The following is a 57,503-nucleotide window of genomic DNA, read 5'->3' as shown; positions in this document are numbered from 1 at the left end:
ATCTTCGGCGTGACGCCCGCAAGTTCGGGGACGATCGAGCTTTTCGGCAAGCAATTGACCGTCTCCTCGCCGTCCGTCGCCATGGCGCATGGCATGGCGTTTCTGACGGAGGATCGAAAGGAGACCGGCTGCTTCCTGTTGCTCGACATACAGGAAAACGCGCAGATGGCGGTGCTGCAACAGCGCTATGTGCAACTCGGTTTCGTGCAGCAGGACAAGCTGCGGAAGGCGGCCACCGACATGGCCAACCGTCTCAGGGTCCGTACGCCCGACATGCGGGAGCCGATCATCAACCTGTCGGGCGGCAACCAGCAGAAGGTGCTGATCTGTCGCTGGCTGATGACCAATCCGAAGATCCTGATCCTCGACGAACCCACCCGCGGCATAGATGTCGGCGCCAAGGCCGAGATCCACCGGCTGATCTCGCAGCTCGCGGGCCAGGGTGTGGCGATCATCATGATCTCGTCGGAGATGCCGGAGGTGCTCGGCATGAGTGATCGCATCGTCGTGCTGCATGAGGGGCGGGTCACAGGCATCCTGGACAGGGCAGAAGCCGATCAAGTCAAGATAATGGAGCTGGCGTCGCGCTGACGACACAGCCGGGAGGATATCATGTCTGATGCCATCAACGAACTGGGGGAGACCTCCAAGACGGGCTTGAAGAAAATTCGGCGACTTCCGCCGGAATTCTCGATCCTGGCCGTCCTGATCGGGATCGCCCTTATCTTCGAAGTGATCGGCTGGTACGTCGTGGGCGAAAGCTTTCTGGCGAACAAGCAGCGCTTGTCCATCATCGTCCTGCAGGTCGCCGTCACGGGGATCATCGCCGTCGGCGTGACGCAGGTCATCATCACCGGCGGGGTCGATCTGTCATCCGGCTCCATGGTCGGGTTTATCGCCATGGTGGCTGCGAGCTTCGCCCAGACCTCGCTGAATGCCCGTGCCGTCTTCCTGCAACCCGAATACGCGGCTTTCGGCCTGGACTCGTTCATCGATTCAAGCCCGTTCTGGCCGCTTCTGGTCGGCGTGCTGCTCGGCGCATTCCTGGGTTATCTGAACGGCCTTCTTATCGCCAAGACAGGCATTCCGCCCTTCATTGCCACTCTTGGCATGATGGTTTCAGTCCGCGGCCTGGCCAAATGGTATACCGAAGGCCAACCCGTCGCTTTGCTCAACGAAAACTTCGCCTGGCTCGGCCAGAGCTTCAGTCTCTGGGGCTTTCCCGTCCCGCGAACGGTCATCGTCTTCTTCGTCGTGGCAATCATCTTCCACATCGCATTGTCCTATACCCGCTACGGCAAGTTCACCTATGCCATCGGCGCCAACAGCCAGGCCGCACGCGTCTCGGGGATCGATATCGGCAAGCACCTGATCAAGGTCTATGCGGTCGCCGGCCTGCTCTCCGGCCTCGCCGGCGTCATGCTCGCTGCCCGCGCCCAGTCCGGCCAGCCGAACATGGGCATCTCCTTCGAACTCGACGCCATCGCGGCGGCCGTCATCGGCGGCGCTTCGCTCTCCGGCGGCGTCGGCCGGATCACCGGGACGGTAATCGGTACGATTATTCTCGGTGTAGTGACCTCCGGCTTCACCTTCCTCAAGGTCGGCGCCTACTACCAGGAGATCGTCAAAGGCGCGATCATCGTCGCGGCAGTCGTCATCGACGTGCACCGCCAACGCAAGAAATCCCGCGCCTGAAAAACCTCCCCAGGCGCCGAGGCGGTGCCGGTTCCGAGCAACCTGCACCGCCTCCCCCTATGCACCCGTCCTATGATTCAGATGACGCCGTCACAGGCCATTCACGAGATGACCATGAAGACCTATGTTTTGACCATTTCCTGTCAGTCGACCCGCGGCATCGTCGCTGCAGTCTCGGGCTATCTCGCCGATCAGGGCTGCAACATCGTGGATTCATCCCAGTTCGACGACCTCGGCACCTGTCGGTTCTTCATGCGCGTCTCCTTCATCTCCGAGGAAGAGGTCAATGAAGCGACGCTCGCACAGGGCTTCCCCGCTATCGCCGAGCGTTTCGGGATGACCTGGAGCCTGCATGATGCCGCCAAGCGGGAGAAGGTCCTGCTGATGGTATCTCGTTTCGGCCACTGCCTGAACGACCTGCTCTACCGCTGGAAGATCGGCGCACTGCCGATCGAGATCGTCGGCGTGGTCTCAAACCACTTCGACTACCAGAAGGTCGTGGTCAATCACGATATCCCCTTCCATCATATCCCGGTGACCGAGGCCAACAAGCCTGAGGCCGAAGCGCGCATCATGGACCTCGTCAGGCAGACCGGCACCGAACTCATCGTGCTTGCCCGCTACATGCAGATCCTCTCCGATCAGATGTGCCAGAAGATGTCCGGCCGGATCATCAACATCCACCATTCTTTCCTGCCGTCGTTCAAGGGCGCCAATCCCTACAAACAGGCTTTCGAACGTGGCGTGAAGCTGATCGGCGCCACGGCCCATTACGTCACCGCCGATCTCGACGAAGGCCCGATCATCGAGCAGGACACCGTGCGCGTCACTCATGCACAGTCTCCGGAAGACTATGTCTCTCTCGGCCGCGACGTCGAAAGCCAGGTGCTGGCGCGGGCCATCCACGCCCATATCCACCACCGCACCTTCATCAACGGACGCCGCACCGTCGTCTTCCCGGCAAGCCCGGGTTCCTATGCCTCCGAGCGGATGGGGTAAACGTGACCATTGTCGTCGACGGAAGACCACCGCTGCTGCCGTGATCGAAGCGGAAACCTCAGCAATCACGAAACTTATGGCTTCCGGAGAACCCGCGTCGACGAACGGAGGATGGTTTTGCAAAGTTTGAGTTGACCGTTTTCGATGGCGAGGCGACGGCTCAACCGGGTTCGTCCTCAATCTCTGTGGTTAACAGAGTGTTAGCGCCCAGATTGCTATCTGCAGGGATGCGAACGCAATTGAACCAATTCGAACTGCCGACGCATCGTTTAGCGGACCACGCATTGATTTCTAACGAGAATCTCGCCGCGCTCATTTTGGCAGGCAACTGCCGAGGGTCTGACAACAGTGATTGGAATGTGGCCGCAGCGGCGACTGTCCAAGGAGGAAACCTTGGCCTTGACAACGCCTTCTGGACCAAGATCGGCGCCGCCTGGTCGCATGAGGAGGGCGCCGGCTTCAACACCACCCTGAAGGCCACGCCGATCGACGGGAAGCTCAGCCTCCGCAAGATAAAGCAAGGAACGACACCGAATGGCCGGCACGATGAGCGCCCCAATAGAGCTCGACGGTCGGCACTGTTTCACCGCGTCAATGCGAGTGCAAACCATGACAGTCTCAAACGCGCCCCGCCGTCGATTACTGTCCCGGCATCGTTTGCGGCGGCGGTGATTGCGTCACCTCCAAGGAGCTGATCTTTCCACTGTTTGATCTGGTTGGCGTGCACGTCAAACTGCTGGGACAATTCCACCAGCGTTTGTTCGCCCTAATGGCGGCAAGTGCCACCTTCGCCTTGAAAGCCGGGCTATGGTTCCGGCGCGGTCGTCTTGTCTCTCCTGTTCCCGGCATCTAAGCCGAAGTCAGGCAGAAATTCCACTTATCCCAACTGTGCAGATTTCCCGAGCCACCTCTTGATCACTGCCAATAAATATTATTTCAGCAATTTCTTCTACAGGTGTGAAGAGCGCACGAACGGGAGATTTGATTGGTGACTCGTCCTACAATTTTAACGATGGTATTCCTGTCGTCTTGCACCATAATGCCCGAGCATTCCAAGACTATAACATCGATGACGCCGTCGGTGACCGGTTCTGCGAACAGGGATATGATGGTCGCCGCGGCAATCGACAAGGCCACGATTGAGCGCTCGAGGCTCCAGTCTTCGCCGTCGGCACTGGCCTACGGCGGGCCCAGTCCTTGGATTTGTACCCCCAGCGGATTTGGCATGAAATCAAACTGCAGATCGAAAGCTTCCCTCGATAACTAATCAAGGTGACGGTTGAGGCCGGCAGTCCGGAGGCAGACGAAGAGCCTGAGCTGCCTCCTGGAATTCGGCGAGCTGATCCGTCGGATAGAGCCGGAAGGGGGCTCTCCGCCCCAGCATCTGACCGCGGCTCAAAGGAACTTTGTGCACGGCGAGTGCACTGAGGCTGGCGACCATATCCGACAGGACCGATAATTTCCCCGGATTACCAAGGCTCTACGACAGCATTGGTAATTGGACGCACGGGATCGCTGAATTGCATCTAGAAACCTCTCCCAAGACAAGAAAGCAACTGACGAAATTATTATTTCGCTGGTGGAGTGGCAGTGAATGCAATACGTTTGCGACATTCTTTCAGAATTAACTAATTTAGCATATACGATTGAGCCACATCAAAGCCAAACGAATGTAAATGGATTAGTGGGGCTGTTTCCAAGAGGCCCTAGGGAAGGGAAGGAACGGATGCGGGACCGGGATGCGACACAGTCTGCTTCTGTCGAGACCGATTTCCTTGCCGAAACCGACGAAATCATCTCTCTCTATGACGAGAGCTTTCATCTTACGGAATGCTCGGCAAAGTACCGGCAGATATATGGCGGTGATTCTCTAATCGGCACGACGTTGTGGCGCGTCTATCCGGAATTGCTGGCCCCCTTAACCAAATCTGCGGTCGAACTCGTGCTCGCAAATGGCTTCCCGCGAAAGATAGAGGTTGCAAACGACAAGACAGCGGACCAGCGCACACTCATCGTTTTCCGCAGTCCTCGCGGCTTGGGCGTCGTCGAAACGAATGGTAACGCAATCCTGCGCGGGACCGATAGCCAAGCCGAGAACGAGCAAACGCTTCTTTTTTACCAAGCTACCCATGATGTTTTAACGGGGTTGCCAAATCGACGGCGTTTCAGCGATCAATTGCGAGGCGTTTTGACCGCATCAAACGTAAAGTTCGCCCTCATGCAGATCGATCTCGACGATTTTAAACCGGTCAACGACACATTGGGCCACAGTGCAGGCGATATGGTGCTGAAGATGGCTGCCGAACGGATACGGAGTGTGCTCGGAGAGCAGGAGTTCGCATATCGATTGGCCGGCGACGAGTTTGCAATCATTCAGCGGAGAAATGCTCAACCTGAGGAAGCGGAACGCCTGGCAGAAGATCTCGTCCATGCTTTCAAGGAGCCATTCATGGTCGAGGGCCTTAGCGTCTTTGTCGGTGCAAGTGTGGGAGTTGCGGTCGCTCCAACAGATGGAAACGAATTCGAACTGCTCATGAAAGCGGCAGATATTGCACTCTATGCTGCTAAGGAGGATGGCCGGCGCAGGGCGAGAAGGTTTAATCGTTCCATGCTCACGGTTCTGGAACAACGAGAGACGTTGCGTCGCAGTTTGCGAACTGCGCTCAAGGATGAGCAGTTCTTCATTGAATATCAGCCACTTGTGCAGGCTCCTTTCTCGATCGTAGGCTTCGAGGCGCTATTGCGATGGCGGCATCCCTTGATGGGCGTCATTCCACCCGGACTGTTTATTCCGATCGCCGAGACGGACGGCTTGATGAGCGATATCGGCCAGTGGGCTCTTGAACAATCCTGTCGGGAGGCAATGACGTGGCCACCCCACTTCACGGTTGCCGTCAATCTTTCTTCGGCGGAATTCCTGCACGCAGGGCTTACCGATCGCGTTGCTCAAACCCTGGATCTTGTCGGACTTCGCGCTGACCAGCTTGAGCTTGAAATCACCGAATCTGTGCTTCTAGAGCGTACGATCAACAATCTTGATACACTGAATACATTGAAAACGCTGGGAGTGCAGATATCGCTTGACGATTTTGGAACCCACTATTCGTCGCTCAGCTATCTGAAAAACTTCCCATTCGACACGATCAAGATCGACCAGTATTTCATCAAGGATCTCGAGGTTGATTACAAAAGCCGGACCATCGTCCGATCCATTATCGCGCTTGCCCACGGGCTCGGCATGAGCGTCACGGCCGAAGGTGTGGAAACGGCAGAACAAGCCGCTTGGCTCAACAAGAATGCATGTGATCGGCTTCAGGGATATTTTCTAAGTAAGCCAATGCCCGCCGAGAGGATAGGCGCATTCCTCGGCAGGTTTACGCCGCCCGTTCCCTTCGGGAACTTCCCGATTCGCAAACCAATGCGACCTTTGGATCCTGAGCGAATGTGACAGTCAATTTTTGAAATTCCTAGGAGCGGGTATGGAAGGAGGAGCGGCATGCATACAGCCAGCAAGAAGCCTGAGGAACCCGCCTTCGCGCCTCTGCTCCAGTTCGAGATGGACATGCGAGCATTTCTTTCGGACTGGCTGCATTGCGATCAGCTCTCGACCTTCATCGCGCGGATGATCAGCCACAACCGCACGGATCCAATTCGGCACTCAAATTTCTTCTCGTTTGCTCTCAATGAACTGCTGGAGGTGTCATTCCGGGGCGGCGCTCCCGAAGGGACAATAGACTGCACCGTTTACCGACGCGACCTGATGGAACGTGTGAAACTCAGCTTCACCTGCTCTTCAGGGCAGCAGGAGTTCTACCGCGAGGCAGTTTCCAGAACCCATCAGGAAGATGCGTTTTCGCGCTATCTTAGCGCCATTTCAACGGATCAGACGCCAAACAGGGAAGTCATTCTTCTTAATCTGGCAATCAATTTCGACGCCGACGTGCATCTTGAGGAACGTGCTCCGGCATCCATGACCTTCGTGGTCGACCTGCCGCTTGAAGGGGCCATAAATTGAGCACGACTGTCTTTTCATCGTCCTTCAATGCGGAGTTCGATGCCAATAGCCAGGAGTTCTCGCTGGCCGGCGTGATCCGACCGCGCTCGGTCGACGAGATCGCGGCAAGCATTTCCATGCTCAAAGGGGCTATCGATGACGTACGCGGGGTTCTCCACATCAATGTGAAACGTCTCGTCCAGATGAATAACACAGCGTTTCAGGCCTTTGCGCGTGTCGTTCTGGATGCTTGTCGCGCGAGATCAGATCTTCGCTTCGTGGTGGTGACCTCAAGCGTCGTCGGCTGGATCGAACGCATGTTCACGCACCTGAATAGGATCGAGCCGCGGATAACCGTGGAAGTTTATGATTCCAAATTCTACCCCGGCCAAGCCTTCGTCGAGGACATGAGTTTCATTCCGATATTGCGCACGCAGACCAAGATGACCTGGCGCCACGAGCGAACGATCCTTCCCCGCCACGGCATGCGGCCGGGAATCGTGATGGCCGATATCTGCTGCGGCATCGGCGATTTCGCCATGCTTGTCAAAAAAGAGTTCCAGCCAACGCGCGTCGTGGCGCTCGACCATTCGAAGACGAGCCTGGGCTATGCACGCGATATGGCAGCCAGCTTCGGCATTGCCGATATCGAATATACCTATGGCGACGCCTCCGAAATGTTGCTCGAGGACAATCAGTTCGACTTCGTGACCTGCCGTCATTCGCTCCAGATATTCAACCGGCCGATCATGCTTTTGAAGGAGCTTTACCGGATCTGTAGGCCGGGCGGGCGGGTGTATATAACCAACGAAAAGAATTCGCACTGCCTGGGAGAACCCCGATCGCGAAGCATTCAGTGGACATATAACGAGGTCGCGAAACTGTTCAGCCACTTCGACATGGATGTGGAATTCGGTCCCAAGAGCCGCCGATATCTCGTCGATGCCGGCTTCGACGAGATCATCATGGAATCCTTCATGGTCACCAACCTCGACGGAGACCCGCAGGACTTCGCCGATGTAATAGCGGCCTGGGAAATCGTCTACGCCGGAGAAATGGCCGTGAAACGTGGCGATCCTCCCGAGTTCATAGAACGCTTCCGCCAAGGGTTCAGCGACCACATCTTTGCAGCCCTTCATCCCAGGGGCTATGCTGGCTGGCCAGTCTGGGCGGCATCCGGGCGTAAACCGCCATGAGCACGTCCAGTCAGCAGATCGCACGTTCCGGCTTACGATCATTCCGCGCGAAGTTTGTTATCGTCGTCGGAAGCGCCGTGCTCTTCGATTTGCTCGTGACCGGGGGCCTAGCGCTTTGGAATGTGCAAAGACTCTCCCGCGATGCGACGGCCGAGGTCGGCCAGGGGCTGGAACAGGCCAATCAGAGTTACATCCGTTCCTACGCGGAAACGACGGCCGAACATGTCAATCTGCTTCTGAACCAGGTCCACTCCGACGTGAGCACCTTGGCAGGCGTCCTTCAAGCGCAGATCGATCGTCCTTTGCGGGAGACCCAGATTGGGGGGGCGATGGCCCGCGGCGCCCCGGGAACCGTAAACGTCGTCTATGATTCGAAAGGCGGGTGGGCCCAGAACTTGCCCGGCCCGTTATCCGTCGTCAGCGTCTGGGGATACCTTCTGGGGTCTGACCACGTTCCGCTGCCCGAAGTTCAAAGGGATATCGAAAATAGCGCAGTGCTCGACTTGGTTGCGCCAAGCCTCCTGGCAAACGGCCTTTCGAAGCTGCAGATGTACTACATCGGCCCGGAGGAGCGTCCGATCTTCAGGACGGCACCTTACACGGAGCAGGCCCAGACGTTCGACAGGCTCTATCCGGGCCATAACAGCGCGCAGTTCTGGACCTTCTTCTTTCCCGGGCTCTACGAGTCCTGGGAACAATGGGCTAAGGATCCAGGACAGCGTCCAGTCAGCAACGACATCACCCAGACGGCGCCATATACGGATGCGATCACCGGCAAGCTCATCGTCAGTTTCTTTCAGCCCCTCTGGTCCCCTGACCGCACGAGGGTTGCAGGCGCCGCCGGAACGGATATCACACTCGACCAACTGGCGGAAATCATCGAGAACGTTAAAGTCGCCGACAGTGGCTTCGGTTTCCTCACCATGTCCGACGGCAATGTCGTCGCCATCAATCCGATCGGCGAGAAGATCATTGGCCTGCAAGCATCGAGCGATACGGGCGGCGAGGGTGTAACGGGCCTGAACCGCTCTCTGAGAAAGAGCCTACAGCCGGAAATCGCGCAACTGCCGCTGGGAGAAGAGGGACTGTTGCGGCACATTCTCCTGCATGAAAACGGCGAGAAGGTCCCCTACCTCGTCGCCCTGAGGCAACTGCAGCCGACGAACCTCTGGGTCTCCGGCCCGGTTCGGCGTGAGGCTATGCTGCTCGGCATCGTCGTGCCGGAGCGCGAGATCTACGCCTCGTTGTTTGCGGCCCAGGCGGGAATTTCACAAGCGACGAACCGGATCCTGATCTACCAGATTCTGGCCCTTCTAGTATCCCTATGCTTCGTCATCGGAGCCGTCTTCGCCATATCGAAGCGTATAACCAGAGGTATCAGTGCGCTCGCCGACGCTGCCAAGCGCATACAGGCCAAGGACTATTCAGTCAGGCTCGACATCCCGACACATGACGAGGTCGGCGAGGCGGGCTTAGCCTTCAATCGCATGGCAGAACAGATCAGCTTCCATACGGAAAATCTCGAGCAACTCGTTGAGGACAGAACCACGGAGATCGAAGAGGCGAACCTGCAAATCTCCACCCTGAACCATAGGTTACGCAACGAAAACTTGCGCCTCGGCGCAGAACTCGCCGTCGCACGCCGCATCCAGATGATGGTCCTCCCCAAGGCCCGTGAGCTGGAGGAAATTACCGATCTGGAGATCGTAGCCTATATGCGGCCAGCCGACGAGGTCGGAGGCGATTACTACGATGTCCTGAGGGACGGAAAGCGGCTGAAAATCGGCATCGGCGACGTGACCGGACATGGCCTCGAAAGCGGCGTCCTGATGCTGATGGTCCAATCGACCGCACGAGCCTTGCAGGAAGCGGGCGACATGGACCCGTCGCAGTTCTTGAACAGTTTGAACCGCGCCATCTACAAGAACCTCGTCAGGATCAGCACCAACAAACACTTGTCGCTCGCCTTCCTGGATTACGACGGAAAGCGCTTGACCCTTTCGGGCCAGCATGAGGAACTGATCGTTGTGCGCAAGTTGGGCAAGGTGGAGCGGATCGATACACTGGATCTCGGCCTGCCGATCGGGTTGGAACCGGATATTTCGCAATTCGTGGTAACGCGTGAAGTCTCCTTTGATCGCGACGACATGATCATTCTTCACACCGACGGCGTGACCGAGGCCGAGAATCGCGCCGGTGAGCTCTTCGGCATCGAGCGACTTTGCGAAAGCGCTGGTCGGCGATACGGCCAGAGCGCCGAGGATGTCAAAATCGGCATCATTGGCGACCTGATGACCCATATCGGAACTCAGAAAATTCATGACGACATCACACTCGTTGTTATGAGACACAGGTGAGCGAATGACGACCTTGTACGGATTGGAAGATCTGGCTATCGGAACAGGCGAGAATATTACCCGGCTTTGCCTCTTCGAGGGGCCTCTCGAACTTGGCTGGAAGCACTGCGCGATCACGTCGGATTTCGTCGGCGAATTCGTTGCCCTGCGCTACCGCACATCCCGCATCCTCTACAAGGAGGTTCGCCACAATGTGGCTTATCTGACGAACGAACTCATTGAGAACGCGATAAAGTTTCGGGCTGCCGGCGAGATCGTTGTGGAAGCCTCGGTCGAGGGCAATGTATTCCGCGCAAAAGTCTCCAATCTTATCGAGGAGAAACCAGCCATGCGGTTCCAGCATTTGCTATCGGAGATCACCATGGGAGATCCGGGCGAGCTTCTCATAAAGCGGATCGAGGCGAATGCGATCGGCACGAACACAAGCGGCTCAGGCCTTGGGCTTCTAACGCTGATGAGCGATTATGGCGCCCACTTTGCTTGGGTTTTTGGATCTGAAGAGCCAGACGGAAAAATCCCGCTGGAAACCTATGCGTCTATTACAGTCCCGAATGTATCGAATTGATTGGGGTGTTCAACATGGAAATCAAGGAAGAAGAATATCGCGTCTGGTCGGAGGGTACGGAAATCTACTTCGACGGATCCATGCGCCTGCCCAGCACGGCGGCCTATGCGCCGATTTTTTCCCTCGTCATGAGTATTCTGGAAACCAAACCAGATCGCGTTACCGTGGACCTCACCGGGCTGCAGTTTCTCAATTCATCAGGGATCAACCTGCTCGCGAAACTTACGATTGAAGTGCGCAACAAGCAGAATATTCAATTCACGGTGCGCGGAAGCTCCGAATATCATTGGCAATCAAAGTCACTTCCGAACTTGAAGAAGTTGTATCCGGCGATCGATCTAAGACTCAGCTGACGAAAGCCCTGCCAATGACCCCATATCAACCTCCAAGCGTTAGCCAATCGCCGATCGTCGTACCGTAACGTTGCGTGGCACGCGCGACCGGACCAGCCGGATGCTCGCTTGCCGCAGTCTTCCGGATTTCACGCGGGCTGAGCCCGAACTCGTGGCTGAAAGCGCGGGTAAAGTTGGCGGCAACGTCAAATCCGGCCGCCTCCGCGATCAGCGAAATCGGCCTGTTATCTGCCGGGTTGCTAAGATCGGCATATGCCTGCAGCAAACGACGTTTGCGAATGTAATTGAGGACGCCTGCGTTCGCTTCGAACAATTGGTAGAGCCGCGTACGGGAGATACCTAACGCGCGGCACATGACATCAGGCGTCAAATGATCTGAATGAAGGTTGAGGTGAATGTAGCGATGCGCTCGCTCCATCAGGCCCATCGTCTGATCCTGGTTACTATTCAGTTTTGTGGACGAAGCAGCGCAAGCAACGACCATATCGCCGATCGTTCGTATGATCCGCGGCACCTCCGCTGCAGTTAAATTGCTCAGGTTCGCTTCCAGGCCGCTGATATAGCTGATGAGCAATTCAGCCAGACTGCCGGAGAGCACCACGTTGTTGGCTTTCTGGAGAAGACTCGCATCGCCAGCCAACAGTTCATAGGGCAAGAAGACTAGCACAGCGATCGAATCAGTCATTCGCCCGCGGCATGGACTGCCGAGAGACCTGAAAAATATCTCACCCGGGCCGGTCTCCATCACATGACGACTGACCTCCGTCCAGGCCCGACCGCTGCGAAGCACACCGAGGTTCCAATGGTCGATCGGGCTTGACCGCAGCATGGCTTGATCTCGGACATAGCTGTATGCCTGCGCGCGCTGCTGGACGATGAGTATGTCGTTGAGACGCCAACCAATCTGTTCGGCGAAAAAACTGTCGTTGGGTAAACTTTCGTACGGCAGATGAACATCCACGAGCGGCGCCATATGTGACCGCCATGCTTTGAACTGTTCGTCCGATGGCAGGTCTTGGGTCGAAAATCGTAATGGCACCAAAGCAGGCGGGACATCCAAACGATCTTCTTTCCCCTTGGAGGGGTCGCGCGGCCAGCGCCGCCGCTCTATGTGGTCCGGCCATTCCTGTCCCTCAGCGGGTTTATCTCCGGATCCGGACCCAGTAGCCATCCAACTTCTCCAGCGCACAAGCCGACCCTAGCCGTTGATATTGAGAGCAACCACTCGTTTTCTCGGCTGATCCTCCGCACACTCCGACCGGTTACGGAAGTGGCTGAAACGTCGCGTACATAAGCTTCCTATCATATTCGTTTTTCAGCAGATATGTACGGAACGACAATTTTTAGGATGCAGGGATAACGACAACCGCGCCTTCAGGCTGTATCTAGATAACAAGTACTAATTCGGAATACAAACCGGGCTAGCCGAGCATTCAATTGCCAAGCGATGCAGTTTTGCAGCGCTCTCAATGTGCACCGACACATATCCAAAACAAGACTGAGACATGGGAGGATAGTTGTGAACTATCTCGGTAATATACGTGCGCGTTCTGTGCAGACTTCGGTCCACAGCAGGAACTATTCATCACATATCCACCAGGCACGAAAGAGAATTCTTGTCGCCGGCGGCGCAGGCTTTCTCGGATCACATCTATGTGAGGTGCTCCTGGAAGCGGGGCATGAGGTGATCTGTCTCGACAATTTTTCCACAGGTTTGACGCGCAATATCACTCGTCTGAATCACTCCGATGCGTTCAACATCGTCGCCCACGACATCGTGCTGCCCATCGAGCTGGAAGTTGACGAGATCTACAATCTCGCCTGCCCGGCATCTCCCCCACAGTATCAATCCGACCCGATCCACACCATGAAGACCTGCGTGATAGGGTCGCTCAACCTACTGGAGCTGGCCGCGCGCACGGGTGCACGCATCCTGCAGGCATCCACCTCCGAGGTCTACGGGGACCCGCATGTCCACCCGCAAGTCGAAAGTTACTGGGGCAACGTCAATCCCTTTGGCCCGCGCTCCTGCTATGATGAAGGTAAGCGTTGCGCAGAGACTTTGTTCTTCGACTTTCACAAAACGCACCACGTCGAGATCAAGGTCGTTCGCATCTTCAACACCTACGGTCCTCGGATGCGCCCGGACGACGGCCGCGTAGTTTCGAATTTCGTCGTTCAGGCCCTGACGGGACAGGACATTACGATATACGGCGACGGCTCACAGACCCGTTCGTTCTGCTTTGTCGACGATCTCATCGACGGCCTCATTCGCATGATGGCGTCATCGGCGTCGCTGACGGGGCCGGTAAATCTCGGCAACCCCCGGGAATTCACGATTGGAGAACTGGCTGAACAGGTGATCGGATTGACCGGGTCCCGGTCGAAAATCATCCACCGCCCGCTGCCCGCCGACGATCCTCGCCAGCGCCGCCCCGATATTACGCTCGCCATACAGGAACTCGGCTGGCGTCCGAATGTGGAGTTGGCGAGCGGCCTCGTGCAGACGATCGATCATTTCAATCGCCTTTTCACCCGCACGGCCCCCGACTTAGCGGAGGCGATCTGATGGTTGCAGTCCGTGTTCTTGTCACAGGCGGCGCCGGCTTTATCGGCAGTCACACCGCTAAGTTGCTTCGGTTGGAAGGGATCGAGCCGATCGTCTACGACAATCTCACCACCGGGCACCGATCGTCTGTCCGCTGGGGGCCCTTCATCGAGGGCGACGTCCTCGATTCCGACGGCTTAATCGAGGTCATCGAAAAATATGTTCCCGACGCAGTCATTCATTTCGCGGCCTCGGCTTATGTCGGCGAGTCGGTGCAAAATCCAGCCAAATATTATAACAACAATGTCTGCGGTGCATTGTCGCTTGCCGATGCCTGCCGGCAGACCGGGCTTCAGAAGGTCATATTTTCATCGAGTTGCGCCGTCTATGGGATCCCTCCCGCACTACCGATTGATGAGGCGACGTCACAAGCTCCGATCAATCCTTACGGCAAGACCAAGCTGATCGGTGAGAATGTGCTCGCCGACTACGCGGTTGCTTTTGGCCTGCGTTACGTCGCGCTGCGCTACTTCAACGCCTGCGGAGCCGATCCGGATGGCGAACTTGGTGAATGGCATGTTCCAGAAACCCACCTCATTCCGCGGGCAATGCTGGCTGCAGCCGGCCGGATCCCGCACCTGGAGATCTTCGGTGACGACTACGACACGCCGGATGGTACCTGCATAAGGGATTATATTCACGTCGCCGACCTGGCACGCGCCCACGTTCTGGCTTTTGAGCATCTCGCCAGAGGCGGGGCAAACCTTGCTCTCAATCTCGGCACCGGACGCGGTTTCTCCATCAAAGAAGTCTTGCTCATGATCGAAGAAACGACCGGGCGCAAGGTTCCGATCGTGATCCGCCCGCGCCGGCCTGGCGACCCGCCCAGCCTTTATGCGGACCCGAGCTTAGCGCGTGAGCGGCTGCGTTTCTGGCCTCAACACTCCGACCTGAAGACCATCGTGCGGACGGCCGCCCCGTTCTTTGGATTGGAGGTGCACTCGTGAACGAACTTTCAATCGTCAGAGCGACGGATGCCTCGGAGCGATCACAAGAGCCGCTGCTCGTACCAGTTCTGACTGGGCCTCGCCGGGCGGAATATCTTTGTGGGGCGGGCGTGTGGGCCGTTGCTTTCATCTACTTTTGGGCCTGGTGGCTGGAGTCACGCCATCATACGGATGCGTTCGGCTCGATTATCGCGAGCCTCGTGCTGACCTGGATCACCGTTCTGCCGGCCTATTTCATCATCGTCTTCTACCGGGCAACAAAGCCAAACGGCCCTCTGCGCCTACCGGCCGGCAGTCGCGCAGCCATGGTCGTGACCAAGGCACCGTCAGAGCCCTTCTCCGTCGTCAAAGAGACATTGCAGGCGATGCTTGCCCAGGATGTGCCGCATGATACCTGGATTGCCGACGAGGACCCTTCCGCCGAAACCCTCCTCTGGTGCAGCAGGCACGGCGTCTTCGTTTCAACCCGCAAAGGACGACCCGACTACCACAGGACCTCCTGGCCTAGGCGGACGCGTTGCAAGGAAGGCAATCTCGCCTTCTTTTACGACACTTACGGTTACGACCGCTATGACTTCGTGGCACAGCTCGATGCGGACCACGTTCCCGAGCCCGGCTATCTTTTCCAGATGCTGCGCCCGTTCGCCGATCCGAAAATTGGCTACGTCTCGGCGCCCAGCATCTGCGATAAGAACGCATCCGAAAGCTGGTCGGCACGCGGAAGGCTCTATGCCGAAGCCAGCATGCACGGCTCGCTTCAGGCCGGCTACAACGGGGGGCTGGCGCCGCTGTGCATAGGATCGCATTACGCGGTTCGCACGGCGGCGCTCAGGGAGATCGGTGGTCTCGGCCCGGAACTGGCGGAAGATCACTCGACGACATTGATGATGAATGCTACCGGTTGGCGGGGCGTACACGCCCTCGACGCTATCGCCCATGGCGACGGACCTGGTACCTTCAGCGACCTTGTGACACAGGAGTTCCAGTGGTCGCGGAGCCTCGTCATGCTGCTGTTGCGGTACTCGCCCCACGTTGTCGGCCGGTTGCCGCTCAGGCTCAAGTTCCAGTTCCTCTTCTCCCAGCTCTGGTATCCGCTCTTCGCACTCTTCATGCTTCTCATGTTTGCGATCCCGATCATCGCTCTGGCTCGTGGCGAAAACTTCGTGGCTGTGACCTATCCGGATTTTCTCGCGCATTTCGCACCGCTCTCGGTCATTCTCGTGCTGATGGCCTACCGCTGGCGAGCCAGCGGTTCGTTCCGGCCCTATGACGCAAAGATCCTGAGCTGGGAATGCATGCTCTTTCTTTTTGCGCGCTGGCCCTGGGCAGTCGCCGGTACCTTGGCTGCGGTCCATGACTGGTTCACCGGATCGTTCGTCGATTTCCGGGTCACCCCGAAAGGTCGAACGGAGGTCGCTCCGTTGCCGCTGCGCGTTCTGGCGCCTTACATCTTCCTCGCAATCGCAGCTGTACTGCCAGCCCTGTCTGCCAACGGTGCCGGAGCGCCCAAGGGGTTCTACCTCTTCACTATCCTGAACGCGGCAATCTACTCGCTGCTGCTGTTGGTCATCGTTGTCCGGCATTCACGGGAAAACACAATCGCAGCAACCCCCCGTTTCTACCGCCCGGCAATGGCGACAGCGCTCCTGGCGCTTATCGCACTGCCGGGGGTTGCAACGATCATCCACGGGAAAGACGGGGCCGAGGCACTCGCCTGGGGGAGCGGACGCTTGCAGATTTTCGAACAGCGCTATGCGGTTGCCGGTGCTGGCAAGGGTGGAGCCGCACTACGCAGGACCGCATTGAAGCTACGATGGATTTCCGTTCCGGCGGGAATCGAATTGAAGACCGGGGCCGCCCATCCGGATTGGCGGCGCCTAAGCCTGAAGGAGATTGACAATGCATAGCCTGTCGAAAGTAGTGGCCTTGTCGCTAACCAGCCTGTTGTTGTCCGGAGCCATGCTCACAGCAACTGCCCCGCACGGGGTTCCCAAAGCGCAGTCACTTGCGATGACAGCACCATCAGCCACGCTATCAATCAAGAGGCCGATCGCAAGCCCTGAATCGATAACCGTGGGCGCCTATGATCCGCATGGCGATTTCGCCGAGGCGCTCAGTTCGAAGATCGAACATCTCTTTCTGCCATGGGAGGACGTCGACCTTTCCACGCTGGCCTTTGCCGACAACTATGCGCAAGCTCGCGGCCGCACCTTACTGATCTCCGTCGAGCCCTGGTCCTGGTCACGCGATTGGCGTCAGAGCTCGCAAGAGCTGTTGCGCAGCATCGTGGACGGTTCGCGCGACGGCAACATGGCCGCTGTTTGCTCGGCAGCCGCCGCGCTGAAAAGTCCGGTCATCATAAGGTGGGCGCAGGAAATGGACGAGACGGACAATCAGTTCTCCTGGTCGCACTGGCGTGGAGTGGATTATGTGGAAGCTTATCGGCGGATGGTTCGTGTCTGCCGGGATCATCTCAAGACGGCCAAATACATGTGGTCGCCCAAGGGCAATGAAGGACTCGAAGCCTTTTATCCTGGTGACGACGTCGTTGATGTGGTCGGCCTCTCGATCTTTGGCCTGCAGCAGTACGATAGGGATAAAACCGGCCGTGATCAGACGTTTTCGGAGCGCCTATCGCCCGGATATGGTCGTGTCGCGCGGTATGGCAAACCGATCATGGTTGCCGAACTTGGCTACGAGGGCGATGACTCGTATGCGCGGAACTGGGCCGAAAGCGTGACAAAGCGATACGCTGAGTTCCCGGCGTTGAGCGCCGTTGTCTACTTCAACGATCGTGAAGTCTATCCGTGGCCAGACGGCTATGGCCAACCTGATTGGCGGATTACCCGCCAGACCATCAATTGACCAAGAAGGAGCCCAAACATGTCGACAGTTCAAAAAGTGCTTCTTGCCGCCGCATTGGCTGGCAGCATGGCCACGGCCGGGTCTGCGGCTGGAACGCGGGAGCACGCCGGAATCGAAACCTCGAAGCCTCTGAGCAATGCAGAAATCTACAAACTCTATGGCAAGAATTCTTGGATCTGGAAAGCTGGCGCAGGCTATTTTGCCGTAAAGGCGCGTACCTTCACCGCTTGGTCGCGGGAAAACGGCGCAGTGTCCTACGGCATAGGCCGCTGGTTCATCACCACGCCGGGTAAGCTCTGCTTCAACGCCGATTGGCACGCCAAAAATGGGATGGCAGCGGCAACCACCTGCTTCAGCCACCGCAAGATGGGAGGCCTGATCTATCAGAAGCGTGAGCCCGATGGCAAATGGTACATTTTCAGAAATGCTCCGTCACAAACGACCGACGTAATCGCAAAGCTTCGGCATGGCGATTACGTGAGCTCGCGACTGCGTCGCATTGAGGCAATCGTCGGTCAAGACAAGTGACGGCGAAGCGAAGGGTCGCAGCAACCCTTGCCACCAATGTTACGAACTTTCATATCAAGCGGCCCTCCCATGTGACGGCAAAACGGAGACCAGGATGATCACCAGTTCAAAAGGAAAACACATCGAACTGAGACAGATTTCGAACTGCAGAAGTGAGGTCGAAATCGCGATGATGGAAATGCTCGATAATCTGGAGAAACGCGGATGGTCCGCAGCGGAATTGGCACTGACGCTTGCGGATGCCTCCGAGGATCATGTTATGCTGATCGCGCGGAAAGAACCTGCATCGCATTATGCAGTGCGTTTTTAGCTTGGGAAAGCCTGGCGGCGTGAGCAAACACGTCGGCCGGGCGACGCTCGCGACGGAGATCGAAGCACGATACCAGGTCCACGGTAAGCCGCTTTGATTGCACGGCGTCGGCCAGTGGAAACTTCCGGCCGACGCGCACTGAGCCTACCTTGCGCCTGTACTGTGACGGAGTAGCCCCACTATTTCGGCGAGCCTCGTCTTCCTGCGGGTGGAAGGGGAAGCAATCGCCGGGCGGCGTCTCGAACCGAACCTCGAAGCCGTTACTAGCCGGAGGCCGTACATCTCGCAGAAAGTCCGTGACCGCGGTGTAGCTTCCCGTGTAGCCCCGCTCGCGGAGTTCTCGAAACAATCGACTGCCCGTCAGGCCAGGATAGGATTTTACCCGCTCCCGGAGATATGGAGCAAACGGGTCGATGACTGTTGCCCGCGGCATTCTTGGACCATAGGCCGGAGCCTCAAGGCCCCGCTCGATGTATTTGCGCACCGTCTTGCGGTCGATGCCCGTTTCTCTGGAAATGGCCGACACTGTCAGCCCCTGCCGATGCAGATCCAGGATCATGATCGTCTCCCTCAGCTTGATCACCAATATCCCCCTTCCGACCATCGGAAGGAGTATCGGCGATGACGCGCCGCCGGTCTTCCGGGGAGCGCCCCGAAAGACCGGCGGCTACAGCAACTGGGGAAGATTCAAACGGCACTATTGGGCTCTTCCGCAATTTCGGTGCAACTTTCTGAATCCTGTTGATTCGACACATGAATCAGCAGGAGCATCGAAGTGGCGAAGCGCATTCTACCGTTGATCCCGTCGTCTTTGGTCGTCGATCACGTTCAGCAGTCGACAGATGCGATATCGATCGATTGCCGCTTCCGGTCGGCAAGAACCAAATGTCCGGATTGCCGTAAGGCCTCTCATCGTGTTCATAGTCACTATCAACGTCACCTCTCCGACCTGCCGTGGCAGGGGCTTTCGGTGACTATAAACCTTGATGTTAGGCGCTTGCGTTGCGGCAATGAAAAATGCCGGAGACGCATATTTGCCGAGAACGTAGGTGATGTGACCTGGCGGTATTCTCGGCGCACCGGCAGACTGGAAGATGTCCATCGCAGTATCGGCGCGGCACTTGGGGGAGAGGCAGGCTTGAGGCTGGTCGCCCGCCTTGGCATGCCGCTGAGCGCCGACACCATTTTGCGGATTGCACGGGCACGATCTCCTGAGAATTGCGAGGTGCCGCGTATCCTCGGCGTCGACGATTGGGCCTGGCGCCGCGGGCAGCGCTATGGGACGATCCTGGTGAATCTCGAAACGAACAATGTCGTCGATCTATTGCCCGATCGCGAGAAGGATACGCTCTCAGGATGGCTTTCCGATCACCCTGGCGTTGAAGTCATCGCTCGCGACAGAGCAGGCGCCTACGCGTGAGGAGCCCGAGAGGGAGCGCCAGAAGCACTACAGGTCGCCGATCTGGCATCTCCTGCGCAACTGCTCCGACGCTTTGCAGAATGTCGTGGAGCGACGCTACCGCATTATTCGCGATGTCGGAAAGGCGTTGATGACGCAGATCGATATGGAGAGTCGATTGACCGACGAGCATATGAACGAAGCGTCCGTCCACAGGTCGACATCACGGCGACCGCATAATCAGCATCGAAATCGGCAGTCGATTTTTGAGGAGCTCATCCGACTGAGCGGCATGGTGTGGAGCCAGTTGGCGATCAAACGTGAGCTTGGTATCGATCTTAAAACCATACGGAAATGGCTGAAAGACAACCAGCCCGGAACCTGGGAACGCAAGGTCTTCTCGGAAAATCCGGCCGATGTCCATGCAGACTACGTCCGCCGGCGATGGCATGAAGGCTGCCGCAATGCGACGCAGCTCTACAGGGAGGTTTGTAACCAAGGTTATAGCGAGAGCGTGAAGACCTTTCGCCTGTGGGTTAAGGTGCGGCTGCGCGATGCCACACCTGCACCAGCATTGTCACGTGCATCACACAAATCTTCCTGGCATATGCCTACATCTCGACAAATGGTTCGCCTCCTGACCGCCGAAATCGATACGCTCCCAGCCAACGACCGCGCTTTTGTGAATGCCGTCTCCTCGGCTTCACCCGACGTTGCCAATGCTGCCGGTTTGGCAAGGCGCTTCCAATCTATGATTTGCAATCGGGAAGCCGCCGCGCCGGAGCCATGGCTGCGTGATGCTACTACCGGGCCGATGTCGTCGTTCTCGCGCGGCATCCGTCGCGACGTCGAGGCTGTCCGGGCGGCATTGACGGTCCAATGGAGTACCGGACCGGTCGAAGGCAAGATCAACAAGTTAAAACTCATCAAACGATCTATGTACGGAAGAGTTGGAATAGATCTCTTGCGCTCCCGCATTAGCGGAACCTGATCTGCACCGAAATTGCGGAAGAGCCCACTATTGGGGAGTATTGCTCCGGTACTGACACTCATGGTCTCCGGGGAGACATACAGCGCAAAATCAGCGCCAGCCCTGATGGGTTGCGCCGCATGAAGATCGCGAGCAAGAACCGGGGACATCCTGATCTTCACCACGTGTCGGTAATACTACAACTTGCAAGATAATAGCAGATGGTGTGATCGATCGATCCGGGACACAGGATACCCCGGGAATCCCATTGGCCCCTCAAAGCCGCCTTGATGTTTGGGACTTGTGTTGCGGAAACCATCTTGGCCAGCGTTCATGTGCGAACGCAACAACAGGCCGGACATATGGACGCAAGCGATCAGATCAAAATTATCTCAAGACATCTTGCGAGCTGGGGGCCAATGGTATGGACCCCGCCCTCCAGGCGCGGTGAAATCTCGAACACCGACTGCAACGAAGGAGGATGTCATGCAGATCGTTCGAATTGGTCTGGATCTAGCGAAATATGTCTTCGAGATTCATGGCGTCGACTGCCAAGGGAAAGTCGTCATGCGCAAAACGCTACGCCGCGATGCGGTAGCCTGCTTCTTCGCCAACCTGCCACGATGTCTGGTCGGTATGGAAGCCTCGAACGGAGCGCATTATTGGGCAAGGGTGCTTTCCGATCTCGGCCATGAGGTTCGGCTGATCAGCCCTCAGTTCGTAACGCCATACGTCAAATCCAACAAGAATGACCGGAATGACGCTGAAGCGATTTGCGAAGCCGTCGGCCGACCGACGATGCGATTTGTTCCGCCGAAATCAGCCGATCAATTGGCAATTCAAGCGGTTCATCGCATTCGCAGCCGTCTGGTTGCAGATCGGGTCAAGCTCGTCAATCAGGTTCGTGGACTTCTAGCCGAGCATGGAGTGGTCATTGCCCGCGACATCCCACGGCTGCGCCGAGCCCTCGCTGACATTACGGGGAGCAGCGACGATGGTCTCAATGAATTGGTGCGGGTGCTGATACGAGAAGTGCAAACGGAGTTGGCCGAACTGGACCAACGCATTGCATCCTATGATCGGCGGGTTCGGGAGCTCTTTCGCAACAGCGAACTATGTCAGCGGCTTGGAAGATCGAAGGCATCGGCCCTGTGACCGCAACAGCCTTGATCACGGCCGTAGGTGATCGAACTTGCTTCAAGAACGGCCGCCAGTTTGCGGCATGGCTCGGTCTCGTGCCGAAACAACGATCCAGTGGAGGGCGAGCCCGTCTGTTCGGTATCAGCAAACGCGGCGATCGCTATCTGCGCACATTGATGATCCATGGCGCTCGCGCTGCGCTCGGAAAAGCAGCCGGTAAGCAGGATCCTCGAAGCCTCTGGCTTAGTAAGCTGCGGCAAAGGCGGCACCCCAATGTCGCGGCTGTCGCGCTCGCCAACAAGAATGCGAGGATCGTGTGGGCCATGCTCTCGGGCGGCACACTCTACGAGCCCGCACCGTCGGTGAAAGCAGCTTAAGGCGCGAAGCGGCAAACGAAGGAATAACAGAAGGAGGTCTCACCCCGGCAATTGCAGCAAAATGGTAGGAGATGGTGAAACGGTCATTCCGTCGCTTCCCGAACCTGGTGTGTGGATCGGCTTGGCTTCCGCCAATGTCTAGGGGCCGATGAGGTGGGAAGTGCGCGAAAATCCATCGGGGCTCGCGGCGACGACGTTGTCCAGCCGCATCATGAAGCCGGATATACGTCAGCAGTTGTACCGACGATCTTGATCTAGCCGACCTGTTGCAATCGGGCGGGGTCCATATACGTCCACATATGGGATTCGAACTTTCGACACCATATTTGTCTTCGCCACTTTCGAATCACATCAACTGCTGGGCTTTCGAGGCAGAAGACAGCCTACTCTCCAAACGGAAGTTCAATTTCTTCGCGGTTTTTTTTCGCGCCCTCGATCAGGACAGTGCGGAGCCGCTCGACATCTTGTGGAGGCAGCATTCCCGCCCCGGTTCGAATACCTTCTTGCCACGCAGGCCCGCGCTTCCATGCTTCGTTATAGACGAGCGCCAAGTCGGCAGATCGCCTTGTCTGCTGCAGGGCTTCAAAGAGCAGCGCAGCTTGACGAACGTCCTTCTCTCGCTTCGCCGGTCCCTGCCCGTCAGTGTGTCGGCGGCTCGCGACGATGAGCTTGTGGACCGCATACCGGGACGGATCGGGGACGACGACTGGGACACCGCTTCGGTGGAGCAGCATTGTCCTGACGGGTTCCCTTATGAGGAAGTCGAGAAAGCGTAGTGGATCCGCGCTGGCGCCACCAAGGGCGGGCATCTTCGCCGGCTGATCGATGTAGTCATCCGAACCTCGGTTCGACGTCAGGAATTCAACCCGGTAGCCGCCGGCATTCTGAAACGCGGAGGAGGCCGCGGATCCCGATCGATGAGGAACCGGCCGGAAGCTGGCGTCGACGCCCTGCAGCAGTTCAAGGATCGGAGGCAGGCTGTCTTCAACCTCCTGGCTAATGGCATAGTCCTGGGCGATGTCCGTATCGCCGGTCAGGATCGCGGCCATGGGAAGGCGCAGGCCCAGCAGTCCTGAATAGCACTGAAAGGCCACCGTGCCGATGAGAACGCCCCGGAGCCGAAAGAGACCGCCGTCGGCAAGGGCCTCGACGATGTCGCCCGACATGGCGTCAGGAGCGATCATTCCGCCTTCGCGGGTCAGAGTGTTGACCAAGCGCCTGCGAGCGCGGAGATCGTCCTTGTCCCGCTTGTGATCGGCTACGCGCTGCGCGATATCCGGATCGTCGGCAGGGCCGACATAGCGACGTTTCGTACCGCCATGTCCGTCGGGTATGTCGAAGTACCAGTACTTGTGCCCCTTGATGTTCGCCGGGGTGAACCGGCCTTCCGGAGGGAAGTCGGCCGTCCAGGCGGCATCGAGCGAGCGCTGGCCCAACTCGGCGAGCATCGTCTGGTACATGAGGTCGATCGACTTCATAGGTTCGACTCCGGCGTTATACTGTTTTTCAAAAACAGTATAACCGTCGAGAGGATGGTCGCAAGATAGGATGCGAGCTCTCTCGCCTTGAAGGGATTCGAACCAATGACGCGCTCATCAAACGACTAAGCATCTCGAATGCCTGAAAAAATCTCTCACCAAGGCTCTTTTGCAGTGGGGCCTGGCATTCATCGGGAACTTCCCTTCAGCAATGACAGCGAGCGCAACAGATGTTTTTTTGGGCCGGTGGCGATCTCAAGCACCTCTTTGAGAATCTCGCCTTCCTGGCGATCACCACGGCGGGAACGCGCAAGGCTTGGAGCCTGCGCAGCGACCAGCGTTCGCCGGCCTACACGGCGCGTTGGAAGGACTTGCTAGAATGTGGATAATCGCAGTCCTGCCATTGCTCACTTCTCACCGCCAAATTTAAACGGCCACTAGATCCGCAAGCTTGGTGGCGACATCGGCCATGGTGTCGTCTGCCGTGTTAAGTCCGTTGCGCGAAGCTAGCATGGGACTTTCCTCGTTTAATGCGGTGAAGGTGGTGCCGTGAATGATAGGAACCAACTTACCTCCATGGAGCAGCACCGAGAGTTCCTTGTCGGCGATGCTCTGGCCGTGAATTCGTTTCAGAAAGCTGGGCGTCACCAACACGATCCCAACCCGTGATTTTGCCAGTCCCCGATCTATCTCTCGAAGAAATGGTTCGCCGAGCGCGATATCTTTCTCGCTGAACCAGACCTTTACTCCACGTGCCTCAAGCAGATCGTGCAGTTCCTTTGCAGCGCCCTGCCGGTCATCCCACGCATGACAGAGGAATACGTCCCGAAGGTCTGGCACCGTCGCCCGTCGCTCGACCTGCTCGCGCACAGGTTCCAGTTCCCGAACCTCGGCTGGGGTGTACCACACAGCTGAACTGGGTCGCGCCCACCTAGGTTTAGAGGTTTTGCTTGATCCACCACCGCTTCGGCCCCCACCGCCCCCGCCAGACGAGGAGTAAGAAGGCGACGATGACGAGTAATTGTAACTAGAGCCGTAACTGCCAAAGCTACTGCGGCCATATCGACTACTACATGCTGGACAATTCGCTGCGCCGCCCCCTGTGTGGCCTCTTACTGGTGCCGTGCATCTGGCCATTGAATGCTCTTCCCTTAGTTGAGGTAGTTATAGAACAGCGCTCACGGACATCTTCTATAATCCTCTCGTGGCTTCCCTTACCTCATAATACTTCAGACCTTCAGCATCTACAACTTAAGGCAGAGTTTTCCACCGAAATTCTCTTGCTGCCCATTGTCCTAAAAACGACCCACTACCGGACACCGAAAATACCGACTCTCAAGCTACACAATCGAGGGCACCGACTGTTAAGAAGCTATATACGGAAATCATATGTCCGGGAATCGGTAAGCCTTGTGGCCCGCCGACCTTGAGTTTGGCCCCATTCTCCTGAGCCCTTGCCCGTCGAAAGCCGGATAATGGTGCAGCCGCGTGAGAGCGGCGACCGGATGTGAGGTTGTATAGGCCCGAGAACCGGGCCGGTAATTGCTATGGGCTCACCGCGGATCCGCCTACGAAGGAGAAATTCGATGCCACTCGAATGAACAATTGACAAAAATCCTGATCTGAAAGGATTCGAACGGTCGGCACGCGCCTAGATTTCTCTAACTTGTTGTTAGGGCTGTTATAACAGACTTATTCTGGCCGCTGCACCGTATTTCACCCCCGTGGCACGAGCTTTCCGTTTTATCCCTGTTATGCACCGAATGCTACCTCTACTTGGCTTCCTTCTTACCGATAACGGCAGAAACCAGCTGGCCTGCGACAGCGATTACTTGAGGATCGATTTCGGAACCGCTTAGCGTAGAGAAAGTTGAACCCCGATCGATGTTCCAGTTGGCGAACGCCTCCCTAACTTCAGCCGGTGTTAGCCGCGATCCGTATGCTTTGAGATAGAACTGACCGAAGTGAATGGCGTGAATGCGATCTGATGATTTTAGAGCTTCGCTCATGAACGACTTTCCGAGCGTGTAGCCATACTTTGCCAGCGCACCGAGAAACCCTATCGCAACGAAGTTTGCGACACCGGCAGCGATCATGCGCGTGGCGTCCAAAACGGTATCTTTGTCCATCGCGTGGCGGGTGGCCTGATAGGTCAAACCCAGCCCTAGGAGCAGTGCGGCCGCGCCGCCAACATAACAAGCGTAGGCCGCGCGCTTGTTGTTTGCCCTCTCGGTCTTCTGTGCCTCGATGGCTTCGTCAACAAATCTGGAAAGGTCGTGTTCTACTTCCCGCAGTCGGATTTCTTGATGCCGCCGCTTTATCTCGAAATTCGAAATGCTTGTGGCGATTTCTGCCGCCACCTCCTTTGCGGGCCGTCCCCGCCCCATGACTACCAGCCATTGTCGAAGAATTTCTGGCGCGTGAACATCGTCAATTATGACAGGGAGAAGCATCTTCCCTCCGCCGCTAGCTAAGGCTTTGGCACGCCCTATTTCAGCGAGCACCCATGCGCTTTCGAGGCTTTCGCGGGAAACAAGGAATACAACGGCATCCGCCTCATCCAGCGCCTGGTCGAGCACCTTGTACAATTCCGCGCCCGGAGAAAGCAGTGTGCCGTCATAAAGCGGCTGGTGCCCATATTCGATCAGCCCTTGCGCGAACTCATCAGCATATTCTCGGTTTCTGTTCGAATATGAAATGAAGACCTTGGCCATGTGAATTCCTGTTGAGGACGGGCAATTGCCGATTTTGAAAATTCAGAGAGTTCAGTCCAATAAGCTCGACTCAGGCGGACAATCTCGGCCGCAATCATCTTTAGCTCCTCACGTAGCGCCGGGAATAACTTCTCGTTGCATCTCACACCTCGATTCTAATTTCGCAATGCATAAAACCTATAAGGTGGCGAGTCGCAAGTTAGCTGGCGGGCCGACTATGCAAGGCGAGGGGTTACGCGCGCCTTGGAAGCGAGATTACAAAACGTAAGCGGGGGACATAAATGATTAGTCAGGATATCTTCGCCAAAGCCGCAAAGGAGAAAAATGCGACAAAGTTGCTCATGCATCTCGCGGCGTTTCCCATCAATCAGGAGTTGGTCGACGAATTAGCCACTCTTGTTCGGCACTGCTCAGCTCTTATTCATTCAAGGCCGAATCTTGTCGGTCAAACGGCACGTGACAAGCTGCTTGCTGATGTTCGAGGCTTCTTGGAGAGCGCGGCGCCTTTGCTCAGTTTCGAACCATACGACCAAGCAGCGACACTCCTTCAAATCGCCGAGGATGGCCATCAGCGGATATTGGCAGCCTTGCAGCAGACCGCTTTTTCTAGAGAGCCAGCTCCAAGTCGAGCAGCTGCGGCTATCGCACGCGCCGAGGCGAATAGAATTGCATTGGCCGCTGACTTGGACGCCGCGCTGAAAGCCGCGGGTCATTTGATTTTGCCTGGCGGACCTGAAGTGAAGGATGCTGACGGAAATCGTGTCGATGCAGACTCGTTTCTGGGGATGCTGTTGGAAGCCCTCAGAGGAACTTTGCTAATGGAGGGCTACGCCAACAAATGGTTCTCTGGCGATCGCCAATGGCTGACGCTGCCATCGTTGCCAGAAGTAACCGATAGGGAAATCTATCTGGCTGAACAAGCCGAGTTCCTGGCGATGGCTTGGGCGCGCTGGGAGCGATTGCATGAAAAAGCGCGGTATTTTGGCGTCCAAATAAACACGGTTGGTTCGGATCAATTGCCTGAAGGGGCCCCCGAGGGTGTAAAGCGTGTCTACGAGCGCGAAGCGGGAGGCATGGTCGCCGACTTCATTGCAAATGAACGGGCCATCGATCGCGAAGGAAAGTCTGCGGCCGACCTTTCTGGGACAACCAATATAACTCGCATCGGCAAAGGTATTGATAAACCGGTGCAATTGCCTCCTATCGAATGGATTTCTGAGCAAGAGGCACTCAACTCGTTGTCGTTGAGCGAAGCAGTCGGGTACAACATTGCTGAGGACCTCGAAAGGCCCGGAGGGTTGCGACTCGTGCAGTGGGTGCGGGGCTACATGGCTCTTGCTGCATGGGTCTCGAGGCAACGCGGCGATCAGCAGAAGCTGATTTTAGAGATTGATCCAGCGGAGGCGCGTAGCCTCCTCCAGCGGATGTCACTCACGGGGGACGAAGCCGACATCTTCCTTGATGCGGTCAGCTTTAGCGCGGGCTCACGTGATTTTTTCGATGCCCCGATTGTTCGGACCCAAAGGAAGTGGCTCGTCATCGGAGGAGCGTTATTTGCTCCTCGGATGGCAAAGATCGTGCCCTCTACACTTGCATCGATGGACGTGCAGCTTTTGCGCAAAGGTTCAGCGTTCGAGAGTCGGGTCATCGATCTATTCAAGCTTCGCGGCCTCGATGCGCGACGCGTGAAGGTTAAGCGAGACGGTGCCGAGTACGAATACGACGTCGTGGTCCCGTGGGGCGACTATCTGTTCCATTTCGAGTGCAAAAACCACGGCCTGTCGGGTAACGATCCCAAAAGGGCGTACCATTTTTTACAGGAAGTAGGGTCGAGTATACGCCAGATTCAACGGCTGAGGGATGGCTTGTTGACATGGCCTGACATCCTGACGAACGAGTTTGGGCCGCAGGTGACGACCAAGACGATCGTTCACTGCCTGCTGCATAACGAGACATTCTCATTCCCAGAAGGGATCGACGGAGTTTACATCTATGACTGGTCGGCTCTCACCCGCTTCTTTGAGGCTGCCTGGTTCCGTGTCGTTCACGATCATCGAGGCCCTCAAAATACTGTCTTCAGAAATCGCGTGGGCGTCAAACGCATATGGAGCGGTGAAGAACCTGCTCCCACTGACCTTCTTGAAGAGCTGACTAATCCCAGCCAATACCGGATTGTCTTGCATCACGTCAGGGAGGAGAAGATCGCATTCGAACTGGACGCCGAGACGTTTGCTATCGAGTCGTTCTACTCCCGCGCACCAGGTGATACGGCCAGCTATGCGGAAGCCCTTGGCGTCTCTGGAAAAGGGATCGAGGAGCAACTTGAACGTGTCGACGAACAAATCAAAGCGGCGATTGCTCACGCCAAGGCGTCCGAGAAGTAGCGCAATATCTCGCTTTTTTTCGCTAGGCGAGTGTTCGAGTTCCACCTGAGTGGTCGTTGTCGCGGAGAAAAAGCACGCGCCGCGCGGACGAAGGCTTGTCACAGCCTAAAATCAATCCAGCCACGTTGAAATTTGCCATACGAAAGGATGCGACGGAACGAAATTCGCTCCGCCGGCCAGATGCAGGAATCAAGATTCGGCAAAAGTCTCGCCTCAACAGCCGTTGATGGGAAATTACGTTTGGAACGCCGCTCAAGGGGGTGTGAGTAAGCGTCTCGGTCGGAGAGTATTTGTGGCGAGATGGTCGACCAGCTGACCCGGACGTAGAAAATTCATCGTTGCGGAAATGTTGCGCATCGTTAGCGGAAGCATGAACTTTTCGGGCGTGGAGCTGGCGATCAGGAAAACATGAAAGTTGCTGTTCAGTCCGATAAGGGCGGCGAAGATAGATTTTTCATCACAGTTATAGCGATAGGCAAATTGTTCGCGGGCAGTGAAGGTACCTTGCTTCAAGGATCCGCCGATCGGCAGGATGCTTAAATGCGCAAGCGCCATTTTTTCAGACAGCCCGCTGTTCATGTACCAGATCGTTTGGACCCCGCCCTCCATTGCGAGGGGTTTGCCAACATGCTCCCGATATAACGCCATGCCGAGCTTGGCTGCAAAAACGTCCAGGTATGCTTTCACGAGAGGGCCATCGGCATGGATGACGGCTTTGGGTGTTAGCACACCTGTCCGGCCCCTCATCCAACGTGTGGTCGCTTTCCTCTCATCGAAGACCTCATCCCTCACGCCGGGAGCGTCTCGCTCGACGGTATGGCGAAGCGTGACGCCACCGCCGTTTTCCCAGAAAGGATCTTGGTCCGCTTGGCTGATGCGTGAAAAGAGTGCCGCAACGGCGTCGGCTCCCTTTGTGCCGTTATTGCATTCCTGACACGCCGCGAACTCAAGGCCTTTTGGACGCTGGCGTTTCAGGAAGAGGACTAGCGGCGGCATGTGTTCGACAGTAGACGGAGCCGCTGCGCAATAAATGCAGCGCTCCTCTGTTTCGAGGATCGCCCGTCGCGTGACCTTCTTCTGTTTTGCCTGTCCCACTGCGGCTTTCCCTCAGGCCTCAAGCATGCGCGGTGACAAGCGCGGCAATCGCCTCACGCACCGCATTGACCAACCGCAGTCGCTCTTCAGGTTGCGCCGTGAAAGTCTTCCGTAGGGTCGACGGAATCTCCAGCTGCACGCCCTTTCCGCTCTTTCCACGATTGCAGATGTTGGCTGCATCGCGTCCCCGAAATTTCGGCGGGTCGTCATCGATCTTGAAGCCGGCCTGCGCAAGTGCCTTACCAATAGCCTGACGTGACGCCGTGTCGAGCCCACCCATCCAGATCGTCTCAATATCGTCATAGTCCTTGCGGCCATGGATCGCGACCACGAGGGTAGCCTTTGCGGCCAGTTCCAATACCAGTGGTTCGTCAAATTCCTCAGAAGGTATATGTAGCTCGAAGAGGTTTCCCTTATTCAGATTGCCCTCGAAAGCGTAAAACGAATAATCCAGCCCTGCGATTTCCTCCGCGATGGTCGACGCGGGTTTTTCAATTTTGCCGCCGTGCGGGGTCATCACCAGCACGTCTCCATGCGCGCCGGCCTGATGTCGGATCAGGTAGTCCGTGCCTAGACGGTAAACTGCCGCCAAAACCGTGTAGCTGGAGAAACGATAGGCCAATCTTATCTCCACCCGTATTCCAGGAGTATTTTGCCATACTCGTTCAAATCGTAGAGGGTGCCACCGCTTAGATCGTCACCGACAAGTCCACCGTCGAATCCAGCACTCCTTAGTAGTCCAACCGAAAAAAGCATGGCTGCGATATCGGTTCCTTCCCTCTGCACGCCCGGCGTGAAGCTCTTGAGATAGGTCAGGTCTGAAGCATAGCAGCGGTCGATGATAGCCGCCAGGCGCATGGCCTTATCATAGTCGATATGTCCGTCGATATGAGCTGCCAGAACTCGGCCGACTATGCCGGGCTTCGACATGTCGTCGAGGCGGCTCATGAGAAGCAGGATATTTCCCCCAAAACTATCCAGTTTGCCTGAGGCGCGAAGGTCTTCGGTGAACTGTTTTCGTTTCGAATAGTCTGCTTGCGTCACCCCCTGCAGGAATTTTTCGATCTTGCTGAGTTCCAGGCTACTTTTTACTTCTGTGAACGCGCGGTAGCCGTTGATCAGTGATCCCACGAGCGGAAAGCCGGCCAATACCTCTGTGCCTATGTTCAACCCTGCATCGGCCAGAAGCGAAACACCATCGACAAGCTTTTCGCTGCCGATGATCTTCGATATCGCCGAGCTCACCCGTTGGCTCTCGCCGGATTGATCCTCTGGCTCGTTCATCCCATCTCCCCGCGCTCTAAATACGGCTCTTTACGTATCGCCTGGTCGCGTCCGTGGCGGTAACCCGGTGCACGTTAAAGGGCATGGTGCCGATACCGTCGTAAACACTCACCAGCTTTCTGGTCTCGAGATAGGCAATTGCCGGATTGAGGCGCCTTGGCTCCCATCCGTAGTGCGCGGCGATAACCGCTGGGTGATAGGGAAAATTCGGGTCGTTCAGCATGTCGGCCGCGAGGCGCAGCGCGTCGGTTTCGGGAGACCATTCCTTGAAATGCCCGTCGAACTCTGAAAAGAGGTCCGGCAAGGGCAGGACCTGGTCGTGGGTTTCTTTTACGAAATCACGGAGCTCGTACAAAGCGTCAATGATGTCCTCGCGCGAGGCATCCAGCATCTCAGCGAGTTCGTCGATCGACTGCTGAGGATCTGCGAAGGTTGCGTCTTGCGTCGCTTCGACGAAGATCTGCGCGATGCCGGTCGCCGTTTTCGAGTAGCCGGTGTCCGGCAGCTGCGTCGCGGCCGGCGCTGGACCAAGTGGGGGTTTACGACCGACATCGTGAATGTCGTTGACGAGGTTGCGGATGCTTGCAACAAAATCATCTCCGATCTCAGGCGATAGCATCCCGGATAACAATGGCGGCAAATCCTTTGTAGGTAGACCGCTGCGCAGCGGCAGGAACTTCGCTTGTCCGTCGATACGGCGAACGAGCCCCGCATCCATTTCCTGGCGGACCCAGGGCTTCTGAATGGAGCCGGGCGTCATCAAGACAATGAAATGTGAACAACCGGAAAGGCCTTCATCAATGAGCTGCCGCAGGCTGTCCCCTGCCCGGATCTCCCATTCGGCCCACCACGTATCAATCCCATTCGCCATAAGAGCATTGGCAATACTTTTGGCAAGATCACGATCATCGAACGAATAGCTCAGGAATGCTTTGGGCGGTCCTATGCGATTTACTGTCATAAAAAACGTTACCTCCCTGTCTTCATCGCTGAGGCCTGACTTGATGTGTTCGATGAGGGCTTGGGAGCCTTCGATCTTCAAGCGAATATCTTCAAATTCGTCACCGAATACGCGCACTGTCGGAAATTCTCCCGACCGAGGGTCGCGCCGTGATGCGAACCGATCGAATAACTCCTCCTTCACCGCGTCCACCGCGGCGGACATCAGCTCGTTCTGAAAGCTGCTCGCATTGAAAGGCTTGCCATTGAACGTCATCGACATGCGTGCCTCCCTACTCGACCATCGCGAGTATCGCGAGTATCGCGAGTATCGGCACACTAAAAACTAATTTCTCAACTCGCAACCGAAACGATGGCAAAGCGTCTGAATGTCTGCCGCTCGAGCACGTCCGTCGTACGTTGGACAGTGTCTACTCACCTTGATCTGCCGAGAGCCGGATATCCCGCCGGTAGAGGGATTGATAACGTTTCGCAAGCTCGATCATGGCGCCGTTGCGGCTTGACTCCGGGACGGCATCAATGAGCAGCCAGGTGCACAACAACAGCGTCAGGGCGATCACAGTGAACGCTTCATAGAGTTCCTCATCGTTGATGATGGGATCTATGGTCAGGCGCGTTACACCCTCTGTATCGGTTGCCATATGGCGATCCAGAGAGGAAGCGGTCACATGGCTGGTATCGGACGAGATCTTTCGGTACACCAGCACGAGGCGCGCGAAATCGCTGCCTTTGCCAAGGTCTGTGGGCTGAAGCCTTTTTGCCGTTTTATCATTGAGCATTTCCTGCCGTAGCCGACGGTTTTCTACGTCGAGGATCTCTGCCGGAATTTCTGCTGCCAGCGATCTGCGGCTCGCCTTGTCGTCGTCTTTTAGCTTCTGCAGATAGTCAGGCCACCGGCTGGCTGCATCCATATGCATGCCGCATTCGATGGCGTTTCGAGCGACGATCCTCAGGTCAAGCAGCTTGCCGCTCTCCGTGTGACGGATTGCTGTGTCGAGGGACGTCAGGAGCCGAGCGTACAGCGCGAATTTCACAGAAAGCAATTCGGGATCGCTAACACTGTCCGGATCAAACTCAAGCGACTGCATGAGGGTCAGAGCTTCGCGCTGAAAGTCCCGCATCCACCGCAGCCAGTCGTCGATCAGGGTCGGAGACCCGCGGGTCATAGAGCGGCTAACCAACCGGATCGCGACTGAGGTATAGAGCCTTGACAGCCTCGAAGGTTGCTATCTCCCAGGCCGCGGGCTCAAGTGAGCGAAATTGCGTTTCGTAGACAGACGCTTCGGCCCGCCGATCAAGGGCAAACATGGTATTTGCCAGGGTCGCAAATACCCACTTCCTGTCCGAACGCTCGTGGAAGGACGGATCCGCGATCATCGCCGAGAGAATTTCCACGAGCGCTATGCGAGTTTTCGTGGCGCTCATACGATCAAACAGCTCCTCGTCCGGATCCGTTTGTTTCTTGGCTCTTAAGTCAAAACATGTCGCGAGGTTCTCACCATTGTAGTAATCGCGTCTGACTTCAAAACCTCGGCCATAGAAACGCAGTGCTTTGTTAAGATGAAGTGGATTCTCCTGAAGAAACCAGAGCCGCTTGTAAATTGCCCCGGTTATGCCGAGCGTTTCAGGATCGTTTGACTCCTCCGGCTGCAAATGCTCGATGATCTCAAGGGCCAGCTGCAGCGCCTCGACTTCAGTCGGAAGCTTCGTCTTGTAGGTTGCAAGTGCATACTGTTGTCGGAATGAAGCTTCATCGGGTTTAAGTTCACAGGCACGGGCAAAAGCTGTCGCCGCCGCCTGCATGTCGCTGCGGTCGAACGCATCGCGTCCGGCGCGGAGCACCGCACTCAGCACCTCATGATTTTCCTCAGCTTCGTCGAGCAGTTCGGCATATCGTTCGTCTGACAGACGGGGCCGCTGGAGGGTCGGAAGAAACGTATAAACGGGGCTGTCCGGCGTTGAGGACGACATCGCTCTAACGATCAGATCTGCCAGCGCATCCGTGGCGCGGACCGCCTCACGACTACCGATATCTTCGCCAAGGTGCTTGTAATGGAACGTGTTTATATGTTTCAGATCAAAATGAAGTTTTCCCTGGTCTTCCTTGATGATCACCGTCGTATTCGGACGTAGCGCGTGACGGACGCCCAGTTCGTAGACCGCATTGACATTTCCCGTCGACATATCGGCGACCACGACATCCGCCCTCAACAACAAGTCGTACATGGAGACGTCGATCACTCCGCTTCCGTTGATGTCAACAGCACGGATCGGACGGAGCCCGGCACGTTCTGCAGCCGGCTTAATTATTGCGTCGAACGTCGCGTCAAGATCGAGTGTCCGTCCACTCTCATAGTCAGTTTTTTTGCCGAATCCCATGACTACGAAGCAGACAGGGCGATGGTCAATGTCGTTTTGAACCGTAGTCATATCTGCTAAATACCTCCATCTACTTTCCCGTTCTACGCGAATTCGTATGTAAATACAGGCCACACTACTCTTTCCACTGGCTTATTTGTCATACTGGGACCTATGGTGGATGGCTTCCAACTCGTATTCTGTCGGATTGAGTACAAGCTATAGTTAAGGGTTGGGTGCGGAACGGGAGATACAAATGCATATTGCGGGTGGACTTTATCGCGAGCTTTGCGTCCATCCGCATTGGGATTGCCTTCTTGGTTCAGGGGGGCGAGCTGCCCGCGCGCTTTCCAAAATTTCGCCTGGCACCAATTTCAGCTGTTACTTCGAGCGGCCGCAGGATTTCGACGCTGTTCTTCATGCCTTAGGTGTTACCGGTTCGTGCGACATTCGTCTCGATCCTATTGTGTTTGCCTATTTTCATCCGCTGTCGCGTCCGCATCTGCAGCCCGCGCGATCGGAATTACGCAAAATGCCTCCCCTGAAAATCGAGGCAAAGGCGGCTCTCCGGTTCGGCTTTCTCGAGGGGGACGCTATCGTAAATGCAGAAAGAGCTGTCTACGATCCCCAAACCACCGGCGAATTCCATCCCTTTTTCAGCAACGGTTCGACTGCGAAACAACTGGCGCTCGTCTTGAACGAACAGGAGCTTTTGAGCGTTGCCAAGGTTGACAGTTTCGAGACCGCCGCAGCTGCGATCCTCGAAAGTCACAAGGCGAATTGCATCGTTGTCAAACGAGGCATCAAGGGTGTTGCCGTCTTCGAGGCGGATTCGGCTCCGCGTTTCGCTCCTGCGTTTCGGAGCGGGCATGTCTTCAAGATAGGTACGGGGGATGTCTTCAGCGCAGCCTTCGCCCATTATTGGGCGGAGGTTGGACAAGACTTTTTCGACGCGGCACTTTCAGCGTCGAGGCAGGTAGCCCGGTACTGCGACCATCCGCTTGTTCCCCTTCGGCCGCTTCCATCAATTGCACCTGACGTCCGAGACGAGCGACATCCGGTAAGTAAGCCTGGAACAGTCCTCCTGATGGGTGCGATCAATACGTTGGGGCAACGTTATTCCATTGAGGAAGCTAAATATAGCCTGACTGGCCTTGGCCTTACTGTGATCTGTCCAGCATTGGAAGATGTGGAACTTTCGACCATTCAAGTGTCGACTGTTCTCCTGTTGGCCGACGGAATTGACGCTGACATGCTTTCAGTTGCACAGCGACTGATTGATAGGGGTGCCAAATGCGTTGCTCTTGCGGAAATTCCGCAGTCCTGCAGCCAGCTTATCTTGCTGACCAAATATGAGACGACTGATGATTTTTCGACGGCGCTCTACATGGCTGGTTGGTCCAGTTGATTGAGTGCAACACCAATACATACAACCCCTATTGCGCAACAACCGCTTTGTTACTACACCGTAGGTGGGCCATTTGCGATCTGGAGGGGGCGTGGCTGATATCTATTTAATCTATGCCAGAGAAGATCGGGCGCAGGTAAAAAAGTTATTCGAATTTTTTTCAATGACCTGGAGCGTATGGTGGGATCAGATGATCCAGCAACGCTTTGCTATCGAGATCGAAAAGGAAATCAGCGGGGCAGGATGCGTGATGGTGTTCTGGTCGAAGTCCTCCCGTCTGAAGGATACAATCACTGATGAGGTTCGCCTGGCGCAAAAAGCGAGTAGGCCGATCATTTCCGTTACGCTGGATGGAAGCGAAGCGGCCTATGGTTTCGGCGGCTATTCCTGCAGCGATCTGTCGGCCTGGGACGATCGCGCTGATCATGGCGATCTCAGAATGCTTGCCAATAGGGTAAACACCATCGTCCCCGTTCGCACGAAACCAAGGCGGCCAGCTACGCTGCACGCGCGTCTGCCTCTCCCCACCCTCTTCCTCTCAACTTCTTCTTTTGAAACCCGCCTGAAGCCCAGCGAAGCGGTCAAGGCACTGAACCTCGCCCGTTATCCCTCGTTGCTTGTTTCAGCATGGGACTTGGTCGACCGGCGAAAGCCGAAGGCCCTCAAGGCAGCTTTGAAGGAGTACCGCGAAGACGGGGGCTTTGTTCTTGTCGATTCCGGCAATTACGAATCGTCGCGTCTGACGAACAAAAGATGGCGGCCTGTCGATCTGATCGAGGCACTGTCTGATACCTCTTACGACCGGATCTTCTGCTTTGATAATATGAAGCCGGACAGAAAACCTGCAAAGGCGACCGCGGCAATCCTCGCCGCTGTTGAACGGGACGGAAAAGCAACAAAAGCCCACGTTCTACCAATCGTGCATGCTGCGAAACTGCCAAAGGGCGGTCATGATATCGATATGCTGATCGAAACTGTCTTTGCCGTGGCTCGCGAGCTGCAGCCGGAAGTGATCGGCGTGGCCGAGCGCGAGCTCGGCGCAGGCTTGTTCCAACGCTGTCGCACGATGATGGCGATCCGAGCAAAGCTCGGCGAGCTTCCCTTTTATCAGCCAGTTCACCTCCTCGGGACTGGCAATCCCTGGAGTATCGCGGTCCTCGCCGCGTCTGGCGCAGATACTTTCGATGGGCTCGAATGGTGCCGGGTCGTCGCCGACATAGAAAACGACCGGCTCTATCACTTCCAGCACTATGATTTCTTCACTTATCAGACAGGCGTGGCCGATTCCGACGTTGCACGTTCGGCTCTTCTCGATGATAAGGTCGATTTCGCTGGAAAAGCCGCATTCCACAATATCGATTATTATACGAACTTCATGAGAGACCTTCGCGAGGCTGTTACAAATGAGCGCCTAGAGGCTTTCGTCGCTGAACGGATCGGCAAAGCGCCGATACAACAGTTGAAGCGAGAGGTGGAGGAACTGTTCAAATGAAGGGCTTTTCAGCTGTAAGCATCACAAAGGCCGTATGCGCCATTTGTCCGGATATTGAGCAGCGCATTGCAAACGGTGCTGCTACGCGGTGTGAAAGAAGTCTATGGTGGGAGCTTTCCGCATGTGTGCTCAGTAGCCAAGTTGCCTATCCGCTGGCATCCGACGCCGCGTCAGCGGTCGATTTAAGTGGCTACCTCTTTGAGCCGGACTGCTTGCCGGATCTCTCCGACCGGCTGAACGCGATATTACAACAGCCATTGAACGGGACCGGCCGAAGGTATCGCTTTCCTTGCGCGCGAGCTAAGCAGCTCGCGATCATAAAGGAACGAGTCACTGATCAGTTTGGCACGCTTACCGCCCTCTTGAGTGAACTGGAGAACCCAGTCGCCGCACGTAATTGGCTGGTTGATTTCGCGCCGGGACTTGGTCCAAAACAGGCGAGCATGTTCCTCCGCAACAGCGGTTTCAGCTATGATCTAGCGATCCTAGATAGGCATGTCTTGAAATACATGGAGCTGACTGGCCTGCGGTCAGAAAATTCCAAACCGACCGCAACAATGAAAGGATACCGGCTCGACGAGGACAGCATGCGTGGCCATGCGCGCGAGCTCGGCTTTGCCGTCGGTATCCTGGATTGGGCGATCTGGATTGTCATGCGGGTCGCTGGGGCAGAACAAGGGGCAAGAGCATGAGCATCGTTACGCTGGTATCTGGGGGGCTCGATTCGACTCTCGTCGCGAAACTTGCCCAAGAAGAAGGCCTTTCGATCTATCCGCTCTTCGTGGACTATGGCCAACGCTCAAGAGACCGCGAGCTTGCAGCCTGCAAAAGCATCATGAGGCGCCTTGGTCTTCCCGAGCCCAAAATAGTCGATCTGTCAGGCTATGGCGCATTGATCCGTTCGGGCCTGACTGACCGGAGCCTGCACATCGTAGATGATGCGTTTACGCCAGGTCGGAATATGTTGTTCTTGTTGACGGCTGCAGCTTATGCCTTCCAGAAAAATGCAGACGCGGTATCGATTGGACTGCTTCACGAGGAAACAAGCCTCTTCCCCGACCAGACCGCTGCATTTTTGCGGGATGCCGAACAGATGATCGGCCGTTGTCTTGGCCGCTCTATTAAGGTCCTCGCTCCCCTTTCGCAATTTCATAAAATCGATGTCGTCGAGCTCGCGCGCCAGAAAGGGATCGTGGGTACCTATTCCTGTCACGAAGGTGGCGAAGAGGCATGTGGAGAATGCATCGCCTGCAACGAATTTAAGTTCGAGAGGGCATAGAGATGGGCGGTGGTGGGAATGGAAACTGGAATAGGCTAGGGGACGTGCGCTCGCTCGAAGAGAAGGCGAAAGCGGCACTGGCCGGCGGAAAGCGCAATGTCTTCATCAGCTTTGCGACGGAGGATATGGCCGAGGTCAACTTGTTGCGTGGCCAAGCCAAAAATGAGAACAGCGACATCGAGTTCAACGACCATTCTGTTCGCGAACCCTACGACAGCGAGAGAGCGGATTATATCAAGAGCAAGATCACTGAACGGATCAATCGCTGCTCAGTGACTGTCGTATATTTCTCCGAAAGTACCGCGCAAAGCCGCTGGGTCCAATGGGAAGTCGAAAGAAGTCTGGCGCTCGGGAAAAAAGTCGTAGCCACCCATTCAGGTGCCAGCCCTGCAAGCGCGCTCCCCAAATGGCTGTCCCGGCCGGAGATAAAGATCGTCCCGTGGAGCAAGCTCTCTGGCGAGCTGAAATGAACGTCGGTAGGCGGAGTGCAAATCAGATCCGGGGGCTTAGCACATGATGACCTATCCGACGTTGTTCGAAAGTGCCGACGCAGCTTCCAACAGGAGCCAGTGGTGGTTTCTGGCACTCGTGCGGCTTGAATACGGTTTGCTGCTCATCACCGCTTTTTTCTCGCTTGGGTGGAGCGACACGCGAGAGTATTACGCGGCTTATGCAATCGTTTTCGCGCTATCGATGATCGTCATGGCCTATCGCTCGACGAGAAAACCGGAGCGCACTTGGTACCAGGCCCGCGCTCTTTCGGAATCGGTGAAAACATTGAGTTGGCGCTTCGCCATGCGTGCGGAACCATTTGACGATACCAAGTCGAGCGATGCGCGTCGCGATTTTCGCAGGTTGTTGGGCACAGTTTTGAAGGCAAACCAGTCGATCAGCGATGCATTGAGCGGTCTGAAGGCTGACGGTGAGCAATTGCCAAGCGCCATGCAGGATATGCGAGAAAAAAAGCTAGAGGAGCGTCGAGCCTACTATCTGCGTTATCGCATTGCCGATCAAAGAGCTTGGTATCAAAAGAAAGCCCAGTCTAACGGCGCTGCGGCTAAACGGTGGCTAGTTATTTCTTGCCTTGCATACGGAATTGGTCTCTTTTTCATATTGACGCGCGTCATCGACCCGTCTGCCGCGGGCTGGCCAACCGAGCCTCTGGTGGTATTCGCGTCAGCCGCGATCGGATGGACGCAGATTAAAAAGTTCAACGAATTGGCTGCCGCCTACACGCTGACCGCACAGGAAATCGGTCTTACGCAGAGCCTTATCGAGGATGCAAAGACAGCAGGCGAGTTCTCCGCCGCCGTTAACGAAGCCGAACTCGCTTTTTCACGCGAGCATACGCAATGGGCAGCCCGTCAGCAGCAGGGAAACTGATATGACCTCTCATACGGATCCTTCATATGTGATTTTCGATGGTGATACCGACGGCTGGGCATACCAATTCATGCGCGGATGGAAGGCCAACGAACGCGTAGACTTCAATTTCTTTGACGCTCACTCCCTCGATACCATGACCAGCAGGGCTCAGAGCGAAGATTATGTGAAACGGAATTTAGAAGAGCGCATGCGCCAGTCGTCTGCCGCTGTTGTGCTTATTGGCGAGAAAACAAGGAATCTGTACCGGTTTGTTCGATGGGAACTGGAGCTAGCTCTCGATCTCAAGCTTCCGATCATCGCCACAAACCTCAACGACAGCCGTCAGTAGGACGCTAATTGCCCGCCCATCATTCGCGACCAGTGTGTCGTTCATGTGCCCTTCAAGATGAGGGCGATCCGTTTCGCTCTCGACAATTGGCCGGACGAATACCGGCCTATGAGTGCGGTCGACTGAGGCGGTGGTGCCCGTCACTACGGTTCGCATATCTACGCCAACCTGGGGCTCTGAGCACGATTTCCAGTGTCGCGGCCAATTTTGCGGGGCTAATTCTGTGGCACAATCATAGCATCCCCCACGCCCTACCTCCCCTCATCTCGCGCGAGCCGCGCTCACTGACGACATGTAACCGGCGGGAGTATCGCATCTTAACGGTGCGCCGCCCTACATGGTTTCTCGATCGGCAGTTAGGGCAGCCACAGGCATCGGGGTAAAGCCTGCCCCATCCCATTCTCCACCCATCAGCCATTCGAGCGCGGCCAGCCGCCCTGACAATTCGCCTCGCTCCCACTCGTCGAGTTCACGTTTTTCGTCTTCGTCCAGTTTGGCTTCGAGATCCTCAAGTTGTCTACGTTGTCGCTCGAGGATCGACCGTCTGATGATGCCTGGAGGCGTTGGCTTACGACGACTGTCCGGATCGTCTTCTACAATCACAATGCGCCCAGCTTCGATCAGTTTTTCGCGGTCTTTGATGTCGTGATAGCGGCTGATGTCCTCAAGTTTATCGATCATCTCCATGATCTCAGTCTTCTTGCGGGGCTCATCGAACTCGTCAGGCATGAACTGGTGAATTATATCCATGCCAAACAGGCTAATCACCGACATTACATCGAGAGCAAAGCTTGCGCGGTTTTCGGGAAAGTACTCCGCGAGGTCAGGATGGGGCACGCGCCTGTCGCCGTTGACTTGGCTGAAGTCGCTATGGTTAGACGTGATGAAAATGTAGGTATTTTCGATATCGGGGTCGGCAGCAATCGCCTCGCGGAAACCTTCGAGAATGAGCGCATCGGCTGTGCTGTTGGTGCCCCTGTGGAAGGGTGCGAGTTTAGCCTCCGCCCGCCGACTGACGCGCAGCCGGGCCGCGTCGCTCGTGGGCGTGATCGGGAACTCTTCGAAAAGCCTCTCAACTTCATGGATTTCCCGCTCGGCTGCCTCGCTCTCTCGATTCATCTGTTCAGCCAAATCTTCGAGATGACGCGAAAGTTCCGTCGATTGGTTGGATCGCATAAACTTCCGCGCCAAGCGACTTGCCTCGCCTACGTGACTGGCCATTCCGGTAGAAATCGCCTTGAGCGTCCTCACCTTGTTTCTATCAAATTCCTCAACGACGATACGCGGCACAATAAGGCCGATCTTTCCTCGGCGCACTAGATGCACAAAAGCCTTAAGCCGTGGTCGAACGCGATAGTCCCCAAGCAGATCGAGCCACACACATGTGTCTACGAGGACCTTCAGCATAATGTTTGCCTCCTGTTTCCGGATGAGGAGTCGTGGATGTCAAGCGTTCCATTGCCTGCGCCCTTGTCACCCCGAGACGGCCTCATCAGATAAACGCGCTTCATAGCACACCCCACGCCCGAAACCTCCCCCTCCCGGTCATCTCACGCAAGCCCAGCTCCAAAACAATCCGCCGCGCCGCCTGCGGCGTGACGTCCAGCGTCTTCGCCACCATCCCGGCCGACACCAGCGGCCTTGCCATCACCAGCTCGACCAGTTCCGGCAATTTCGAGGAGGTTCGCCGTCCTTCAAGTTTTCGGTCCATCATCGTCTTCGCCAGCGTCAGCCGGTCATGCTCTTTCATGCCGATCTCGGCGGCCGCCAAAAATCCGTGGGCGATGGCGAGCAGCCGGGTCTCCCGATCGCGATGCCGTCGGCGATCGACGGGAATGGTTTTGAGGCCGAGATTGATGGCGGGCAGATGGGCGCTGGTGGTGATGCTGGCTTCCCGAAGGATCGAAGCGGCAAACAGCCGGCCGAGCCATGGGGCGTGCTGAAGGACGGAGAGTTCGTTCCAGGCATTGAGGGCAACGATGGCCTGCAGCATCGCTGGCAGGTCTTGCACCTGCCGCAGCACGCCGCGCCATTCCTCGAGCCGCGCGTCCTCGTCCCAATCGAGATCATAGATCAGCGGATCGGCCGGAGCCCGGCCGGGATTTTTGGCTCGTTCGATCGCGGCGTCAGAGCGCGCGAGCAGCGCATCGATGGCGGCATAGTCGACGCCGGGTAGATTCTCCGCGTCATCACCATCGTCCCCGTCCTCTTCCGGATCGAAGGCGACCGCGGGCCGAACGACGTTGGCCGGCTCCACCGCCTCAGCGCTGACCGGATTGATGTCCGACGTCTGTCGCAAAGTTCGGATACCTTCTGCTGATAATGCCCAGCCGGGAAGATGGGCGGCAATGCGCCGGCGGGTGCGCAGCACGTCGCGCGCGATTGTCAGCTCATGAGTGGGTGTGCGAATATCTCTGGTATCGTCGTGGAGGACGAGGTCTTCGAGATGGACCAATTCGCCGTCGATCCACAGCGAGGCGCAGGCATCGGTGAATTGGGATCGCTCGAGGAAGCCCCCGCCGACCGGCGAGCGGGCAATCCGCTCGTCCAGCCGGGTCAGTGCGAGTCCGGCGTCGAAAGCCGGCCGCATCAGGGCTGTCGTGCTGATTTTCGCGAGATCGTAAGCCATTGAAATCATGGTAAATGATTTGCTAACGGAACTCTATCTCAAAGTTAGTATTCCTCACATGGTATGATTGAGGGTTGGGGGTCTAACCATCGATAAGTAACCCTTATCGATGGTAGATTGATTTGGGGGCGCAAAGCACCGAGAATCGCGCCACTGAAACGCACCGTTTAGATCACCCTCTCGGAGCCTACAATCGTGGCTTTGTCGCCATACGCGGCCGTGCGCATTCGAAATAGGCAAGGAGACCGTCCCTGATCTCCTGCGTCAGATCCTCACGTCGGGACTTTCCGGCGAATAGGATTTGATCTTCTGCCCAGTCGATCTAGTCAAAGGTGAGATTAGCGACTTCGCCAGCTCTGAGACCCAGACGAGCCAGAAGCAAAGTGACGGCCAAGTCACGCATCCGTCCCTCGCCGTCACAAGCACCAAGAAGACGACCGATTTCGGCTTCGGCCAGGAAGCGCGGCGTGCTCGCCAGCGCCCAGGTGGCGAAGCTGGGTACTGCTGCTCGCGACCGACCGGGCGTTGTTCGATCGCCAGTCCGGACCGATCCACTTTTCAAGATCGGGGGTTGCGAACCTAGTCTGTCGGCCGCGCAACAACCGTTCGCCCTGCTTTGGCACGCAGAAACGCCTGAGTTTGGAAGGCGTCCTCGATCAGGTTGACGTCGATGCTGTTTCACGTCCGCTCTGGCAGGGCAAGCCCTCAGGCGCAACGCCTACCCGACGACAGCCCCTGTGCTCAGGAGGCTGTCAAGGCCTTGAGCCGGTCTGATGCCGCCGAAAACCCCTTTAACGGCACCGTAAACGGGACGGTTGGGCCGTCTGCGCTCACCGCCTGAATTTTCAGGCTCGTTCCAGTACGCAGACTGGCCAGCATCACGGCATCGATAACCAACGGCACCAGGCAACCGCCCGGCAGACAAGTCTTGAACCGTATCGGCTCCCCCGCCGGCTTGTCGTCGATGGTGATGGTAACACCGTTGTCGAACATCAGACCGAACGGCAGAACCAGGGAACCGGCCAATTTGCCATCGGTGCTCTGTTGCAGTTCGATTGCGATGACTCGTTGTCCGTTTTGCTGGACTTGCTGTTGCAAGACGGCGCAAAATCTGGCGTTTTCCATGATCCGGCAAGTCACCTGCCAATCCTGGTAGGTTTCCTGTAGCGAGGACGCGCCACCGGGCAGGCTCTGCCCATTGCTCACACGACCTTGTGTTTGCGCCGAAGCGGTGGATGCGATCGCAGCGATCGCAAGGGCCATGCAGACGATGAGCGGTCGTCTTGATGTTACTGCTGTTGCGGGCTGAGGCATCTTAGAACCTGACGTCGAGAGTTGCCTTGAGACCGAGGTCGTAGGCGTGGTTTGCGATCTGGCCCTGGTAGGAAAGGCCGAGGGTGGCATTGGGGGAAAGGTCGAGCCCGAGGCCTGCTTCGAGCACGAGCGCGTCCTTTGCGATTGGGGCGCCTGCGACCCTGAAGGAAGCGGAGCCGGCGAAGGATTGACTAAAGGTCGGGATCGTTTCCCCAAACACATGCCGCCAGCCAATCGTCCCAGTAAGCCGCGCTTGCATCCCGTCGAAGTCGAACGCTTTCTCGCCCCGCAGCCCGAGCGTGGAGAAGGTCATGTCGGTGGTGTTGTCGCGGCCGGTCAGCGCCGCCGCTGCCCCGCTCTCGGTAAAGGCGCCGCTCCGGATGCTGACATGGGAGAAATTGATGAACGGCTCGAGGCGGACATGCGCTGTATCGAGGCTGTAGCCCACCTCACCGAACGCCTGCAGGGTCGCGGCACGGTATGCGGCGGACACGCGGTCAGAGAAGCCGGTGAAACCGACGGAGCGCGAAGTATGGATGTCGTTCCAGCTATAGGCGACACCGGTCCGCAACGACAGTGAATCCCATCGCGTGCCGCTATAAAGGCCGAGATGGTAGCTGTCGATGCTTGCCGACGAGGCCCGGCTGTCTGCCCGGACCGATCCATGGCTGTAGCCGCCGAGGATACCGAGCCGCCAAGTGTCGAATATGCCCGCGTCGGCGCCGAGAAGGAAGCCGCCGGTCGAGCGCTCGAGCAAGGCCGCATTGCTATCGCCACGGGTCTTGCCCCAAGCGCCATAGGCGTTCGACCACAGGGCGAGGCCGCTATCGGACGCGGCGGATGCAGGCGCCGCACCATGTGCCCCGTATGCGACAGTGGGCGCAATCGACGCCCCGACATCGCCAAAGGCGGCGCGAATGCGATCTGTGGCGGCGTTTCGAACGAAGCGGCTTTCCTCGATCAGTCCGGCGATTGCGGAGGCATGGATTTCGCCGGACAACTGGTCGAACGCCGTCCTGGCGGTCGGTGTGTCCAGTTGGACAACCTTGTCATAGAGCGGGTTGCCGAAGCCGAGGGTATCAAGCGCCTCGGCTGTTGCGCGCTGGTTGCGTGTCGTGCCTGCCTCGACAAAGCCAATGCCGTTGCGCTTCAACGACAGGGTGACGGCGTTCTGGGTATACCCCAGTGCCGGGTCGAGAAACGCAAAATTCGAGGTCACCCCGTCAAAGGCACCGGTCACCCCGCCGCTCGCGGTCAGTATCGTGTAGGTGGAGGTCAGGGTGTAGGCTCCCGTCATGCCGACATGAGCGACGGTCCCGCCATTCAGTGTTGCGCTACCCGTCACCTTGACAAGGTCGCTGAGGGCCGTCCCTGGCACGACTTCGACCTCATATCGCGCGCCGTGGTCCAGCACGAGATTGCCGTCAATTGTCAGCGTCCCGCGCGAATTGCCAGGTGCCAGCGTACCATCGAAGGCCACGGTGACCGTCGAGCCGGTCCCTGAGCCGATCGCGCCGGTGCCCTGCAAGCGTCCGCCGGACCCGATCACCGCAGATCCACCAAGTTTGTCGTTTACGGCGAGTGTCGTTCCCCTCACCTGCGTCATGCCACGATAGCCGGAACTGTCGCCCGTGAGTTCGATCTTGCCCCCACCCGTATATGAGATTGTCCCAAGGCCGGACAGTCTCCCGGCATAGACACCGGCATAGCTTTGGTCGAAGGTGAAGGTCGCGCCCGACGCGAGCGCGAGATTGCCGGTGAAGCGGTTGGTCGCCGAGGTCAGACTACCTCTGTTCACTGTCCAGTCGAGCGACGATGTTCCACCCAGCACCAGCGCACCGGCACCCTCCTTGACCATCGTCCCGTTCGTTCCGCGCAGGCCGGTAATGTCTCCGGCAAAGGTCGCGTCAACCGCCTGGTCGAATACTATCGTGCCCGCAGTGCCGACATTCCCCCGGATCGCGGCAACCGAAGCGACAAGCATACCGGAGCGCACCAGTGTGTCCCCTGTGTAGCTGTTGGCCCCGGTGAGGATGAGAGTGCCGAGGTCGTCCTTGACAAGAGACGATGTGCCCGTGAGCGCGGAGGCGATCGTGGCGGTCATCGCTGCACCCGCCTGTGTGCCGTCGCCGACGCGAATGATGGTCTGTCCGCCGGCGCCCTCCAGAGCGATGGTGTCTCCCGCTATCCGGTAGCCGCTGGTCGCGAACTGCATGCCCGTGACGCCGATCGCACCGGCGGAACCGTTCACCGTCACGGTGCCGCCGGCCCCCTGGAACACCGCGAAGGTAGGATTGGGTCTGAAGGAACCGTTGAACGTACCGGTGTGGTCGGTCCAACTGTCCCCACCGAGGCGCCATGTACCCGAGCCGCCGTCGATGCGGCCGTTGACGTGGAGGTTCGCATCGTCGCCATCCCAGAAACCGAGTGCGACACCTGCGTGGGAAACTAGGTTAACCTGCCCGGCGACGGCGGTCTGCACCAACAAATCACTCGCGGCGACGCCCTGCGGCGTTGTACCGATCGTCATGCCGTTGTCGGTGAACGCCCCGTAGTAGTCGATCAGGCGGTAGACGCCGGCGCCAAAGCCGCCCGCATCCGCGACGTTCAGCGTGCCGCCCAGCGTCAGGTTGCCTCCGACCGAGAACAACGCGTTCGAGGATGGTGCGCTGAGTGACACGGTAAGGGCAGAGCCCGATGTGAGCGCGAGGTTGCCTGCAACGGTGAGGATCCGATCCGAGCTGCCGAGCAGAGTTCCGCCGATGCCGACATCGACCGAGCCGGCGATAGTTCCGTTGCCTGCGAGTTTGCCGGAACCGGTGACATTAATGGCGGTGGACCTGTTCATCGTGTCGCCGAAGATGCCACCGACGGTAAGCGTGCCTCCCGACAGGTTCAGTGTTCCGGTGAAGTCGCTGCCGGCGCTGTTGGAACCGGTAAGGATCGTCGTGCCCGCCAGATGGTTGACCGTGCCCGAGTTGGTGATGACCGGCGCGAAAGCATAGTCTGACCCGTCCGGGTTGCCGGTGTGGTTGAAGACGAGGCGTGTGTCGGCGCCACCGAGGTCGACGGAACCCGTTGCCAGGATACCGGCGGCGGCCGCAGCATTTCCCGTCTCCGCGCCGATATTGATGACCGAGGCCGGGTTCGCGGCCGGGTTCCCGAATTTGGAGCCAAGAGCGATCCTGCCGCCGGGACCTGTACCAACCGTTCCGCCATCCGTCACCGTCAGCGTCGCATTGCCGAAGCCGGTTTCTATTCCGGTATCGCTAACCCATATCGATCCGGTACCGGTGACGGAAACGACGCCGACGGAACCTGCATCGTCCGATATAAGACCATGTCCGCTCTGAACGACGCCACCATTCGTGATCGTCAGCACACCCTGACCGGTACCGGCCCCGATCCGCAACGCACCATCCAGGCTCCAGCTGGATCCGGGCCCCTCGACACTCACCGTGCCTGACCCGTCAAAGCCGCCGATCTGACCGACGCCTTGTGTGATGACTTTGCCCCCGTCGGCGACGGATAGTGCGCCCTCGCCCGCGTCCCCAACGAACAAGTACCCCCCGTTCGTCCAGGTCGAGCCCAGGCCGGAAACAGTCACAGTGCCTTTCGATCCTGCAAATCCGGCAATCCGGCCGTAACCATCGACCGAGGCGCCATCGAGAACCGACAATGTGCCTTCGCCATGCGCGCCGATGATTATCTCGAAAGCCGTCCAGCTCGATCCGGCTCCCGTTACGGTCACGGTTCCCTGCGCATCCCGATTGCGACCGATATAGACATCCGACGAGTTGATCCGGCTCCCGCCGCCGACCGCCAGGCTGGCATTCCCAACATAGCCGACGGTTACATCGCGCAGGACGCTAAAGGATCGACCTGAATTCCAGGAGAGCGCCGGGCCGTCGTCGATGTTGAGGCTGCCTGCGATAGTTCCGCTGCCTGCGAGTTTGCCGGAACCGGTGACATTAATGGCGGTGGACCTGTTCGTCGTGTCGCCGAAGATGCCACCGACGGTAAGCGTGCCTCCCGACAGGTTCAGTGTTCCGGTGAAGTCGCTGCCGGCGCTGTTGGAACCGGTAAGGATCGTCGTGCCCGCCAGATGGTTGACCGTGCCCGAGTTGGTGATGACCGGCGCGAAAGCATAGTCTGACCCGTCCGGGTTGCCGGTGTGGTTGAAGACGAGGCGTGTGTCGGCGCCACCGAGGTCGACGGAACCCGTTGCCAGGATACCGGCGGCGGCCGCAGCATTTCCCGTCTCCGCGCCGATATTGATGACCGAGGCCGGGTTCGCGGCCGGGTTCCCGAATTTGGAGCCAAGAGCGATCCTGCCGCCGGGACCTGTACCAACCGTTCCGCCATCCGTCACCGTCAGCGTCGCATTGCCGAAGCCGGTTTCTATTCCGGTATCGCTAACCCATATCGATCCGGTACCGGTGACGGAAACGACGCCGACGGAACCTGCATCGTCCGATATAAGACCATGTCCGCTCTGAACGACGCCACCATTCGTGATCGTCAGCACACCCTGACCGGTACCGGCCCCGATCCGCAACGCACCATCCAGGCTCCAGCTGGATCCGGGCCCCTCGACACTCACCGTGCCTGACCCGTCAAAGCCGCCGATCTGACCGACGCCTTGTGTGATGACTTTGCCCCCGTCGGCGACGGATAGTGCGCCCTCGCCCGCGTCCCCAACGAACAAGTACCCCCCGTTCGTCCAGGTCGAGCCCAGGCCGGAAACAGTCACAGTGCCTTTCGATCCTGCAAATCCGGCAATCCGGCCGTAACCATCGACCGAGGCGCCATCGAGAACCGACAATGTGCCTTCGCCATGCGCGCCGATGATTATCTCGAAAGCCGTCCAGCTCGATCCGGCTCCCGTTACGGTCACCATCCCGCGGGATCCGGCCATGTCGCCCATCGTGCTGCCGGCGCTGCTGACGATGCCACCACTTTCGATTGTCAGAGAACCGATACTGGTAGCTCCGACAATGAGATTCGCGTTGATAATCCAGGGTGAAGGATAATCGCTAGGTGCCCGGCCGGAAACCACTTTTGTCTCGCCGTCGATCGACTGGTTTTGCGCCCACGCCGGCTGCCAATGCAGAAAAAGCGCAAACAGGGAGACCCCGGCAAGCCAAGCTCTGCCCAACACCGTACGTCGTCTTGGCGGTTGGTCTGGCACGAGAAGGCGATCGCCAACCACGGGCGCCACCGACCACCCAGGCATGATCGTCCCTGTGTCTCCGCTCATGCTGGAATTTGCCCCTTTGTGCGGCGACCTTGTCGATCGGGGTAACTCCACGCCCTCGACAAACCCTCGTGAGAGCAGATTTATTGTCGGCAGCCTGCGCGTTGGCTAATCCAAACTTTGCACCATTCGCATTTTCTAGGTGGTGCAGTTACGATTTTAAGAAAAACTCGACCTGAAGAGCGATCATGGAAACCAGTCCTCAAATCAAGAGAGCTATTGAAGAATATTGTTTGACGATGGCATCGGGCACCTCACTGGGGTGGCCGGTCAGAAAATTGCTGAACGAATTCAAAAGATATTATGCGTCTTACATGCTGATCCGTAACTATTATACTTGGAGCAATGGACGCGGCGAAATTCCCACTCTGTCGCGGCTGAAACTGGTTTCGGGTCTCAGTCCACGACAGACGGTCAGTCTCGTCAATGTACTGAGAACCGCGGCTCTGGTCGATGCGGAGGTGGTTCAGGGTAATCGGCGTCAGCTGATCTTGCGACCGAGCCGCTTTCTCCTGGAGGAGGTCGGCAGATCGTGCGTCGCCTTCCTGAAAGCGCGTGATCTCGTCGTCGGAACGAAGTACGCGCCCCGCATTCAGGAATCCCCTGATCTGCTGGGGCAGCTGATCTGCAATTCGGGTGACCGGGTGCTTGAAAGTGGGACGGTGATCGCACCGTTCCCGACGATTCAGGCCATGGCGGAGTTCGATTGCGGTTATCTCATCCTCGTCGCAGTCATGGCAAATCATTATCTCCAACAATCCGGCGGAGCCTTGATACCGACATCCTACGACTCCTTGGCGTGGCGCTTCCAGGTTTCTCGTTCTCACGTCGGCAACGTCATAAACTATCTTCAAAGCAACGGCATGCTGTACGCCGATCGCCTTCCAAGCTTGGCCCTTGTCGATGAGTTTGAAAATTGGTGTGACGCGGAAATGAGACATTATGCCATTATAGCTGCCAAAATACTTCTGTAATATGAGGCTGATCCTCCACAGCTCCCGCTGTTCTGAGCTCCAAAAAACCGGGATCGTTGTTGGTTGGAGTTTTCTGGGTGTTGGTTTCCGCATCAAATTGAACAGGCTTGCCGTTCGGAGTGACTACGGCCTCCGAATTGAACATCTAATTCAAATACTACTGGAAGCACGCTGGTTCAGGCCCAATTGGAATACGGCTCTGCTCGAAGCGGGAATCAACACGCCTGAGGTTCGCGACGGCGCAAACGTGCGACACTCACGACAGCGTTTCGCCCGCTATGGGGTGAAGCAAGGCACCCGACGACGAACTGAACCGATATGGGCTGAACTTGCAGTCGAGCTCAAGGAGCCTGGCGTCACGCTTCTGATCCTCTGGGAGGTGTAAATCATGAGAGCGGTTATGCCAGTGTAATTGGGCTAAACCGCACCGCTCGTCGCCAAGTTAAAACGTCCGATAATCTTGCACTATTGGACATCTTTGAGTGGACATCGATTTAGTTTCCCCGTCGAACAAACCAACCCTTCTCGGATCAAAAGGGCGCTTCTCATCGCGGCGGATTGAGAATATCCCTATAGCTAGCCAGGCTAGCTAGCTTGGAGGGAAAAAGATGGAATGGCAGCTACAGGACGCTAAGAACCAGCTTTCGAAATTGGTTCAGAAGACCCGCCATGAAGGGCCGCAGGAAATCACCGTCCGCGGCGAACAAACCGCCGTCGTTCTGTCCGCCCGCGATTATGATGCATTGCGCGCCGGGCGGCCGACGTTTGTTGACGCTTTACTTGACGGGCCGGTCTGGGACGATGAACTCATAGAGGCAGTCGAAACGCGCAGCCAAACCCCCAGCCGAGACGCGGCTTTCTGATGTATCTCGTTGACACCAACATTGTTTCCGAAGCACGGCGCGGCACACCAGAGGCCGTATCATGGTTGCATTCAGTCAGTCCCCTGAGCGTTCATCTGAGCGCCCTGACTTTGGGAGAAATTATGCGCGGCATTGCACTGAAGCAGAAATCAGATCCGCGGTCGGCAGCCCATCTGACGGAATGGTTACGTAAGCTGCGCCATGATCACACCGACCGCATCTACCGGTCACCGACGGAATTTCCGTCGAATTGGGCGATCGCCGCGATCCGCCCGCGTGGTGATATAGATGGGTTAATCGCTGCTACCGCGATCTTCCACGAACTTATCCTTGTCACCCGCAACGTCAAGGATTTCGAAGACACGAACGCTACGGTGATCAACTCATGGGAGATGTAGGTAGCTTGAACGACGCCACACCTACCCACCAGACCTCCGGCCTCGTGTTATCATCCAACAGCGTCCTGCTCTCCCCTGCGCCGCAATCGACGGACGCCCTTCCGGCACATCTACAAGATCTCGCCGATCGCTCGCGCGGTTACGTGGAGGCGGCCAGTTCCGCCAACACAAGAAAGGCACACGCTTCCGACTGGAAGCACTTTTCTGCCTGGTGCCGGCGTTCCAATCTTACCCCCTCCCCCCGCATCCCCAGACAATCGGCCTCAATGTGACCGCCTGCGCGTCGCGGTTGGATCGAGATCCTGGACAAGGGCATGCTTATTACCCTGCGCGGTAAACGGGAAGGCAAGAGGTAAAGGTCAGCGGATGCGACCTGCCCGGTCGCCGCAATCGAGACCGGGGTCAAGTTCGCGAAGCAAGCCGGACCTGATCGCCGCACAAATTCTACAGGCTGCCTCCCCCCCGTCTGCCCGATTTTTTTACAGGGGCGGCAAGCGTCGTTTGACGGACACTCCCTTGATAACGGCGGTGCTGGTGACGGCGTGTTCCGAGAGCACTTCGAGGACGTCGTCCATCTGCTCGATCGTATGGACTACGAGACGAGCAAGGAAAGGATCGTCGCCAGTGATCTTGTCGCATTCAACAAATTCCGGGCGCTCCTGAATGAGCCGTTCGACCAGGTGGAGTTTGCCGGGGAGCGGCCTGATCCTCACCATAGCCCTGATCTGGTAGCCGATGGCGCGCGTGTCCACATCGACGGTGAAGCCTCTGATGACGCCGCCGGCTTCAAGCCGGCGAACACGCTCCGACACGCTGGGTGCGGACATGCCGACAAGGCGGGCAAGCTCGCTCATCGACAAGCGCGCATCGGAATCGAGTGCACCAAGAATCTGGGCGTCCGTCGCGTCCAACGTTGATTTCGCAACTTGAAGGTTATTAGGGGCTTTTGCCTTCGACATAGCAGGAAAACTACAGGAATTGCTCTTGCTACTCCATATAAATCGGATGGATCGCGTTGCATGATGACTCCAACAGGAGAACATCATGCTGATCGGCATCATCGCTGGCCTCACCACCTGCGCCCTTTGGGGCCTCACCTTTGTCGCCCCGCGCGCCGTCACGCCGTTCACGGCCTGGGATTTGACGATTGCCCGCTATTGGATCTTCGGCCTGGCCTGCCTGGTGCTCATGGCTGATCGACGGTTCCGGCCCATCGGCATTGCTCGCTCGAGACTTCTGATCGGCCTGCTACTCGGCGGCGCAGGATATGTCGGGTATTTCATCTGCGTGGCCTTTGCCGTCCAGCTCGCCGGCGCTGCCATGCCGCCTGTCATCATCGGCACCATGCCTGTGTTCCTGGCGATCATCGCCAACATCGGGGACTGCTCAGCGCCATGGAAGGCTCTCGTGCTGCCCTTGGCACTGGTCGCGATCGGCGTGGCGATCGTGAACGCCGCGACGGTCAGCGCGGCCGACGTTGCGGATACAGAGTCAATTTTGCTCGGCGTCCTCGCCAGCTCAGCTGCACTGGCGATCTGGATTGCTTATGGTCTGGCGAATGCGGCTGTCATGCGGTCAGCGACCGCGCCGAACGGTCTGCAATGGACAGGACTGCAAGGAATCGGCGCGGCAATCGGAGGCCTTCTCCTGTTGCCTTTGGCCACGTTCGACCTCGCGGATATTGCTTCCGTTCCGGAAGCCACCCGCTTTGTCGCATGGGCGCTGGTGATGGGACTGGCCGGCTCTTGGTTCGCGACCTGGTGTTGGGTCGTCGCCTCCCGCCGCTTGCCGCTGGCGCTCGCGGCTCAGCTCATCGTTGCCGAAACTGTGTTTGGCCTGGTCTATGGATTCATCTTCGAGGGCCGGCCTCCATCTCCCGCCGAGGCGATCGGAGCGACCATGCAGGTCGCCGGCGTCTGCTCCGCCATCGCAGTTTTCAGCAAGGCGCGTGCGCCATCCAGTTTGTCGCAAAAGTCAGCCGCGAAAGTTTGACTTCTGCGACACTCGCTCGCGACTGGCGAGATGTGCAACGACCTTCCAAATTCTCTTGACTGGGGGCTCCGCCTCAGAGCGGGCATATAACAGGCGCCGGCGCCTCGTACCAGGAGGTAAAGTCTTGGTTTCTCTTTCACCATCGGCAAGATTAGCCGCGAACTGAACCGGCAGGCAACCGGCGACTACCAGCCCTCGCCGCGCTCGATCGCTGCGATGAATTCATCGAAAGAACGGCCGAGAACGCGCACTTCATCGAGCCAGTTTCCGGCAAAGTCGAAGGGAATGGAAATATAGTCGCCCTTGAGGAAGCCATAGGCGGTCGGGCCGCCGTTCGAACCGATCAGTAGCTCGTCCTCGCGGAATTCGAAGATCTGGTAGCCGTTAGCCCCGGAGGGTTCCACCGCACTCCCGGACCAGACAACCCTGGCCGAGCTCACCGTTGAAGCCGTTGGAGGCGGCAAGGAAGGCCTTGATCTCTGCCGGCAGGATTGACCTATCTCGGTCTTGCCGCCAAGGCACTTGGCCATAACGTATCGGCCAGAGCCGGCGGCGAGGCTTGGGACGAAAGGGGGCTGGCACATTGGATCATATCCCAGCCGGTCGGCTCATATCTCGCGATCGCGGTCGGATTGGGATTTGCGGCCGGCGGAGCCGTGACGACGGCAAAAGGGGTTCTGCGCAAGTTCGAGAAGTATCTCAGGCTGCCGAAAGGGTAGAGTATTGATCGCGTGGGTGTGCGTCTACGGTCTGGTCGCGTTGGCATCGTTATCGCTGTCACCCGCATCCTGTTCACCTATGCAGGCTTCCAGGTGAATCCCGACCAGGCCGGACGCGTGCTCGATGCCTTGCGCTGGCACCGTCAATTGCCGTTCGGGTTGCTCGTCTACATGGTCGTTGCCATGGGGCTCGCGGCGTTCGGTATCCACAACCTCGTAGAGGCGCGATATCGCATCGTACCCGAGCCTCCTTCTCCGCGATGAAACGGGCTTCTCCGCCGTTACGCGGCTGAAGAGGAATTGAGCTAACCTCTGCCGGGGCCGCTATCCATAAGGATGGGCCCGCCGCCTGAGACGGCTCGACATCCGCGTGGCGACGCCGGCGGGCCGCTCAGGATCGGCGATATCGGACTCGGCGAGCAGTTCTTCATCCACGGTCAACTCGCGCATGGTGACCTCCACCAGTCCCCGTCGATCGGTACGGTTCAGGGCGTCGATGGCCTTGATCAACGATCCCTTTGAACGAAGCTCGTCCTCTATTCGCTGGACATCGTATCCGAGATGCTCGGCGAGCAATCCGTTGCGATGGAATGCGATCTTGCGCGCGATGTCGTCACGGCCTTCAGGCGCGTCGATGATCACGTCGCATTCGGTATCGTATCCCATCGAGCGGTTGTTCAGGTTCGCCGAGCCGAGCTTGAGAATCCGGTCGTCGATAATCATGATCTTTGCATGGACGTAGATCGGATTTCTCGCGTCGTTGACCGGATAGAGCAGTCTGAACCGCGCATGGCGATCGGCCACGCGCACCAGTTTCATCAGACGGATCCGAGCGGAATCCATTGCCTTCGCTTCAAGCCAGCCTTCCGCGCCTTGCGGGTTGATGACGACGACCTCGGGCCCGGCCGCCTCGCGCAACCTTGCAGCGATAGCCTCCGCGATCGTGCGGGACGCGAAGTACTGGCTCTCGATATAGATAAATTTCTTGGCCGCCGCGATCATCGCCAGCTTCGCCGCCTCGATCTCACTGACCTGGCCCTGTTCCTCGTATTCCGGCAACGTTCGCGCGATGCCGATTTCGATGTCGCGGAAATCGGCATCGAGACCGTCCGGCCACGGATCGGAGGTCGTCTCGACCCGATCGAGTTTTTCCTTGGTCGCGTGCTCCCATCTTGTTCGCGCGAGTTCACCGAGGCTGGCTGCGGCGCTGCCGGACAGGCAGGTCGTCGCATCGTGCCAGGGCCCTTGCGAAAACCCCATGGGCGACCGCCGGCGCTTGTCGTTGTCCAGATGATCCCGGGTGTCCCAACGCCCCACCGTCATGTCGATGCCGCCGCAGAAGGCGACCTTGTCGTCGATTACGAGCAGTTTCATGTGATGGGCGGAAAGGGACGGATGCGCGCCGTCCAGCTTGAGATGGACCCTGTTGGAGAACATCCAGCCGAGGATGTAGAAAGGCGTCTCGCCCCGGGTGATGGAATTGATGAGGCCGACGTCCCACTTGAGGATGCGGATGTCGAGCGCGTCGCGCCGTTTCGCAAGCCAGTTGAGAAAGCCGCCGAGTTTTTCCGGCGCGCCGTCATTGGCGCTGCCCGGCACGAGGTCGATGCGCGTGTCGAAATCCCATCCGACCATGTAGATCGAACGCTCGGCCTTCAGCATTGCATTGCGGGCATGCTCGAAAAACCCGACCGCGTCGATGATCACGGACACACGATCTGCTCCAGCGACGCGCCAGCAAGTCTCATTTTCAACGAGTAAGGATGTCATCAGCGACCTCGGCTTTGATCAGTGCGATATAGTTTGCGTGCATCCGCTGTCGAGATGGAACGTGTGGATCTGGACGCGTTTCCTACGCCACTCAAAAGGACATTCCCATGAGCGTCATCACTGCCGCGCAAATCCAATACCTGCCGCATGACCAGATTACGGCGAATAAGCGTGGATGATCGTCCGATTGTCGAGATGCATTTTAGTTAAGCGGCGAATCTAGATGAAATCGATTTTCGCTACCGCCGCTTTGAGTTCCCTTTCATCGCGCGTGCCGCTCTGAAAGAGCTTCAGCAGAGTCGCTGCCAGTCCTTCCGCCTGTCGGCTCTTCTTTTCAATGCCAACTTCGGCGCATGTTAGATCGAACACTCGCTGGAGCAAATCCAGCTCCTCAGGTTGTAGCGGATCGCCTGACGTAAAACTGACATGCTCGGTAATCATGAACCGGCCCCTGGCGATCGAGTGGTATCCAAGCATTACTAAGCATAGCTTTACCAGTTGGGAAGGGATCATGTGCCCTTCTTGCCGCAGACGTGCGTCACCGATAAGGACCGGCTTTCCATCAGCCCAGGCAGGTCAAACCGATCAACAGACTGGCGTTGAAAGCGCCGACGCCGTGTCGCGTCCAATCGTTCCAACAAAAAGCCCGGCATATGGCCGGCCTTTTCATTCATTTGATCGAGGTTCAGCACTTTGAAGACTGACCGTTCGTATTGGTGCCAGCGGCGCCTTCAACAGCTGTGGAAGTCTGGCCGTCCTTGTTCGGCATCGTTGCGGAGCCCTGGTGGCCAGATTGGGAGCGCAATTGGTGCGCGTCGAATTGGTGACGGTATTATCCATATTCTGCGGCGGATGCATCGGACCAGGATCAGGCTTTCCAGAATCGGTGGACCGGTTTTGACGGTTACTCGAGCTTGGGTTGGATAGCGATTGAGAAAAAGCGACACCGGTAGCGAGACCAGAAGACACGAGCGATACCGAAATAATCTTCAGCATGGATTTCCTCCTGTTTGCTGGCGGCTCTGCAGTGTCCCCAACCTTCAGTCAGAGAATTTCGTTCAAGATAAATGCGATCTTGGCACCCCACTCCCTCACGACGGTGACGGCCCTTCGCGAAA

51 protein-coding genes and 4 pseudogenes (1 of these 55 running past the window's edge) are annotated in these 57,503 nt (G+C 57.4%); 34 read left to right on the top strand and 21 right to left on the bottom strand.

The genetic code is table 11. The features are described 5' to 3' along the window. The 4 genes from ACZ9EJ_RS23385 to ACZ9EJ_RS23370 all read left to right on the top strand — a co-directional run. On the top strand, positions 1-591 hold the 3' portion of the coding sequence (locus ACZ9EJ_RS23385; protein WP_046642087.1) for a sugar ABC transporter ATP-binding protein. Its footprint begins 963 nt before the window's first position; only the last 591 of its 1,554 coding nucleotides appear in the window; its start codon lies off the left edge, out of view; the stop codon is at positions 589-591. Positions 592-612: 21 nt separating this feature from the next. Further along, on the top strand, positions 613-1,695 hold the full coding sequence (locus ACZ9EJ_RS23380) for an ABC transporter permease (RefSeq protein ID WP_046635221.1): 1,083 nt from the start codon (positions 613-615) through the stop codon (positions 1,693-1,695). Between the two features lie 114 nt (positions 1,696-1,809). After that, positions 1,810-2,694, top strand: a complete 885-nt coding sequence (purU, locus tag ACZ9EJ_RS23375) for a formyltetrahydrofolate deformylase (protein ID WP_046635286.1) — start codon at positions 1,810-1,812, stop codon at positions 2,692-2,694. A 239-nt stretch (positions 2,695-2,933) separates the two neighbouring features. Then, complete coding sequence (locus ACZ9EJ_RS23370) at positions 2,934-3,389, top strand: hypothetical protein (RefSeq protein ID WP_046635223.1); 456 nt, start codon at positions 2,934-2,936, stop codon at positions 3,387-3,389. Here the strand turns inward: ACZ9EJ_RS23370 and ACZ9EJ_RS23365 are convergent. Beyond that, positions 3,368-3,543, bottom strand: a pseudogene (locus ACZ9EJ_RS23365) (transposase); the annotation flags it as partial. The gene ACZ9EJ_RS23370 and the pseudogene ACZ9EJ_RS23365 overlap by 22 nt on opposite strands. Before the next feature lie 877 nt (positions 3,544-4,420). Between ACZ9EJ_RS23365 and ACZ9EJ_RS23360 the strand changes: the two are divergent. The 6 genes from ACZ9EJ_RS23360 to ACZ9EJ_RS23335 are packed head-to-tail and all read left to right on the top strand — an operon-like array spanning position 4,421 to position 11,159. Then, positions 4,421-6,142, top strand: coding sequence for a putative bifunctional diguanylate cyclase/phosphodiesterase (locus ACZ9EJ_RS23360; RefSeq protein WP_046635225.1), 1,722 nt, complete (start codon positions 4,421-4,423; stop codon positions 6,140-6,142). Positions 6,143-6,190: 48 nt separating this feature from the next. After that, on the top strand, positions 6,191-6,709 hold the full coding sequence (locus tag ACZ9EJ_RS23355; protein WP_046635227.1) for a hypothetical protein: 519 nt from the start codon (positions 6,191-6,193) through the stop codon (positions 6,707-6,709). Beyond that, positions 6,706-7,884 (top strand): methyltransferase domain-containing protein, encoded by a 1,179-nt coding sequence (locus ACZ9EJ_RS23350; protein WP_476099941.1) that lies wholly within the window; start codon positions 6,706-6,708, stop codon positions 7,882-7,884. Before ACZ9EJ_RS23355 ends, ACZ9EJ_RS23350 begins: the two co-directional genes overlap by 4 nt. After that, complete coding sequence (locus ACZ9EJ_RS23345) at positions 7,881-10,241, top strand: SpoIIE family protein phosphatase (RefSeq protein ID WP_046635231.1); 2,361 nt, start codon at positions 7,881-7,883, stop codon at positions 10,239-10,241. Before ACZ9EJ_RS23350 ends, ACZ9EJ_RS23345 begins: the two co-directional genes overlap by 4 nt. 4 nt (positions 10,242-10,245) lie before the next feature. Next, positions 10,246-10,806, top strand: a complete 561-nt coding sequence (locus tag ACZ9EJ_RS23340; RefSeq protein ID WP_046635233.1) for a slr1658 superfamily regulator — start codon at positions 10,246-10,248, stop codon at positions 10,804-10,806. Positions 10,807-10,820: 14 nt separating this feature from the next. Next, a complete protein-coding gene (locus tag ACZ9EJ_RS23335; RefSeq protein ID WP_046635288.1) occupies positions 10,821-11,159 on the top strand; it encodes a slr1659 superfamily regulator in 339 nt (112 codons plus the stop codon). A gap of 25 nt (positions 11,160-11,184) precedes the next feature. On the opposite strand, the gene ACZ9EJ_RS23330 is transcribed toward ACZ9EJ_RS23335, so the two are convergent. Further along, entirely contained in the window at positions 11,185-12,330 is a 1,146-nt protein-coding gene (locus ACZ9EJ_RS23330) for a helix-turn-helix domain-containing protein (protein ID WP_046635235.1), read from the bottom strand. Positions 12,331-12,711: 381 nt separating this feature from the next. Between ACZ9EJ_RS23330 and ACZ9EJ_RS23325 the strand changes: the two genes are divergently transcribed. Genes ACZ9EJ_RS23325 through ACZ9EJ_RS23305 form a run of 5 tightly spaced genes read left to right on the top strand, consistent with a single transcriptional unit; the run spans position 12,712 to position 18,107 of the window. Beyond that, positions 12,712-13,728: a UDP-glucuronic acid decarboxylase family protein gene (locus tag ACZ9EJ_RS23325; protein ID WP_251091290.1), complete on the top strand. Its 1,017-nt coding sequence runs from the start codon at positions 12,712-12,714 to the stop codon at positions 13,726-13,728. Further along, entirely contained in the window at positions 13,728-14,714 is a 987-nt protein-coding gene (gene galE / locus ACZ9EJ_RS23320; protein WP_046635239.1) for a UDP-glucose 4-epimerase GalE, read from the top strand. The genes ACZ9EJ_RS23325 and galE overlap by 1 nt, the downstream gene beginning before the upstream one ends. Further along, positions 14,711-16,621: a glycosyltransferase family 2 protein gene (locus ACZ9EJ_RS23315; protein WP_046635241.1), complete on the top strand. Its 1,911-nt coding sequence runs from the start codon at positions 14,711-14,713 to the stop codon at positions 16,619-16,621. The genes galE and ACZ9EJ_RS23315 overlap by 4 nt, the downstream gene beginning before the upstream one ends. After that, positions 16,614-17,579 (top strand): glycoside hydrolase family 26 protein, encoded by a 966-nt coding sequence (locus ACZ9EJ_RS23310; RefSeq protein ID WP_046635243.1) that lies wholly within the window; start codon positions 16,614-16,616, stop codon positions 17,577-17,579. The genes ACZ9EJ_RS23315 and ACZ9EJ_RS23310 overlap by 8 nt, the downstream gene beginning before the upstream one ends. An 18-nt stretch (positions 17,580-17,597) precedes the next feature. Next, positions 17,598-18,107, top strand: a complete 510-nt coding sequence (locus ACZ9EJ_RS23305; protein WP_046635245.1) for a DUF995 domain-containing protein — start codon at positions 17,598-17,600, stop codon at positions 18,105-18,107. Positions 18,108-18,643: 536 nt separating this feature from the next. Here ACZ9EJ_RS23305 and ACZ9EJ_RS23300 read toward each other — a convergent pair. After that, positions 18,644-19,000 (bottom strand): annotated as a pseudogene (locus tag ACZ9EJ_RS23300) (helix-turn-helix domain-containing protein); the annotation flags it as partial. 192 nt (positions 19,001-19,192) lie between these two features. On the opposite strand from ACZ9EJ_RS23300, the gene ACZ9EJ_RS23295 reads away from it, so the two are divergent. The 3 genes and pseudogenes from ACZ9EJ_RS23295 to ACZ9EJ_RS23285 all read left to right on the top strand — a co-directional run bounded on the left by ACZ9EJ_RS23295 (position 19,193) and on the right by ACZ9EJ_RS23285 (position 22,303). Beyond that, the gene (locus ACZ9EJ_RS23295; RefSeq protein ID WP_255736312.1) at positions 19,193-19,837 is read left to right on the top strand and encodes an ISL3 family transposase; all 645 of its coding nucleotides are present in this window, start codon (positions 19,193-19,195) and stop codon (positions 19,835-19,837) included. Between the two features lie 130 nt (positions 19,838-19,967). After that, on the top strand, positions 19,968-20,807 hold the full coding sequence (locus ACZ9EJ_RS23290; RefSeq protein WP_255743313.1) for a transposase: 840 nt from the start codon (positions 19,968-19,970) through the stop codon (positions 20,805-20,807). Between the two features lie 465 nt (positions 20,808-21,272). Beyond that, positions 21,273-22,303: pseudogene (locus ACZ9EJ_RS23285) on the top strand (IS110 family RNA-guided transposase). A gap of 383 nt (positions 22,304-22,686) precedes the next feature. On the opposite strand, the gene ACZ9EJ_RS23280 reads toward ACZ9EJ_RS23285, so the two are convergent. Beyond that, positions 22,687-23,781, bottom strand: a complete 1,095-nt coding sequence (locus ACZ9EJ_RS23280; protein ID WP_046635248.1) for a nucleotidyltransferase family protein — start codon at positions 23,779-23,781, stop codon at positions 22,687-22,689. 284 nt (positions 23,782-24,065) lie between these two features. Here ACZ9EJ_RS23280 and ACZ9EJ_RS23275 point away from each other — a divergent pair, with 284 nt between their 5' ends. Further along, positions 24,066-24,170 (top strand): DUF4113 domain-containing protein, encoded by a 105-nt coding sequence (locus ACZ9EJ_RS23275; RefSeq protein ID WP_113143925.1) that lies wholly within the window; start codon positions 24,066-24,068, stop codon positions 24,168-24,170. 37 nt (positions 24,171-24,207) lie between these two features. Here ACZ9EJ_RS23275 and ACZ9EJ_RS23270 read toward each other — a convergent pair whose 3' ends face one another. Both ACZ9EJ_RS23270 and ACZ9EJ_RS23265 read right to left on the bottom strand, forming a co-directional pair. After that, a complete protein-coding gene (locus tag ACZ9EJ_RS23270; RefSeq protein ID WP_322919114.1) occupies positions 24,208-24,651 on the bottom strand; it encodes a toll/interleukin-1 receptor domain-containing protein in 444 nt (147 codons plus the stop codon). Positions 24,652-25,553: 902 nt separating this feature from the next. Continuing rightward, complete coding sequence (locus tag ACZ9EJ_RS23265; protein ID WP_046642627.1) at positions 25,554-26,495, bottom strand: toll/interleukin-1 receptor domain-containing protein; 942 nt, start codon at positions 26,493-26,495, stop codon at positions 25,554-25,556. Positions 26,496-26,776: 281 nt separating this feature from the next. Here ACZ9EJ_RS23265 and ACZ9EJ_RS23260 point away from each other — a divergent pair, with 281 nt between their 5' ends. After that, entirely contained in the window at positions 26,777-28,879 is a 2,103-nt protein-coding gene (locus ACZ9EJ_RS23260; RefSeq protein WP_046642625.1) for a hypothetical protein, read from the top strand. A gap of 252 nt (positions 28,880-29,131) precedes the next feature. Here ACZ9EJ_RS23260 and ACZ9EJ_RS23255 read toward each other — a convergent pair whose 3' ends face one another. The 6 genes from ACZ9EJ_RS23255 to ACZ9EJ_RS23230 form a co-directional block, all read right to left on the bottom strand. Further along, positions 29,132-29,974: a hypothetical protein gene (locus ACZ9EJ_RS23255; RefSeq protein WP_046642624.1), complete on the bottom strand. Its 843-nt coding sequence runs from the start codon at positions 29,972-29,974 to the stop codon at positions 29,132-29,134. Positions 29,975-29,993: 19 nt separating this feature from the next. Next, on the bottom strand, positions 29,994-30,596 hold the full coding sequence (locus ACZ9EJ_RS23250; RefSeq protein ID WP_052764731.1) for a poly-gamma-glutamate hydrolase family protein: 603 nt from the start codon (positions 30,594-30,596) through the stop codon (positions 29,994-29,996). 2 nt (positions 30,597-30,598) lie between these two features. Next, a complete protein-coding gene (locus ACZ9EJ_RS23245; RefSeq protein ID WP_046642623.1) occupies positions 30,599-31,258 on the bottom strand; it encodes a hypothetical protein in 660 nt (219 codons plus the stop codon). A 16-nt stretch (positions 31,259-31,274) separates the two neighbouring features. After that, positions 31,275-32,480 (bottom strand): toll/interleukin-1 receptor domain-containing protein, encoded by a 1,206-nt coding sequence (locus tag ACZ9EJ_RS23240; protein ID WP_046642622.1) that lies wholly within the window; start codon positions 32,478-32,480, stop codon positions 31,275-31,277. A gap of 148 nt (positions 32,481-32,628) precedes the next feature. Next, positions 32,629-33,384 carry a hypothetical protein gene (locus ACZ9EJ_RS23235; RefSeq protein WP_052764730.1) on the bottom strand — a complete coding sequence of 252 codons (756 nt, stop codon included), beginning with the start codon at positions 33,382-33,384 and terminating at the stop codon, positions 32,629-32,631. A 7-nt stretch (positions 33,385-33,391) separates the two neighbouring features. Continuing rightward, complete coding sequence (locus ACZ9EJ_RS23230; RefSeq protein ID WP_046642621.1) at positions 33,392-34,648, bottom strand: TRAFs-binding domain-containing protein; 1,257 nt, start codon at positions 34,646-34,648, stop codon at positions 33,392-33,394. 184 nt (positions 34,649-34,832) lie between these two features. On the opposite strand from ACZ9EJ_RS23230, the gene ACZ9EJ_RS23225 reads away from it, so the two are divergent. The 7 genes from ACZ9EJ_RS23225 (at position 34,833) to ACZ9EJ_RS23195 (ending at position 40,469) form a co-directional block, all read left to right on the top strand. Beyond that, on the top strand, positions 34,833-35,984 hold the full coding sequence (locus tag ACZ9EJ_RS23225; protein ID WP_255743316.1) for a carbohydrate kinase family protein: 1,152 nt from the start codon (positions 34,833-34,835) through the stop codon (positions 35,982-35,984). A gap of 91 nt (positions 35,985-36,075) precedes the next feature. Next, the gene (locus ACZ9EJ_RS23220; protein WP_046642586.1) at positions 36,076-37,476 is read left to right on the top strand and encodes a toll/interleukin-1 receptor domain-containing protein; all 1,401 of its coding nucleotides are present in this window, start codon (positions 36,076-36,078) and stop codon (positions 37,474-37,476) included. After that, entirely contained in the window at positions 37,473-38,168 is a 696-nt protein-coding gene (locus ACZ9EJ_RS23215; protein ID WP_046642587.1) for an 8-oxoguanine DNA glycosylase, read from the top strand. The genes ACZ9EJ_RS23220 and ACZ9EJ_RS23215 overlap by 4 nt, the downstream gene beginning before the upstream one ends. After that, complete coding sequence (locus tag ACZ9EJ_RS23210) at positions 38,165-38,755, top strand: 7-cyano-7-deazaguanine synthase (protein ID WP_046642589.1); 591 nt, start codon at positions 38,165-38,167, stop codon at positions 38,753-38,755. Before ACZ9EJ_RS23215 ends, ACZ9EJ_RS23210 begins: the two co-directional genes overlap by 4 nt. A 44-nt stretch (positions 38,756-38,799) precedes the next feature. Continuing rightward, complete coding sequence (locus ACZ9EJ_RS23205) at positions 38,800-39,225, top strand: TIR domain-containing protein (RefSeq protein WP_255743318.1); 426 nt, start codon at positions 38,800-38,802, stop codon at positions 39,223-39,225. 43 nt (positions 39,226-39,268) lie between these two features. Continuing rightward, positions 39,269-40,138, top strand: a complete 870-nt coding sequence (locus tag ACZ9EJ_RS23200) for a DUF4231 domain-containing protein (protein WP_046642592.1) — start codon at positions 39,269-39,271, stop codon at positions 40,136-40,138. 1 nt (position 40,139) lies between these two features. Further along, complete coding sequence (locus ACZ9EJ_RS23195) at positions 40,140-40,469, top strand: TIR domain-containing protein (RefSeq protein WP_255743319.1); 330 nt, start codon at positions 40,140-40,142, stop codon at positions 40,467-40,469. Between the two features lie 333 nt (positions 40,470-40,802). Here ACZ9EJ_RS23195 and ACZ9EJ_RS23190 read toward each other — a convergent pair whose 3' ends face one another. From ACZ9EJ_RS23190 to ACZ9EJ_RS23175, 4 genes are all read right to left on the bottom strand, one after another. Then, positions 40,803-41,876 carry a PIN domain-containing protein gene (locus ACZ9EJ_RS23190; protein ID WP_046642593.1) on the bottom strand — a complete coding sequence of 358 codons (1,074 nt, stop codon included), beginning with the start codon at positions 41,874-41,876 and terminating at the stop codon, positions 40,803-40,805. A gap of 100 nt (positions 41,877-41,976) precedes the next feature. Then, the gene (locus tag ACZ9EJ_RS23185; RefSeq protein ID WP_046642594.1) at positions 41,977-43,107 is read right to left on the bottom strand and encodes an RHE_PE00001 family protein; all 1,131 of its coding nucleotides are present in this window, start codon (positions 43,105-43,107) and stop codon (positions 41,977-41,979) included. 732 nt (positions 43,108-43,839) lie between these two features. Next, positions 43,840-44,361, bottom strand: a complete 522-nt coding sequence (locus tag ACZ9EJ_RS23180) for an invasion associated locus B family protein (protein WP_046635275.1) — start codon at positions 44,359-44,361, stop codon at positions 43,840-43,842. A gap of 52 nt (positions 44,362-44,413) precedes the next feature. Continuing rightward, positions 44,414-49,330, bottom strand: a complete 4,917-nt coding sequence (locus ACZ9EJ_RS23175; protein ID WP_476099927.1) for an autotransporter domain-containing protein — start codon at positions 49,328-49,330, stop codon at positions 44,414-44,416. A gap of 527 nt (positions 49,331-49,857) precedes the next feature. Between ACZ9EJ_RS23175 and ACZ9EJ_RS23170 the strand changes: the two genes are divergently transcribed. The 4 genes and pseudogenes from ACZ9EJ_RS23170 to ACZ9EJ_RS23155 form a co-directional block, all read left to right on the top strand. After that, positions 49,858-50,643 carry a hypothetical protein gene (locus tag ACZ9EJ_RS23170; RefSeq protein ID WP_052754164.1) on the top strand — a complete coding sequence of 262 codons (786 nt, stop codon included), beginning with the start codon at positions 49,858-49,860 and terminating at the stop codon, positions 50,641-50,643. A 608-nt stretch (positions 50,644-51,251) separates the two neighbouring features. Then, a complete protein-coding gene (locus ACZ9EJ_RS23165) occupies positions 51,252-51,506 on the top strand; it encodes a type II toxin-antitoxin system Phd/YefM family antitoxin (protein ID WP_046640630.1) in 255 nt (84 codons plus the stop codon). Next, complete coding sequence (locus tag ACZ9EJ_RS23160) at positions 51,506-51,904, top strand: type II toxin-antitoxin system VapC family toxin (RefSeq protein ID WP_046640629.1); 399 nt, start codon at positions 51,506-51,508, stop codon at positions 51,902-51,904. The genes ACZ9EJ_RS23165 and ACZ9EJ_RS23160 overlap by 1 nt, the downstream gene beginning before the upstream one ends. Beyond that, positions 51,892-52,190 (top strand): annotated as a pseudogene (locus tag ACZ9EJ_RS23155) (integrase); the annotation flags it as partial. The gene ACZ9EJ_RS23160 and the pseudogene ACZ9EJ_RS23155, both read left to right, overlap by 13 nt. 193 nt (positions 52,191-52,383) lie before the next feature. Here the strand turns inward: ACZ9EJ_RS23155 and ACZ9EJ_RS23150 are convergent. Beyond that, positions 52,384-52,863 (bottom strand): Lrp/AsnC family transcriptional regulator, encoded by a 480-nt coding sequence (locus ACZ9EJ_RS23150; RefSeq protein WP_046640628.1) that lies wholly within the window; start codon positions 52,861-52,863, stop codon positions 52,384-52,386. A gap of 85 nt (positions 52,864-52,948) precedes the next feature. Here ACZ9EJ_RS23150 and ACZ9EJ_RS23145 point away from each other — a divergent pair, with 85 nt between their 5' ends. Then, a complete protein-coding gene (locus ACZ9EJ_RS23145) occupies positions 52,949-53,896 on the top strand; it encodes a DMT family transporter (protein ID WP_046640627.1) in 948 nt (315 codons plus the stop codon). A gap of 185 nt (positions 53,897-54,081) precedes the next feature. Here ACZ9EJ_RS23145 and ACZ9EJ_RS23140 read toward each other — a convergent pair whose 3' ends face one another. Beyond that, positions 54,082-54,300, bottom strand: coding sequence for a hypothetical protein (locus ACZ9EJ_RS23140; protein WP_255743322.1), 219 nt, complete (start codon positions 54,298-54,300; stop codon positions 54,082-54,084). Between the two features lie 87 nt (positions 54,301-54,387). Between ACZ9EJ_RS23140 and ACZ9EJ_RS23135 the strand changes: the two genes are divergently transcribed. Both ACZ9EJ_RS23135 and ACZ9EJ_RS23130 read left to right on the top strand, forming a co-directional pair. Further along, the gene (locus tag ACZ9EJ_RS23135) at positions 54,388-54,615 is read left to right on the top strand and encodes a hypothetical protein (protein WP_255743323.1); all 228 of its coding nucleotides are present in this window, start codon (positions 54,388-54,390) and stop codon (positions 54,613-54,615) included. A gap of 12 nt (positions 54,616-54,627) precedes the next feature. Then, the gene (locus tag ACZ9EJ_RS23130) at positions 54,628-54,879 is read left to right on the top strand and encodes a DUF1206 domain-containing protein (protein ID WP_052764604.1); all 252 of its coding nucleotides are present in this window, start codon (positions 54,628-54,630) and stop codon (positions 54,877-54,879) included. A gap of 60 nt (positions 54,880-54,939) precedes the next feature. Here the strand turns inward: ACZ9EJ_RS23130 and ACZ9EJ_RS23125 are convergent, their stop codons facing one another. From ACZ9EJ_RS23125 to ACZ9EJ_RS23115, 3 genes are all read right to left on the bottom strand, one after another. Next, the gene (locus tag ACZ9EJ_RS23125; RefSeq protein ID WP_476099920.1) at positions 54,940-56,328 is read right to left on the bottom strand and encodes a phospholipase D-like domain-containing protein; all 1,389 of its coding nucleotides are present in this window, start codon (positions 56,326-56,328) and stop codon (positions 54,940-54,942) included. 276 nt (positions 56,329-56,604) lie between these two features. After that, a complete protein-coding gene (locus ACZ9EJ_RS23120; RefSeq protein WP_046633378.1) occupies positions 56,605-56,826 on the bottom strand; it encodes a hypothetical protein in 222 nt (73 codons plus the stop codon). Between the two features lie 225 nt (positions 56,827-57,051). Continuing rightward, complete coding sequence (locus ACZ9EJ_RS23115) at positions 57,052-57,381, bottom strand: hypothetical protein (RefSeq protein WP_255743326.1); 330 nt, start codon at positions 57,379-57,381, stop codon at positions 57,052-57,054. Positions 57,382-57,503: the final 122 nt, after the last annotated feature.

Source organism: Neorhizobium sp. USDA 3394, assembly GCF_056280385.1.
This window is presented reverse-complemented; position numbering and strand designations above follow the sequence as displayed.

What these genes read in the sequence shown, in the direction of transcription:
- ACZ9EJ_RS23210 (WP_046642589.1), top strand. Translation starts at nt 38,165, where the DNA reads ATGAGCATCGTTACGCTGGTATCTGGGGGGCTCGATTCGACTCTCGTC.
- ACZ9EJ_RS23265 (WP_046642627.1), bottom strand. Translation starts at nt 26,495, where the DNA reads ATGGCCAAGGTCTTCATTTCATATTCGAACAGAAACCGAGAATATGCT.
- ACZ9EJ_RS23260 (WP_046642625.1), top strand. Translation starts at nt 26,777, where the DNA reads ATGATTAGTCAGGATATCTTCGCCAAAGCCGCAAAGGAGAAAAATGCG.
- ACZ9EJ_RS23310 (WP_046635243.1), top strand. Translation starts at nt 16,614, where the DNA reads ATGCATAGCCTGTCGAAAGTAGTGGCCTTGTCGCTAACCAGCCTGTTG.
- ACZ9EJ_RS23240 (WP_046642622.1), bottom strand. Translation starts at nt 32,480, where the DNA reads ATGTCGATGACGTTCAATGGCAAGCCTTTCAATGCGAGCAGCTTTCAG.
- ACZ9EJ_RS23330 (WP_046635235.1), bottom strand. Translation starts at nt 12,330, where the DNA reads ATGGCTACTGGGTCCGGATCCGGAGATAAACCCGCTGAGGGACAGGAA.
- ACZ9EJ_RS23380 (WP_046635221.1), top strand. Translation starts at nt 613, where the DNA reads ATGTCTGATGCCATCAACGAACTGGGGGAGACCTCCAAGACGGGCTTG.
- ACZ9EJ_RS23335 (WP_046635288.1), top strand. Translation starts at nt 10,821, where the DNA reads ATGGAAATCAAGGAAGAAGAATATCGCGTCTGGTCGGAGGGTACGGAA.
- ACZ9EJ_RS23150 (WP_046640628.1), bottom strand. Translation starts at nt 52,863, where the DNA reads ATGTCGAAGGCAAAAGCCCCTAATAACCTTCAAGTTGCGAAATCAACG.
- ACZ9EJ_RS23225 (WP_255743316.1), top strand. Translation starts at nt 34,833, where the DNA reads ATGCATATTGCGGGTGGACTTTATCGCGAGCTTTGCGTCCATCCGCAT.
- ACZ9EJ_RS23245 (WP_046642623.1), bottom strand. Translation starts at nt 31,258, where the DNA reads ATGAACGAGCCAGAGGATCAATCCGGCGAGAGCCAACGGGTGAGCTCG.
- ACZ9EJ_RS23280 (WP_046635248.1), bottom strand. Translation starts at nt 23,781, where the DNA reads ATGAAGTCGATCGACCTCATGTACCAGACGATGCTCGCCGAGTTGGGC.
- ACZ9EJ_RS23145 (WP_046640627.1), top strand. Translation starts at nt 52,949, where the DNA reads ATGCTGATCGGCATCATCGCTGGCCTCACCACCTGCGCCCTTTGGGGC.
- ACZ9EJ_RS23355 (WP_046635227.1), top strand. Translation starts at nt 6,191, where the DNA reads ATGCATACAGCCAGCAAGAAGCCTGAGGAACCCGCCTTCGCGCCTCTG.
- ACZ9EJ_RS23230 (WP_046642621.1), bottom strand. Translation starts at nt 34,648, where the DNA reads ATGACTACGGTTCAAAACGACATTGACCATCGCCCTGTCTGCTTCGTA.
- ACZ9EJ_RS23200 (WP_046642592.1), top strand. Translation starts at nt 39,269, where the DNA reads ATGATGACCTATCCGACGTTGTTCGAAAGTGCCGACGCAGCTTCCAAC.
- ACZ9EJ_RS23115 (WP_255743326.1), bottom strand. Translation starts at nt 57,381, where the DNA reads ATGCTGAAGATTATTTCGGTATCGCTCGTGTCTTCTGGTCTCGCTACC.
- ACZ9EJ_RS23190 (WP_046642593.1), bottom strand. Translation starts at nt 41,876, where the DNA reads ATGCTGAAGGTCCTCGTAGACACATGTGTGTGGCTCGATCTGCTTGGG.
- ACZ9EJ_RS23360 (WP_046635225.1), top strand. Translation starts at nt 4,421, where the DNA reads ATGCGGGACCGGGATGCGACACAGTCTGCTTCTGTCGAGACCGATTTC.
- ACZ9EJ_RS23235 (WP_052764730.1), bottom strand. Translation starts at nt 33,384, where the DNA reads ATGACCCGCGGGTCTCCGACCCTGATCGACGACTGGCTGCGGTGGATG.
- ACZ9EJ_RS23165 (WP_046640630.1), top strand. Translation starts at nt 51,252, where the DNA reads ATGGAATGGCAGCTACAGGACGCTAAGAACCAGCTTTCGAAATTGGTT.
- ACZ9EJ_RS23185 (WP_046642594.1), bottom strand. Translation starts at nt 43,107, where the DNA reads ATGATTTCAATGGCTTACGATCTCGCGAAAATCAGCACGACAGCCCTG.
- ACZ9EJ_RS23120 (WP_046633378.1), bottom strand. Translation starts at nt 56,826, where the DNA reads ATGATTACCGAGCATGTCAGTTTTACGTCAGGCGATCCGCTACAACCT.
- ACZ9EJ_RS23175 (WP_476099927.1), bottom strand. Translation starts at nt 49,330, where the DNA reads ATGGCCGGATCCCGCGGGATGGTGACCGTAACGGGAGCCGGATCGAGC.
- ACZ9EJ_RS23215 (WP_046642587.1), top strand. Translation starts at nt 37,473, where the DNA reads ATGAAGGGCTTTTCAGCTGTAAGCATCACAAAGGCCGTATGCGCCATT.
- galE (WP_046635239.1), top strand. Translation starts at nt 13,728, where the DNA reads ATGGTTGCAGTCCGTGTTCTTGTCACAGGCGGCGCCGGCTTTATCGGC.
- ACZ9EJ_RS23305 (WP_046635245.1), top strand. Translation starts at nt 17,598, where the DNA reads ATGTCGACAGTTCAAAAAGTGCTTCTTGCCGCCGCATTGGCTGGCAGC.
- ACZ9EJ_RS23180 (WP_046635275.1), bottom strand. Translation starts at nt 44,361, where the DNA reads ATGGCCCTTGCGATCGCTGCGATCGCATCCACCGCTTCGGCGCAAACA.
- ACZ9EJ_RS23170 (WP_052754164.1), top strand. Translation starts at nt 49,858, where the DNA reads ATGGAAACCAGTCCTCAAATCAAGAGAGCTATTGAAGAATATTGTTTG.
- ACZ9EJ_RS23290 (WP_255743313.1), top strand. Translation starts at nt 19,968, where the DNA reads ATGACGCAGATCGATATGGAGAGTCGATTGACCGACGAGCATATGAAC.
- ACZ9EJ_RS23345 (WP_046635231.1), top strand. Translation starts at nt 7,881, where the DNA reads ATGAGCACGTCCAGTCAGCAGATCGCACGTTCCGGCTTACGATCATTC.
- ACZ9EJ_RS23340 (WP_046635233.1), top strand. Translation starts at nt 10,246, where the DNA reads ATGACGACCTTGTACGGATTGGAAGATCTGGCTATCGGAACAGGCGAG.
- ACZ9EJ_RS23160 (WP_046640629.1), top strand. Translation starts at nt 51,506, where the DNA reads ATGTATCTCGTTGACACCAACATTGTTTCCGAAGCACGGCGCGGCACA.
- purU (WP_046635286.1), top strand. Translation starts at nt 1,810, where the DNA reads ATGAAGACCTATGTTTTGACCATTTCCTGTCAGTCGACCCGCGGCATC.
- ACZ9EJ_RS23195 (WP_255743319.1), top strand. Translation starts at nt 40,140, where the DNA reads ATGACCTCTCATACGGATCCTTCATATGTGATTTTCGATGGTGATACC.